Origin of the sequence: Flaviflexus huanghaiensis (genome assembly GCF_014118685.1) — a bacterium.
Taxonomy (GTDB): Bacteria; Actinomycetota; Actinomycetes; order Actinomycetales; family Actinomycetaceae; genus Flaviflexus; species Flaviflexus huanghaiensis.
The window spans coordinates 1-57,671 of the sequence record NZ_JACFAK010000015.1 but is presented as its reverse complement, the minus strand read 5'-3'; the positions used below and the strand labels follow the sequence as shown (position 1 = coordinate 57,671).

The 57,671-nt window shown below is 61.3% G+C and carries 48 protein-coding genes, 1 pseudogene and 1 riboswitch (1 of these 50 running past the window's edge); of the genes and pseudogenes, 27 read left to right on the top strand and 22 right to left on the bottom strand.

The window, feature by feature from the left end; all coding sequences use genetic code 11:
- Nucleotides 1–411, bottom strand: the 5' portion of a protein-coding gene (locus H7E91_RS10270; protein ID WP_182355007.1) for a CHAD domain-containing protein. 639 nt of this gene lie to the left of the window's left edge; the window shows 411 of its 1,050 coding nt (coding positions 1–411); the start codon lies at nt 409–411; the stop codon falls past the left edge of the window.
- Between the two features lie 125 nt (nt 412–536).
- On the opposite strand from H7E91_RS10270, the gene H7E91_RS10265 reads away from it, so the two are divergent.
- Nucleotides 537–2,120 (top strand): hypothetical protein, encoded by a 1,584-nt coding sequence (locus H7E91_RS10265; RefSeq protein ID WP_206680418.1) that lies wholly within the window; start codon nt 537–539, stop codon nt 2,118–2,120.
- Nucleotides 2,121–2,253: 133 nt separating this feature from the next.
- Here H7E91_RS10265 and H7E91_RS10260 read toward each other — a convergent pair whose 3' ends face one another.
- Nucleotides 2,254–2,406 (bottom strand): hypothetical protein, encoded by a 153-nt coding sequence (locus H7E91_RS10260; protein ID WP_182355006.1) that lies wholly within the window; start codon nt 2,404–2,406, stop codon nt 2,254–2,256.
- A gap of 156 nt (nt 2,407–2,562) precedes the next feature.
- Between H7E91_RS10260 and H7E91_RS10255 the strand changes: the two genes are divergently transcribed.
- Nucleotides 2,563–3,336 carry an SDR family oxidoreductase gene (locus H7E91_RS10255; protein WP_182355005.1) on the top strand — a complete coding sequence of 258 codons (774 nt, stop codon included), beginning with the start codon at nt 2,563–2,565 and terminating at the stop codon, nt 3,334–3,336.
- 71 nt (nt 3,337–3,407) lie between these two features.
- On the opposite strand, the gene ribH is transcribed toward H7E91_RS10255, so the two are convergent.
- The 10 genes from ribH to H7E91_RS10205 form a co-directional block, all read right to left on the bottom strand.
- Nucleotides 3,408–3,878, bottom strand: a complete 471-nt coding sequence (ribH, locus tag H7E91_RS10250) for a 6,7-dimethyl-8-ribityllumazine synthase (RefSeq protein WP_182355004.1) — start codon at nt 3,876–3,878, stop codon at nt 3,408–3,410.
- A gap of 1 nt (nt 3,879) precedes the next feature.
- Nucleotides 3,880–5,124 (bottom strand): GTP cyclohydrolase II, encoded by a 1,245-nt coding sequence (gene ribA, locus H7E91_RS10245; protein WP_182355003.1) that lies wholly within the window; start codon nt 5,122–5,124, stop codon nt 3,880–3,882.
- Entirely contained in the window at nt 5,121–5,717 is a 597-nt protein-coding gene (locus H7E91_RS10240) for a riboflavin synthase (RefSeq protein ID WP_182355002.1), read from the bottom strand. Before H7E91_RS10240 ends, ribA begins: the two co-directional genes overlap by 4 nt.
- Nucleotides 5,702–6,784, bottom strand: coding sequence for a bifunctional diaminohydroxyphosphoribosylaminopyrimidine deaminase/5-amino-6-(5-phosphoribosylamino)uracil reductase RibD (gene ribD / locus H7E91_RS10235; RefSeq protein ID WP_206680417.1), 1,083 nt, complete (start codon nt 6,782–6,784; stop codon nt 5,702–5,704). The genes H7E91_RS10240 and ribD overlap by 16 nt, the downstream gene beginning before the upstream one ends.
- Nucleotides 6,785–6,845: 61 nt before the next feature.
- Nucleotides 6,846–6,975: riboswitch (FMN riboswitch) on the bottom strand.
- A 342-nt stretch (nt 6,976–7,317) separates the two neighbouring features.
- Nucleotides 7,318–8,598: a glycoside hydrolase family 32 protein gene (locus H7E91_RS10230; RefSeq protein ID WP_182355001.1), complete on the bottom strand. Its 1,281-nt coding sequence runs from the start codon at nt 8,596–8,598 to the stop codon at nt 7,318–7,320.
- Nucleotides 8,595–10,106, bottom strand: coding sequence for a sucrose phosphorylase (gene gtfA, locus H7E91_RS10225; RefSeq protein ID WP_182355000.1), 1,512 nt, complete (start codon nt 10,104–10,106; stop codon nt 8,595–8,597). Before gtfA ends, H7E91_RS10230 begins: the two co-directional genes overlap by 4 nt.
- Nucleotides 10,107–10,126: 20 nt before the next feature.
- The gene (locus H7E91_RS10220; protein ID WP_182354999.1) at nt 10,127–11,155 is read right to left on the bottom strand and encodes a substrate-binding domain-containing protein; all 1,029 of its coding nucleotides are present in this window, start codon (nt 11,153–11,155) and stop codon (nt 10,127–10,129) included.
- 61 nt (nt 11,156–11,216) lie between these two features.
- On the bottom strand, nt 11,217–12,128 hold the full coding sequence (locus H7E91_RS10215) for a carbohydrate ABC transporter permease (protein ID WP_182354998.1): 912 nt from the start codon (nt 12,126–12,128) through the stop codon (nt 11,217–11,219).
- Nucleotides 12,125–13,105 carry a carbohydrate ABC transporter permease gene (locus tag H7E91_RS10210; protein WP_182354997.1) on the bottom strand — a complete coding sequence of 327 codons (981 nt, stop codon included), beginning with the start codon at nt 13,103–13,105 and terminating at the stop codon, nt 12,125–12,127. Before H7E91_RS10210 ends, H7E91_RS10215 begins: the two co-directional genes overlap by 4 nt.
- A gap of 52 nt (nt 13,106–13,157) precedes the next feature.
- The gene (locus H7E91_RS10205) at nt 13,158–14,456 is read right to left on the bottom strand and encodes an ABC transporter substrate-binding protein (RefSeq protein WP_182354996.1); all 1,299 of its coding nucleotides are present in this window, start codon (nt 14,454–14,456) and stop codon (nt 13,158–13,160) included.
- Between the two features lie 311 nt (nt 14,457–14,767).
- Between H7E91_RS10205 and H7E91_RS10200 the strand changes: the two genes are divergently transcribed.
- The 7 genes from H7E91_RS10200 (at nt 14,768) to H7E91_RS10175 (ending at nt 25,428) form a co-directional block, all read left to right on the top strand.
- On the top strand, nt 14,768–15,523 hold the full coding sequence (locus tag H7E91_RS10200) for a hypothetical protein (protein WP_182354995.1): 756 nt from the start codon (nt 14,768–14,770) through the stop codon (nt 15,521–15,523).
- A gap of 1,123 nt (nt 15,524–16,646) precedes the next feature.
- Entirely contained in the window at nt 16,647–18,215 is a 1,569-nt protein-coding gene (locus tag H7E91_RS10195) for a type I restriction-modification system subunit M (RefSeq protein ID WP_182354994.1), read from the top strand.
- Nucleotides 18,212–19,390, top strand: a complete 1,179-nt coding sequence (locus H7E91_RS10190; RefSeq protein WP_182354993.1) for a restriction endonuclease subunit S — start codon at nt 18,212–18,214, stop codon at nt 19,388–19,390. The genes H7E91_RS10195 and H7E91_RS10190 overlap by 4 nt, the downstream gene beginning before the upstream one ends.
- The gene (locus tag H7E91_RS10185; RefSeq protein ID WP_182354992.1) at nt 19,387–22,476 is read left to right on the top strand and encodes a type I restriction endonuclease subunit R, EcoR124 family; all 3,090 of its coding nucleotides are present in this window, start codon (nt 19,387–19,389) and stop codon (nt 22,474–22,476) included. The genes H7E91_RS10190 and H7E91_RS10185 overlap by 4 nt, the downstream gene beginning before the upstream one ends.
- 171 nt (nt 22,477–22,647) lie before the next feature.
- Nucleotides 22,648–24,237 (top strand): hypothetical protein, encoded by a 1,590-nt coding sequence (locus tag H7E91_RS10180; RefSeq protein WP_182354991.1) that lies wholly within the window; start codon nt 22,648–22,650, stop codon nt 24,235–24,237.
- Between the two features lie 258 nt (nt 24,238–24,495).
- Nucleotides 24,496–24,795: a winged helix-turn-helix domain-containing protein gene (locus H7E91_RS11850; protein WP_241698538.1), complete on the top strand. Its 300-nt coding sequence runs from the start codon at nt 24,496–24,498 to the stop codon at nt 24,793–24,795.
- A gap of 6 nt (nt 24,796–24,801) precedes the next feature.
- Nucleotides 24,802–25,428: a restriction endonuclease gene (locus H7E91_RS10175; protein WP_241698537.1), complete on the top strand. Its 627-nt coding sequence runs from the start codon at nt 24,802–24,804 to the stop codon at nt 25,426–25,428.
- 208 nt (nt 25,429–25,636) lie between these two features.
- On the opposite strand, the gene H7E91_RS10170 is transcribed toward H7E91_RS10175, so the two are convergent.
- Nucleotides 25,637–27,664 carry a M3 family metallopeptidase gene (locus H7E91_RS10170; RefSeq protein WP_182354990.1) on the bottom strand — a complete coding sequence of 676 codons (2,028 nt, stop codon included), beginning with the start codon at nt 27,662–27,664 and terminating at the stop codon, nt 25,637–25,639.
- Between the two features lie 540 nt (nt 27,665–28,204).
- Between H7E91_RS10170 and H7E91_RS10165 the strand changes: the two genes are divergently transcribed.
- The 3 genes from H7E91_RS10165 (at nt 28,205) to H7E91_RS10155 (ending at nt 29,821) form a co-directional block, all read left to right on the top strand.
- Nucleotides 28,205–28,684, top strand: coding sequence for a hypothetical protein (locus tag H7E91_RS10165; protein ID WP_182354989.1), 480 nt, complete (start codon nt 28,205–28,207; stop codon nt 28,682–28,684).
- 133 nt (nt 28,685–28,817) lie between these two features.
- The gene (locus H7E91_RS10160) at nt 28,818–29,366 is read left to right on the top strand and encodes a hypothetical protein (RefSeq protein ID WP_182354988.1); all 549 of its coding nucleotides are present in this window, start codon (nt 28,818–28,820) and stop codon (nt 29,364–29,366) included.
- Nucleotides 29,366–29,821, top strand: coding sequence for a DUF421 domain-containing protein (locus H7E91_RS10155; RefSeq protein ID WP_182354987.1), 456 nt, complete (start codon nt 29,366–29,368; stop codon nt 29,819–29,821). The genes H7E91_RS10160 and H7E91_RS10155 overlap by 1 nt, the downstream gene beginning before the upstream one ends.
- A 137-nt stretch (nt 29,822–29,958) precedes the next feature.
- On the opposite strand, the gene H7E91_RS11580 is transcribed toward H7E91_RS10155, so the two are convergent.
- Nucleotides 29,959–31,518, bottom strand: coding sequence for an FAD-dependent oxidoreductase (locus tag H7E91_RS11580; RefSeq protein WP_206680416.1), 1,560 nt, complete (start codon nt 31,516–31,518; stop codon nt 29,959–29,961).
- A complete protein-coding gene (locus tag H7E91_RS12170; RefSeq protein WP_182354986.1) occupies nt 31,515–32,693 on the bottom strand; it encodes an alcohol dehydrogenase catalytic domain-containing protein in 1,179 nt (392 codons plus the stop codon). The genes H7E91_RS11580 and H7E91_RS12170 overlap by 4 nt, the downstream gene beginning before the upstream one ends.
- 337 nt (nt 32,694–33,030) lie before the next feature.
- Between H7E91_RS12170 and H7E91_RS10140 the strand changes: the two genes are divergently transcribed.
- Entirely contained in the window at nt 33,031–33,864 is an 834-nt protein-coding gene (locus tag H7E91_RS10140) for a Cof-type HAD-IIB family hydrolase (RefSeq protein ID WP_206680415.1), read from the top strand.
- A gap of 253 nt (nt 33,865–34,117) precedes the next feature.
- On the opposite strand, the gene H7E91_RS10135 is transcribed toward H7E91_RS10140, so the two are convergent.
- Entirely contained in the window at nt 34,118–34,480 is a 363-nt protein-coding gene (locus tag H7E91_RS10135; RefSeq protein ID WP_182354985.1) for a hypothetical protein, read from the bottom strand.
- A 138-nt stretch (nt 34,481–34,618) separates the two neighbouring features.
- Between H7E91_RS10135 and H7E91_RS10130 the strand changes: the two genes are divergently transcribed.
- Together H7E91_RS10130 and H7E91_RS10125 are read left to right on the top strand one after the other, a co-directional pair.
- Entirely contained in the window at nt 34,619–35,665 is a 1,047-nt protein-coding gene (locus H7E91_RS10130; RefSeq protein WP_194309245.1) for an aldo/keto reductase, read from the top strand.
- A gap of 48 nt (nt 35,666–35,713) precedes the next feature.
- Nucleotides 35,714–36,673, top strand: coding sequence for a hypothetical protein (locus tag H7E91_RS10125; RefSeq protein ID WP_182354984.1), 960 nt, complete (start codon nt 35,714–35,716; stop codon nt 36,671–36,673).
- 73 nt (nt 36,674–36,746) lie between these two features.
- On the opposite strand, the gene H7E91_RS10120 is transcribed toward H7E91_RS10125, so the two are convergent.
- Complete coding sequence (locus H7E91_RS10120) at nt 36,747–37,955, bottom strand: winged helix-turn-helix domain-containing protein (protein WP_182354983.1); 1,209 nt, start codon at nt 37,953–37,955, stop codon at nt 36,747–36,749.
- A gap of 53 nt (nt 37,956–38,008) precedes the next feature.
- Nucleotides 38,009–38,785: a trimeric intracellular cation channel family protein gene (locus H7E91_RS10115; protein WP_182354982.1), complete on the bottom strand. Its 777-nt coding sequence runs from the start codon at nt 38,783–38,785 to the stop codon at nt 38,009–38,011.
- A gap of 212 nt (nt 38,786–38,997) precedes the next feature.
- Here H7E91_RS10115 and mvk point away from each other — a divergent pair, with 212 nt between their 5' ends.
- From mvk to poxB, 7 genes are all read left to right on the top strand, one after another.
- Complete coding sequence (mvk, locus tag H7E91_RS10110) at nt 38,998–39,996, top strand: mevalonate kinase (protein ID WP_241698536.1); 999 nt, start codon at nt 38,998–39,000, stop codon at nt 39,994–39,996.
- Nucleotides 39,993–40,967 carry a diphosphomevalonate decarboxylase gene (gene mvaD / locus H7E91_RS10105; protein ID WP_182354980.1) on the top strand — a complete coding sequence of 325 codons (975 nt, stop codon included), beginning with the start codon at nt 39,993–39,995 and terminating at the stop codon, nt 40,965–40,967. Before mvk ends, mvaD begins: the two co-directional genes overlap by 4 nt.
- On the top strand, nt 40,964–41,989 hold the full coding sequence (locus H7E91_RS10100; protein WP_182354979.1) for a phosphomevalonate kinase: 1,026 nt from the start codon (nt 40,964–40,966) through the stop codon (nt 41,987–41,989). Before mvaD ends, H7E91_RS10100 begins: the two co-directional genes overlap by 4 nt.
- Nucleotides 41,986–43,080 carry a type 2 isopentenyl-diphosphate Delta-isomerase gene (gene fni, locus H7E91_RS10095; protein WP_182354978.1) on the top strand — a complete coding sequence of 365 codons (1,095 nt, stop codon included), beginning with the start codon at nt 41,986–41,988 and terminating at the stop codon, nt 43,078–43,080. The genes H7E91_RS10100 and fni overlap by 4 nt, the downstream gene beginning before the upstream one ends.
- Entirely contained in the window at nt 43,077–44,162 is a 1,086-nt protein-coding gene (locus tag H7E91_RS10090; protein WP_182354977.1) for a hydroxymethylglutaryl-CoA reductase, read from the top strand. Before fni ends, H7E91_RS10090 begins: the two co-directional genes overlap by 4 nt.
- Nucleotides 44,159–45,310 carry a hydroxymethylglutaryl-CoA synthase gene (locus H7E91_RS10085; protein WP_182354976.1) on the top strand — a complete coding sequence of 384 codons (1,152 nt, stop codon included), beginning with the start codon at nt 44,159–44,161 and terminating at the stop codon, nt 45,308–45,310. Before H7E91_RS10090 ends, H7E91_RS10085 begins: the two co-directional genes overlap by 4 nt.
- A 213-nt stretch (nt 45,311–45,523) precedes the next feature.
- Nucleotides 45,524–47,236: a ubiquinone-dependent pyruvate dehydrogenase gene (gene poxB / locus H7E91_RS10080; RefSeq protein ID WP_182354975.1), complete on the top strand. Its 1,713-nt coding sequence runs from the start codon at nt 45,524–45,526 to the stop codon at nt 47,234–47,236.
- A gap of 13 nt (nt 47,237–47,249) precedes the next feature.
- On the opposite strand, the gene H7E91_RS10075 is transcribed toward poxB, so the two are convergent.
- Complete coding sequence (locus H7E91_RS10075; protein WP_182354974.1) at nt 47,250–48,212, bottom strand: NAD-dependent epimerase/dehydratase family protein; 963 nt, start codon at nt 48,210–48,212, stop codon at nt 47,250–47,252.
- 453 nt (nt 48,213–48,665) lie between these two features.
- Here H7E91_RS10075 and H7E91_RS10070 point away from each other — a divergent pair, with 453 nt between their 5' ends.
- Entirely contained in the window at nt 48,666–49,547 is an 882-nt protein-coding gene (locus H7E91_RS10070; protein ID WP_182354973.1) for an SDR family oxidoreductase, read from the top strand.
- Between the two features lie 104 nt (nt 49,548–49,651).
- Here the strand turns inward: H7E91_RS10070 and H7E91_RS10065 are convergent, their stop codons facing one another.
- The 3 genes from H7E91_RS10065 to H7E91_RS10055 form a co-directional block, all read right to left on the bottom strand.
- On the bottom strand, nt 49,652–51,175 hold the full coding sequence (locus H7E91_RS10065; RefSeq protein ID WP_182354972.1) for a xylulokinase: 1,524 nt from the start codon (nt 51,173–51,175) through the stop codon (nt 49,652–49,654).
- 1 nt (nt 51,176) lies between these two features.
- Entirely contained in the window at nt 51,177–51,872 is a 696-nt protein-coding gene (gene deoC / locus H7E91_RS10060) for a deoxyribose-phosphate aldolase (protein ID WP_182354971.1), read from the bottom strand.
- A 207-nt stretch (nt 51,873–52,079) separates the two neighbouring features.
- Nucleotides 52,080–53,072 (bottom strand): AI-2E family transporter, encoded by a 993-nt coding sequence (locus H7E91_RS10055; RefSeq protein WP_422111042.1) that lies wholly within the window; start codon nt 53,070–53,072, stop codon nt 52,080–52,082.
- A gap of 928 nt (nt 53,073–54,000) precedes the next feature.
- Here H7E91_RS10055 and H7E91_RS10050 point away from each other — a divergent pair.
- The 4 genes and pseudogenes from H7E91_RS10050 to H7E91_RS10035 form a co-directional block, all read left to right on the top strand.
- Nucleotides 54,001–55,224: an arginine deiminase gene (locus tag H7E91_RS10050; RefSeq protein ID WP_182354969.1), complete on the top strand. Its 1,224-nt coding sequence runs from the start codon at nt 54,001–54,003 to the stop codon at nt 55,222–55,224.
- Between the two features lie 38 nt (nt 55,225–55,262).
- Nucleotides 55,263–56,267 (top strand): ornithine carbamoyltransferase, encoded by a 1,005-nt coding sequence (gene argF, locus H7E91_RS10045; protein WP_182354968.1) that lies wholly within the window; start codon nt 55,263–55,265, stop codon nt 56,265–56,267.
- 1 nt (nt 56,268) lies between these two features.
- On the top strand, nt 56,269–57,231 hold the full coding sequence (arcC, locus tag H7E91_RS10040) for a carbamate kinase (protein ID WP_182354967.1): 963 nt from the start codon (nt 56,269–56,271) through the stop codon (nt 57,229–57,231).
- Between the two features lie 101 nt (nt 57,232–57,332).
- Nucleotides 57,333–57,671 (top strand): annotated as a pseudogene (locus H7E91_RS10035) (serine/threonine protein kinase); the annotation flags it as partial.

The following is a 57,671-nucleotide window of genomic DNA, read 5'->3' as shown; positions in this document are numbered from 1 at the left end:
CACCTCGTCGTCCAGCTCAAGATCGGGGAGGACCTTCTCGGCCAGCCTGGCAAGAACGACGGCGTCTCGCACCGGCCCCCACAACCGTGCCGTATCCCGAAGAAGGGAGTCGTCGTGCCGGAACCGATCGTCTCCAATCTCAGCCCGAATGAGACGGAGGACTGCGCGGACGCGCTTGATCGACTTGCGAAGCTCATGGACTGACTCGTCGAAGAAACGATTCTGACGAGCGCTGGTGCCATGACCGGGATGCTGAATCTGTAGGGCATGGCGCACTTGCTCGAGAATGACCCGGCGGACAGCGGCCGCGAGAGTATCATGGCTCTGAATATGGAAATGGGGTCGAGTTGCAACACCGGTGGACCAGCTCAGGGCCTCAGGCGGCAGAGTGTAATCATCGAAAGCACCCACACGTGATTCTAACCCGGTCACGCGGGTCGCTTTCTAGCGTCCCGAAACCGTGGCGACGTGAAATTTCACAACACGCTTGGCGTGAATCTGCAGGGTGAGTCCCCTGCACAAGAAGGGAACAGATCGTGAAACTGAAGCAAATGGCGGGGATCGCGGCGGGCTCCCTCTTGCTCGCAGGGTGCTCGTCCGTCCTCGGAGATGGTTCGGACGAGGACTCGGACGGCGGCGGAGCCGCTGTCACTACTCCGACAGTTCATCTCATCAGCGGAGACAGCCCTGCGGACGCATCGATCAAAGCGAGCCAGCAGTTCTTTGAGTCCTCGCCCGGAGCGATCGTCACGGGTGAGGAGTTCCAACTCGAAGCGGCATCACTGTCCGCCGCGTACTCCGTTCCCACGCTCATCGAGGGTGAGGGTGTGGCTGATGAGCTCGAACGTCTCGGTGCCTCATGGGTCATTGCCGTTGGCACCGACCTGGGCGATGCGGGGGGTGACGGTGGTCTGCCCGACGATGTCGACGTTGTCGGCGCTGTCCCGGCGCTGGGCACCGAAACAGACTCAGGTGAGCAGTCGGAGGCTGATCCCGCGATCACCGTTGTTGAGCCCGAGGGCGAAGGTCTTGACGCGTTGCTTGCCCTGAACGAGGGCGAGGCACTCATTGCCGCAGAAAGCCGCGATGTCCAATTCAGTCAGGACATTGACCCGCTAGAGGCAGTCACCGTGCTCACTGACGGTTCTCATCTTGCTGCAGTTGGCACTGCTCGCGCGGCGGGTTCCCAGATCGTGTTCTCACCGGCTGATCCCCGTTCATCTCGTGAGGCCATCGAGGCCGCTTCTTCTGCCGATGTCGCCCTTGGGATATTCGCGGGCGAGTTACCTGATTTTGAGTGGCAGGTCGCGACAGCGGCGACGGGCGTGGAGCTCCCTGGCGGCACGCAGCTCGTGTTCGGCGGTAAGCGTTATATCGCACTCTATGGTTCTCCGATCACCCCTGCGTTGGGCGTTCTGGGGGAGCAGGATGTGCCAGCCACGGTTGAGCGCGCCGAGCAGATGGCAGAGCCCTACCGGGCGTTGACAGAGGATACGGTCCTCGCTGCCCAGGAGATTATTGTGACCGTTTCAGCGGGTCAGCCTGGCGACGATGGTAACTACTCCAACGAAGGTGCGATCGAATGGTTTGTGCCTCTTATCGAGGCGGCTGGCGAGGCCGGGCAGTATGTCGTCCTCGATTTCCAGCCAGGCAGATCTGACTTCCTGTCCCAGATCCAGCTGTATGAGGAGCTTCTTGCGTACCCGCATGTCGGTATCGCACTTGATCCGGAATGGCGGCTGGGGCCGGACGAGATGCCGTTGACGCGCATCGGCCATGTTGAGATCGCGGAGGTGAATGAGGTTGTTAACTATCTGGCTGACTACGTGCAGGAGAACGAGCTACCGCAGAAGCTCATCATTTTGCACCAGTTCCAATTGCAGATGATTCGTGACCGGGATCAGCTTGATCAGTCGCGCCCGGAGGTCGCGCTTCTTATTCATGCCGATGGGCAGGGAAGCCAGCCGGCGAAGAATGACACGTGGCGGGCCCTACATCAGGATGCCCCCGAAGGTATCGCGTGGGGGTGGAAGAACTTCTTCGATGAAGATCTGCCCATGCTGACGCCGGAAGGGACCTACGAAGTAGAGCCGATGCCGGAGTTCGTGTCCTACCAGTAAACCGTTAGTCGTCAGATCATGGGTGGCAGGGTGTACCTGCCACCCACGATCTTGCGTCGATGCACGATCGCTTGCGCGGGTGACTCACCTGCGGTGGTGACCCACCTGGGGTGGCGGGCAGTGTCTTGGTCGGTCAATGCGACGACCAGCGATAGCGGCCTCCTGGGACAGCGAAGACGGACCAGGGCAGGAGCGCGGCAGCCGCGAAGATGAAATCGACCGTTCCGAAGGTTGCTGGCACCGCCATGAGAGTAGCAAGTCCCCACCGAGCGGTCGCTCTGCTCAAGGAGTCGCAAGTTTCGTGTGCGACACCGACCCCAAGCAGGCGAAAATTAGGTGAGAACGTTTCCACTACCAGGGGAAACGCTAGAAGCCACGTCACGGCGACAAATAGGGTAAAGGGGACACTGTGAAATTATTGGAGTGATGAAAGGGACGTTCTATGACTGTTATGGACATGTTTAACCTCAAGGGCAAGGTCGCCTACGTCACCGGCGCGGCGCAGGGGATCGGCGAGTCGCTCGCGACAGCGCTTGCAGAAGCTGGCGCGGACGTTGCCATTGTCGACATCAATCAGGAGGTGGCTGAGGCCACCGCATCAAAGATCTCTGAAGCGACCGGGGTCAAGACCGCGGCATACAGTTTCGATGTCACCGTCCCAGAGAATGCGACGAAGCTTGTCGAGCAGGTCGTGGCAGATTTTGGAGGATTGCACATCGCCTTCCACAACGCGGGGATGGCGCATAACGTCGCGGCTGAAGACATGTCGATCGAGGAATGGCAGCGCATGATCGACCTCAACCTCAACTCCGTCTTTTACGGCACCCAGGCCGCTGGACGGCACATGCTGGACAATGGCGGAGGCTCGATCGTCAACACCGGGTCGATGTCAGCTTCGATTGTCAACGTGCCCCAGCCACAGATCCACTACAACGCGGCGAAGGCTGGGGTTGTTCACCTGTCGAAGTCCTTCGGTGTCGAGTGGGCGGACCGCGGGGTGCGTGTCAACACGATCAGCCCTGGCTACATCGGTACAGAGCTTCTCCAGTCAGAGGAGCTGGCTCCGCTCCGCAAGGAATGGGAGGCCCTCACACCGCAGCGCAGGGTCGGAAGCCCGGACGAACTCAAGGGCATCGCCGTCTATCTCGCAAGCGAGGCAAGCTCGTACGCGACAGCATCAGACTTCATCGTCGATGGCGGGTACACGGCCGCTTAAATTCAAACCTCCTGGGGTCCGGCCGCTGGCCGGACCCCGGTCCTTTCGCGTCTGTGCACAACGCCCTGTGGTCAGAGTGAGGCGAGCTCGCGCAATGCCACTGCGGTCTCTAGCGCCGCTGTGACAGCCGCGTAGCCGCTGTCTTCGCGCGAGCCTTCGAGCCCGGCGCGATCAAAGGCCTGCTGTTCGGTGTCGCACGTGAGGACTCCGAAACCAACGGGAGTGGCACGATCAAGAGCTACTCGCGTCAGCCCGTCGGTGGCGGCCCTGCACACGTAGTCGAAGTGCGGGCTTTCGCCCCTGATGACGACGCCCAACGCTACGACGACGTCGTGGGTCTGGGCGAGACGGTCGGCGACGACCGGTAGTTCGAAGGCCCCGGGAACGCGCACAAGAAGAGGGCTGATGCCGGCGTCGGTGCATGCTCGTTGGGCGCCAGCGACGAGTCCGTCTGTGAATTTCGGATGCCAGGTGGCAGCGACGATCCCGACTGAGAGTCCGGCGGTGTTGATGTTCGGTGTTGGAGCTGGGCTTTTGGTCATGTCAGTGTCCTCCAGTAATGGTTTGTAGCTCGCCGAGGCCGGGAAGATCGTGGCCCATTCGGTCGCGCTTTGTCATGAGGTAGGCGAGGTTGTGCGGATTTGGGTTGACAGGGACGGGCACCTGGTGTGCGACATGGATGCCGAACTCCTCGAGTGCACGGGATTTGTCGGGGTTGTTCGTTAAGAGGTCGACGCTGTTGACTCCGAGATCTTCCAGGATCTGGGCGGCCTCTCCGTAGTGCCGCGCATCAGCGGGTAGGCCCTGTTCGTAGTTTGCGTCAACGGTGTCCATACCACCGTCTTGAAGCTCGTAGGCGCGTAGCTTGGCCGCCAGTCCAATACCGCGACCCTCGTGCCCACGCAGATAGACGACAACGCCGCGACCGTGGGCGCTGATCCTTTCCAGCGCCTGATCGAGCTGGGGCCCGCAGTCGCAGCGGCTGCTACCGAAGGCGTCACCGGTCAAGCACTCGGAGTGAATTCTTGTCAGCACGGGAGCCTCGCCCCGCAGATCACCATGGACGAGAGCAACGTGCTCGGTGCCGACGAAGCGGGTCCTGTAGCCATGGGCAATGAAGTCGCCATGGATCGTGGGAAGCCGAGTGTGTGCCACGTTCTTCACGAGAATCTCCCGGCGGTATCGGTGCGCCACCAGGCTATCGATCGAGATCATCGTGAGCCCATGCCCGTCAGCGAAACCGCGCAACTGCTCATTGCGTGTCACTGTGTCATCGTCATGGACGAGGGGAACGACGACGCCGACGGGAGTAGCGCCTCCCAGGCGCGCAAGGTCGACCGCGGCTTCTGCCGGGCGGCGGAGTGCAAGGACGCCACCCTCCCGAGACCTCATGGGAAACACACCGCCCCGCCGAGCAGGGTCAGCCTGGAAGCTGAAGGTGTCCGCGAGCATTCTGACCGTCGTGGCGGCATCGACATCGCTCATGCTAGCGACAGCCGTGGTCGTGTCGCTTTCGTGGAAGAAGGCCGTGCTCACCGTTTCAGTCGTGTGGTCGGATATGAGGTCGAAGGTCAGTCGATCGAGGATCTCCTCAGGCATAGCAACGCCGATCTTTCCGTCTGAATGACGTGAGGCGAATGCTGCGAGCTCGGGCGTCACAAACGATCCGGCGACGACGAGGTAGCCCTCACCGTTCTCATCGGTCATGACGATGACAGGTCGACCGGCTGCAATGTCGGTGATGGCCTGATCGACGGAGTCCAGCCTTACTGCTGTGCCGGCGTTCATCGGGCCACCAGCGATTCGACGTATTTGGCGATGATGTCCACTTCGAGGTTGACAGTGTCTCCTGTCTGCTTCTTCCCCAGTGTTGTTCGCGAGAGGGTTTCGGGGATGAGGCTCACCGTGAATGACGGGTGTGGCTCTCGTGTCGTCTCGACGACGGTCAGGCTGACGCCGTCGATGGCGATCGATCCTTTCGGCACGACATAACGGCTCGACTCAACGGGCAACGAGATGGTCACGAGCTCCCAATGGTCACTGGGCTGGCGATCGAGTATGTGTCCGGTGCTGTCCACGTGCCCCTGGACCATGTGCCCGCCGAGGCGAGTGGTCGGTGTAACCGCACGCTCGAGGTTGACTCGGCTTCCCGGCGTGAGGGCTCCAAGGGACGTCTTAGCCAGCGTCTCCTTCATGACGTCAGCGGTAAACACGTCATCCGCACAGGACACCACGGTCAGGCAGCAGCCATTGACGGCGATGGAGTCGCCGGGTCGCGCGTCTGAGGTGGCAAGCGGACCATGCACGCTCAAGCGCATCGCGTCCGTCTGCTCCTCCAGGCTGACGACAGTGCCGAGTTCTTCGACTATTCCGGTAAACATGAGGATTGTCCTTCTTCGTTAATCGGTTTGACGGAGCCGCGCATCGTCACTCGGATGTTGGCGTCGTCAGTGGGGCTGGTGGGAGGGATGACAGTCACGTCCGTCATCGCAAACGTGAGGATGTCGGACATGGAGGTGATGCCGAGGGGGCCGATGGCGGGTCGCCCGGATCCCAGGAAGGCGGGCGCGAGGTAGGCGACAATCTCATCGACCAATCCGGCGCGAAGGAAAGCCGCCGCCAGGGTGGGTCCGCCTTCGAGGAAGATATGGCGCCGTTCGAGGCGATGGAGCTCGGCAAGGACCTCCGTAAGGTCGCGGGTCTGGAGATGCAGGGTCTCGGCCGCACTGTCGAAGACCCGGTGACCGGCAGCCAGAGTACGTTCGCCGACGATCACACGTAGCGGTTGGTGTGCCACCGGGCGGCCGGCTGAATCGCGCGCCGTCAGCTGCGGATCGTCCCCCACGATGGTGTTCGTGCCAACCATGATGGCGTCACACCGGGCGCGAAGCCGGTGAGCATCTGCACGGGAGGCCTGCGACGATATCCAGCGGGAGCTCCCATCGGCCGCCGCGCTACGACCATCGAGAGTCGCGGCGTACTTCCACGTGACGTAGGGCCGGCCGTGCGTGACAGCGAAAGACCAGGCCCGGTTGAGCTCGAAGGCTTCAGCCGAGCGGAGTCCGCCATGAACGTCGACTCCCGCGCGGCGAAGCGTCCACGCACCATTGGATGCCTGAGGGTTCGGATCGGCCTGAGCGAACACCACTCGAGAGACGCCAGCATCGATGAGAGCACCCGTGCAGGGACCCGTTCGGCCCGTGTGATCGCACGGTTCCAAAGTGACGACAGCGGTCGCACCGCGCGCGTTGCCGCCAGCCTTCGTCAGAGCATCGACTTCGGCATGAGGAGTGCCAGCTCCTCGGTGCAACCCCTCGGAGATCGTCGCCCCTGCTGAGTCAAGAAGGACGCATCCGACACGAGGATTCGGACCGGGCCGGAATTCGTTCGACGATGCCAAGCTGAGCGCTCGGACCATGGCCGCATCTTCGGCCGCTGTGACCGTCATATGTTCCCTCCGCCAGGTGCACAGGCGCGGGGGCATGACGGTACGGCAAAGATGCCAACCGATACGTGCGCTTCTCATCCGGACTTTAACCGTCGGTACAGGATTTTCACCTGTTCAACCGGCCACTGGCTGTGGACGGGTCGCGGACTATAACCGCCGGTGCGGAATTTCACCGCCCCCAGTGCACGTACTACGTAACAAGCGCAAAGTAGCATGTGACTCCGCTTGCCAGCAATACGGTCCAGTGGGTGGATGGGGCTGACGATGCGTCGCACGATGCGTCGAGAGGCGATCCACGGCCAGCCAGCGCACGGGGCGTCGACGGACCTCGCTCTCAGTCGCTGCCTACCTCAAAAGGCAAACAGGCGAGTTCGTCCACACGCTCTCCTTCAACCGCCCCGATCTGCAAATGGTCGCCAGGAATGGAAGATTCGCGAGTCAGGTGAGTCCTATGCCGACTGGCAAGATTGTCTGATTATCGCGCGGAAGATTCGCCCTCCCGCTGTGCGCGGTAGCTTAACGCGAAACGAACCTTAGCCCAGGTCGTACCAGGTGATAGACCCTTCAGCTTTAATACGGCGCGAACCTCCACAAGATACGGGGAGGGCGAGGACACCGGCGGCGCCGAAGATCTCAACAATTGGCCCGTCGACGATGATCCGTAGCGTCTCCCCGTCACTTACCGGCATTTCCCACGCCGCAGCTTCGGTCTCAGCTCTCAATACACCGCGCTCTGCGCAGAGAACGAGCTCGGGGTTCTCGTTGTTGCCGATGCTGAGGGTTGCGTTGCTCTCCGGTGAGTCCAGCGTCCACTCCACGTCGGCGAGCGCAGGCAGGTCAAGACTTCCATTTGTCGCAGTTTGTCTGTCGTGGCGGAGATTATCGATGTTCGGGTGCGGCCGCGCAACGAGCCTGTCGTTAACCAGGGCGAGAGTGTGTGGCAGGGAGTGGGCTCCCGCCCACTGCCCGCCGCGGTCGGTCACTTCTTTGAGCCAGTAGATGAGACCTCGACGCCGGTCGCGGTCCATGAAGGTTGACGCAGCGTAGTACGAGGGCCCGTAGCTCAAGCGGTGCCATGAATCGGGTATGAACCGCCCATCGGCATAGTCTCCCAGCGCGTAAGCGACGTAGTGCGGACCGGCACTTTCCCATACGCCGACGACGAGTGCCCAGCGATCCTCGATCGGGAAGAGCTGCGGGCACTCCCATCCCTCGCCGAGCCACAGCTCGTCGCTGCGATTTCCGGTACCTTCGGCGACTATCCCGTCGTATTGCCAGTGCGCAAGATCACCGGACGAATAGCCGAGGATAGCGGGTCTGCCGTCGGCGAAGCCGGCTCCCATGATCATTTTCCACGTGGTCCCGTCATGGAACACGTAGGGGTCGCGGTACGTTGTCACATTTGAGTCGGGGTCGACAGATGCGACAACGAGTCCCTTCTCCCAGCTCTGCCATTCAGCATCGAGAGGATGGGCGGTGCGGGCGACCGCGACGTCGAGGCGAGGCAGATTGACGGACGTGTAGAAGATGGTCGCAGGACCATCCTCCGGGAGGGCAAGCGACCCCGACCAGATGCCGTCATCCCCATCGCCCGGCGACAGCGCGACGCGTTGGGTGGTCCAGTGAAGGAGGTCCGGGCTTGTCGCATGGCCCCAGTGCTGCTGTACGGCCCAGTCGACCTGGTCCGGGACGTATTGGAAGAAGAGGTGGTATTCACCCCGATACCACGTGAGCCCATAGGGATCGTTGATCCATCCGCTCTGCGGGGTGAAGTGCAAAACGGGGCGACCGTCGTTCGTTGCGTCTGGCGTCATCGAACGGCACTATCCTCGGCGTCTGCGAGCTCGCCCAGTGCATCGTCCGTGAGGCCCATGACGATCTCGTCGCCGTCCGGTGTCGTGGCCGTTAGCGACACGTTCGAGTCCGCGAAGTCCACGTCGAGGCACGCTCGGTGGTTGTCATGAGTCCAGTCGAGGGTGATGCGAGAACCACTGCCGTCGACGGAGCACCTGCCCGCGAACGCCGGATGATTCTTGCGAAGGCGGATGAGGCGCATGAGTGTCATGACGAGCGGGTCTCCCAGTGCCTCCTCAATCTCAGCTCGGTCGTAATGATGACGGTTAATGTTGCGGCCCACACCGGTGCTGCGGAGTAGCTCCATGTCATTGCGACCGGCCAGTAACCCAACGTAGTAGATCTGCGGTGTGCCCGGAGTGAAGAGCTGGAAGGCACGCGCAGCGAGATAGGCCTTCTCGTCCCCGCCTAGGGCGTCGAAGTATGTGCAGTTCACCTGGTAAACGTCGACGTTCGATGCCGCCCATCCTGTTGCGGCGCGGGACCCGCCCCGCGAGCGTTCGTGGATTCCCTCAACGAGGCTCTCGATCTGCTCGGCGTCGAGGAGGCCGGGCTGGCCGTCGTGGCTTGGCCCGACGTCGACAACGCCGATGCCGTCATGAGTGTCGAGCACGGTAATGGCGTTGGTTGGGCGGACCTTCATCCAGTGCAGGAGTGGCGCCGCGTCCCCGGTGTGGAGGGCGTAGAGGACGAGCGGGGGGAGAGCGAAATCGTAGACAAGATCAACCTTGGAGGCGACGTCGATCTGCTGCTCGTAGTGGCCATGGATCTCGACGAGGACCTCGGCGCCGCGTGCGCGAGCCTTCTGGGCGAGGTTGTCGATAAAGGCGTACGTATCAGGGGTCATGAACGACGATGTGCCGGGTGTCTTGACGCTGTATCCGACAGCGTCAAGCCTGACCATCGATACTCCGCCCTCGGTGAGCGAGGCAAGGACCCGCTCGAGGTAGGCGGCTGCCTCGGTGCTTCGCACATCAAGATCGATCTGCTGGGAGGTGAAGGTCGTCCACATGAGCCGCCGATCCTCACCCAGGGTCATGGGAGTAAACGGCAGGCCGGGACGGGGCCGATAGATCGCGGCGAGGTCGACTTCCGTCGCGCCGTCCGGGAAGACCGATGCCATCGTCAAGAACATGGGGAAGTGCGGAGAGTCGCTACCGCGGGCGATGACGTCGAGGAACTCCGGCGACGAGGCCGAGACATGGTTGACGATAAGGTCAGCCATGATCCGGTACGTGGCCGCGAGGTCGCGAACATCCTCCCAGGTGCCGAGCCGCGAGTCGACGACCGTGTGGTCCGAGGGATCAAACCCAGCATCCTCGCCATCGAACGGCGTGAAGAACGGCAAGATATGGACGCCGTCGAAGGTGCCTGCGAGCGGGCCATCCAGAAGGTCTTTGAGGGCGCTGAGTGAGCCGCCGAAGCGGTCTGCGTAGGCGATCAGCTGAGGTCCGGCGGTGTGGTTCATTCCGTTTCAACTCTCGTGGGTCAGGGTTGCGTAAGTGGTCGTACCGACTCACGCACGATCAGGGGGCATTCCAGTTTCATGAGGGATTCTTCGTGCGGCTCGTCGATACCGAGCAGCATCTTCATCGCGAGGCGTCCCATCGCATGGTGGGGTAGCGCGACGGTCGTGAGACCGGGATCGATCTCGGCGGCAATGAGGGCCTGGTCGTCGTATCCGACGATCGAAAGATCGGCAGGTACCTGCATACCGTGGCGGCGGGCGGCGATGTAGGCTCCCGCCGCCATGCGGTCGTTGAAGCAGAAGACAGCTGTTGGTCTCGTCTGTGCCGGTAGTGTGAGAAGACGGTCGACAGCGGCCCTGCCGCCGAACGAGTCCGACCTGCCCTCGACGACGAGATTCTCGTCGAAGGGGATACCAGCCTCATGAAGGACGTCTCGATAACCTGCGAACCTCAGCTGGGACGCAAGTGGATCGGGGTCCTTCTCGTCCGTGTCGACGAACGCGATCCTCCTGTGTCCCGCCTCGACGAGGTATCTCATCGCCGTATGTGCGCCGCCGTAATCATCTGGGACAACAACGCGGTAATGACCAGAGCGGGGCACACAGTTAACGAGTACCGTGTCGGTCGGTAGCCGTTCGGGGACGTCGACCTCCCGGTACGACATCGTTGCGAAGATGAAGCCGTCAACCTGCTGGGCAAGCAGAGCATCAACCGCGTTGGTTTCGATTGTGCCGGAGCCGCCCGTGTTGACGAGGAAGAGAAGGACGCCGTTTTCTTGAGCGACCTCCTGCGCGGCGGCTGCGATGCCGGAGGCGTACGGAGTTGTGGCGATCATGTCCGTCACGAGACCGACCGTGTGTGTCCGGCTGGTCCGCAGCCCTCGCGCGAGCATGTTGGGCCGGTAACCCAACTCGTGTGCGGCGACATGGACGCGGTCGCGGGTTGCCTCGGGGAACTTGTCCGCGTCGCGATTGTTGAGGATGCGGGAGACCGCCCCGATAGAGACACCCGCATGTTTCGCGACTTCCCGGATACCAACCTTTTTCACACGCTCTCCCACATCCATACTGCCGACCGACCTATTCTGCTCCTGTGCCCCACTATGCCTATCAGCCCTTGACCGAGCCCGCTGTCATGCCACGCACGAAGTAGCGCTGCAGGAACAAGAACACGATGAGGGGCAGTGACAGGGAGATGAAGGCACCGGGTGCGAGCAGGTCCCACCGCTGACCATATTGGCCGATAAGGCTCGACAGTCGCAGGGTGACAGTCTCGTTCTCGCCAGCTCCGACGAAGAGCAGGGCAACGAGGAGGTCGTTCCAGACCCAGAGGAACTGGAAGATCGCGAACGAGGCAAGCGCAGGCACGCTGATGGGAAGGAGGAGCCGCCAGAAGATCTGGAAGTGCGAGGCACCATCGATCTGAGCCGACTCGAGGAGAGAGTGCGGGACCGTCGCCATGTACGTCCGCAACAGGTATATCGCGAGCGGCATGCCGAACCCCGTGTGTGCCAGCCAGACGGCTGGGAACGTGCCGACCAACTCGAACTGACCGAACAGCTGGAGCAGCGGGATAAAGGCCACCTGGAGGGGGACGACGAGGAGGCCAACAACAACGAGGAAGATAACGTCGCGGCCGGGGAACTTCATGAAGGTGAAGGCGTACGCCGCCATCGCGGCGATAAGGAGCGGGATAAGAGTGGCGGGGACAGCGATCACGATGCTGTTAATGAACGCGTTGCCCATCCCCGCATCCAGTACCTCGCGATATCCCTGGAGGGTCCATTCTGCGTCGAAGGGACTGAAGAGCGCAGTCCACCAACCCGAGGATGTGGAGTCGACTCGCGGGCGGAACGAGGTGATGAACAGCCCGATCGTCGGGATGAGGAAGGTGACGACGACGGTGACGACGATGAGCCGGGTCAGCCAGTTGGCGCTGCCCTGGATCTTCGGCCGCTTCGTTTTCGGTCGCCTCTTTGGGCTTGGCACCGGGGTGACCGGCGCTGGCGTTGCGGAGCTCATCGTGCTGCCTCCTCTGCCTTGAAGCTGCGGATCTGGTAGATGATGACCGGAATGATGGCGAGCATGAGAAGCACGACGATGGCGGCGGCCCTGCCGTCGTGGCGGTAGGTGAACAGCTCTTTGAAGAAGGCAAGCGCAACGACGTTCGTGTCGTAGTTGCCTCCCGTCATGACGTAGGCGATGTCGAACACCTTGAGGACACCAATGAGGATCGTGATGAACACGGTCAGCATCGTCACCTTGATTTGCGGAAGGACGATGCGGAAGAAGATCTGAATCTCGCCAGCACCGTCCACGCGGGCGGCCTCGACGGTATCGCTGGGAACGTTCTTGATCGCTGCCGATAGAAGGACCATGGCGAAGCCGACCTGCAACCAGATGAGGATGACCATGAGAAGGAAGCTGTTGAGCTTGCCGCTCGAGATCTGCATCCAGACCTGGGGCTGACCGCCGACGGCTGTCCAGAACTGGTTGAGTAGGCCGATCTGTGGCTGCCCCTCTGGCCGCCATTCGTAAACGAACCGCCAGATTGTCGATGCGCCGACCATGGAGATCGCCATGGGGAGGAAGATGAGGGACTTCGACACCTTCTCTTCGCTCGCTGGCAAGCGGTCCGTCAGGGTCGCGACGAGTAGGCCGAGAGCGACCGCAAGGATGGGAACGACGAGGATCCACAGCAGGGTGTTGACCATCGTGCTCTGGAACGCCGAATCAGTCAGCAGTCCCGTGAAGTTTTCCAACCCGACGAACTCTTCCCCGCGCCGGTCGAAAACGGACAGGATAAGGGTTCGGATCGCCGGGTAAATGAGGAACACAAGGATGAAAGCAAGCGCGGGTCCGACGAACACCCATGGCTTAACGCGCCTCTCCCAGTTTGTTGGTAGCAGCTCGGCAACCGCGTTCAAAAGCCAGAACACGATTATAAAGAAGCCGACGCTACCCACGACGGCCACGAGACCGTCAAATATCTTCAACATCGCATCCTCCTCTAGAAGGGGTGCCCGCCGGTGACCGGCGGGCACCCGCGGACTAGCTCGCTGGCCAGGCCGCTTCGATGTTGTCGAGGGCGGTGTTGAGGTCGACCTGATCGCTCATCCAGGAGACCATCTCCCGCCAAAAAGCACCCGTGCCGATCTCGCCCGGCATCATGTCCGAGCCGTCGAAACGGAAGGTGTCAGCATCTGCCACAAGGCCCGCGATCTCTTCGAGAATCGCACTGCCGTAACGGCTCGTGTCGAATGTCGTGTACGGGGACATCATTTCCCTCGCCTCAGCCCACTTGTTGGGGAACTCGGGGGAGGAGATACCCTCGAGAACGCGGATAACGTTCTCGTTCTCGGCATCGAACACAGCTGCGAAGTCGCCGCCGCCGAGGATCGGCTGACCGTCATAGCCACCCTCGTAAGGGGGGAGCAGGAAGACGCCGACGTTGTTCTCAAGATCCGCCTGAACATCGTCTGGCATGACGCCAGTGATGAAGTTGCCCTGGCGGTGCATGAAGCAGTTCGGCGGGTCCTCAACGAGCGGAAGCACCGCATCGTTCGAGTTAGTCGCAGCGATCGCCTGACGGCCGCCGTAGACGTTGCCCTCGGTCAGAAGCAGCTCGTCAATAGCTTCGCCGGCTTCCTGGACGACGGGATCATTGAAGGGGATCTCGTTGCTCACCCACTGGTCGTAGACCTCGGGCCCACCAACACGGAGCACGTACTCCTCGACCCAGTCCGTTGCCGGCCAACCGGTTGCGGCACCTGATTCGATACCAAAGCACCAGGGCGCGACACCATCGGCCTTGATTGTCTCAGTCAACTCGACGAGCTCATCGTGTGTCGAGGGCGCGGTGTATCCAGCTTCCTCGAATTCCGGCACCGGGTACCAGACGAGGCTCTTGACGTTCATCGAGACGGGCAGTGCGAACACCGATCCCTCGTCGTCAGAGACGGTGTCGATGAGACCGGGCACGAGCTCCTTCGAGTCGACGTCGATCGCGTCGTTAAGGGCCTTAAGCTCCCCATCGCGAGCCAGATCGAACAGCAGGCCCGGCTGCGGGAAGATCGCGATATCGGGGCGGTCATTGCCGGCGACGCGGCTCTGAATAACCGTCTCGAAATCGGGTAGCGGTGTGTAGGTCGCTTCGATGCCGAGTTCCTCAGAGAGGGCCGCGAGGTCCTCGCTAAAGGCATCGGCAGACTCACCGGTGAAGGCGCCGATAATTTCGATCGGCTCCTGAGAATCGCCGCCCGCCTCATCAGTATCGGACGAGCAGGCAGTGATAACGAGCAGCGCTCCCGTAAACAGGGCGCCCAACTTGAGCGGCTTGTTGTATTTCATTATTGGCTCCCTTGCCATTTTGTCGGCGGCCGGCGCTGCCGGCCCTTCAGATCGCGGAACTGCCACCCCGGGCATATCCACTCAACGGTAGTAAACCGTTTTACCTGATGCGGCTACCGTACTGTGACAAAAATGTCTAGTCAACCGTTTTACTAAAGTCCCCGTTAGATCCACGCAGCTCGTCGGAGGCAATCCAGGCAGCGTCATCGGCCGATGTCACCCTCGGGATCTTCGAAGGCGAACTCGAGGATTTCGAGTGGCAGCTGTCGACCGCTTCGACGGGTGTCGAACTTCCGGGTGGGACGCAGCTCGTGTTCGGCGGGGAGCGCTACATCGCCCTCTATGGCTCACCCATCACACCCGCGCTGGGCGTGCTGGGGGAGCAGGATGTGCCGGCGACAGTTGACCGAGCTGAGGAGATGGCAGAGCCCTACCGAGCCCTGACCGACGACACGGTCATTCCGGCCCAGGAGATCATCGTGACCGTCGCCGCCGGACAGGCTGGTGATGACGGGAACTACTCCAACGAAGGCGCCATCGAATGGTTCATTCCGCTCATCGAAGCAGCAGGTGAGGCCGGTCAATACGTTGTCCTCGACTTCCAGCCGGGCCGGTCGGACTTCCTCTCTCAGATCCAGCTGTATGAGGAGCTGCTCGCCTACCCGCATGTCGGCATCGCGCTGGATCCGGAATGGCGGCTCGATCCTGATGAGATGCCACTGACAAGGATCGGGCACGTCGAGATCGAGGAAGTCAACTACCTCGCGGACTATGTCCGCGAGAACACCCTGCCGCAGAAGATGATCATCCTTCACCAGTTCCAGCTGCAGATGATCCGCGACCGAAACCAGCTTGATCAGTCCCGTTCAGAAGTCGCGCTCCTCATCCATGCGGATGGGCAGGGGAGCCAGTCGACCAAGAACGACACGTGGTGGACCCTTCACCAGGATGCTCCGGAGGGAGTTGCCTGGGGTTGGAAGAACTTCTTCGACGAAGACCTTCCCATGCTGACGCCGGAAGAAACATACGCGGTGGAGCCGATGCCGCAGTTTGTGTCGTATCAGTAGGAGGTGACGACCCTCGGTAGACGCTACGGGTTGACAACGTGCGTTCGATCGAACCGAAGACGCAAGCGAGAGGCTTTTCCAGCGACGAGCATGAGGATTGAGTCACGCGGGGAAAGAGTGAGTTAGGCGACGCTCAAGAGCTTAACGTCGCGAATTCTCGGGCAGAATTGCACAATGGAACAACCACCGCTGCTCTCAGTCATCGCCATTTGTATCGCCCTCGGTGCGCTACTTGTAAGTTTGTTCAGCTATCGTCGCGAAAGTCGGTTGCTTAAGAATCGTCACGCTGACGCGATTTTCGTTAACGAGATCGGCGCTGAGGATGAGATCAATCGATCAAGTGGTTCACGGTCTGGTCCCGCGAGAATTCTTGTCCTTAATAGCGGGGAGTTTCCAGTAATTGTGCACCAGGTGGGAAATCTGGTCGGACCCGAGTATGTCTTGAACCGCTCGCAACCAGTGTCCTGGCAGCTCATTGGTCCGCACCTGCCTTGGAACTCGCACCTCCTTCCTGAAAGTCACATTGCGATTGAGGTCCCGCCCCCTCCCGCGGGAGGGGGCCTGCTTGGGCCAGCAGCGATCGTCACAGACTCCCTTGGAGAGCGGTGGCTCGTGGCGGAGGGGCTCCGTCGTAACATCCCCATTTACAAATGGCGCCACAAACCTCATCGCCGGCATCTGTGGCTTGAGAGAAACAAGTGTCTCCGGAAGCTCATGGAAGATTGGCAAGAAAACGCGGCCCAACGTCAGAATTTGCATCCAGGTAGAGTGCCGGTTTGGCCAGCCACGCTCGCATGGGTTTACGGATGGCGAGCGGGACCGGTAGACCGCAGCATGGATCCAATGGGCGCGCCGCTTGGTTGGGCCTATACCACCGTGCGCTTCAACCAAACTGAGCACTGACCCTTTGCTTCAAGGCGGCAATTCTCGGCAACATTGCCGAGAGTAAGGCACCTACGGCCGGATTGTGCCTGGGGAGGTGGGATAATCATGAACGTCAAGCGCATATTGGATGCCCGCTGAGGGGTAGCTCCAGGTGCGCACGGATAACAAGTGTTGCGCCGGGCTTGGCCGGCGAGAACTTGCTAATGCACCTCTTAAGGTGTGCGGGAGATGAAGTCTTATGGTGCCTACGACGCGGGAGGCTCAGCGTGCTGAGCTGCATAAGTCTATTTGGCGGGTTGCGAATGATCTGCGCGGGTCGGTTGATGGCTGGGATTTCAAAGCCTACGTGCTGGGGACCCTCTTCTATCGGTTCGTGTCAGAAAACCTGACATCGTACATCAACCGCTGGGAGCACGACGCCGGCGACTCTGACTTCGATTATGCGAAGCTCAGTGACGAGGCTGCGGAGTCGGTGCGTGGCGACATCGTCGCGGAGAAGGGGTTCTTCCTCGTTCCCTCGCAGCTCTTCGCCAACGTTCGAGCCGGTGCAGAGCGCGATGCGAACCTGAACGAGACGCTCGAGGCGGTGTTCCGCGGCATCGAGGGATCGGCTGTGGGGACGGAGAGCGAGAACGACCTGAAAGGGCTGTTTGATGACTTCGACGTCAACAGCTCCAAGCTCGGCCCCACCGTCGCCTCCCGGAACCAGAACCTGGTCAAGTTGTTGAACGCGATCGGTGAGCTTCCGTTGGGTGATCTGCAGGAGAACTCGATCGACCTGTTCGGCGACGCCTACGAATACTTGATGACAATGTATGCCTCAACCGCTGGCAAGTCTGGAGGCGAGTTCTTCACCCCACAAGAAGTCTCCGAACTGCTGGCCCGGATTACCGTGATCGGTAAGACCGAGGTCAACAAAGTCTACGACCCCGCAGCCGGCTCAGGATCCTTGCTCCTCCAGTTCGCCAAGGTTCTTGGCAAGGACAACGTACGCGAAGGCTTCTTCGGGCAAGAAATCAACCTGACGACCTACAACCTTGCCCGGATCAACATGTTCCTCCACGACATCAACTACGAGAAATTCTCCATCGCCCACGGCAACACACTCACAGACCCAGCCCATTGGGACGATGAACCGTTCGAGGCGATCGTGTCCAACCCGCCCTATTCAATCAAGTGGGATGGCGATGCCAACCCGCTGCTCATTAACGATCCCCGTTTCGCACCCGCTGGGGTCTTGGCGCCGAAGTCAAAAGCCGACCTGGCGTTCACGATGCATATGCTGCACTGGCTCGCAGTCGACGGCACCGCCGCGATCGTCGAATTCCCCGGCGTGCTCTACCGTAGCGGGGCAGAGAAGAAGATCCGCAAATACCTCGTCGACAACAACTACGTCGACACCGTGATCCAACTGCCTACCGATCTGTTCTTCGGCACCACCATCGCAACCTGCATCATCGTGTTGAAGAAGTCCAAGACCGACAACTCGATACTCTTCGTCAACGCCTCAGCAGAGTTCGTCCGCTCGGGCAATAAGAACAAGCTCAGCGAAACCAACCGCACAACCATCCTCGACACCGTCGTGGCGCGCGAGGGCAGTGAATACTTCGCCGAGCTCATCCCCAACGAGCAGATCGCCGACAACGACTACAACCTCGCCGTCTCCTCCTACGTCGAAACCGAAGACACCCGCGAGGTCATCGACATCACCGAACTCAACGCCCGCATCGACCAGATCGTCACCCGCCAAGCCGAGCTCAGGGCATCTATCGACCAGATCGTCGCCGACCTCGAGGCCACCAAATGACCCAATCGACTCGTATCCAAGAACTCATCCAACAACACTGCCCCGACGGAGTGAAGCGCGTACCTCTGGGTGACCTCCTCGAGTATGAGCAGCCCGGCAAGTATCTAGTCGCCAGCACTAACTACGATGAAAGCTTCCGGACGCCAGTGTTGACCGCAGGTAAGACATTTGTGCTCGGATATACCGATGAGGAACATGGGGTCTACAGCGCATCTCCTGATTCTCCGGTTCTTATCTTCGACGACTTCACTACTGCTTTCCGCTGGGTCGACTTTCCTTTCAAAGCAAAGTCCTCTGCGATGAAGCTCCTTACGTTGAAGCCCTCTGCCAGTGCCAGTCTGCGATACGTCTTTTATGCGATGCGGACAATTCATTACGCGCCGCAAGATCACAGTCGGCACTGGATTGGAACATATTCGAAGTTCACCATTCCTCTGCCGCCTCTTCAGGTGCAGGAGGAGATTGTGCGTATCCTAGACACCTTCACCGAACTGGAAGCAGAGCTGGAAGCAGAGCTGGAAGCACGGGATAGTCAGTATGCTTGGTATCGGGACTCGATGTTTGCATCGATGGATGCGCCGAGTGTCCCACTCGGCGCAATCGGTGCGTTCACTCGTGGCCGGCGATTCACGAAGAAGGATGAAGTCGAATCGGGCCTGCCAAGCATTCATTACGGGGAGATCTATACAGAGTATGGAGTTTGGGCCTCGCAGACGGTGAAGTTTGTCCGCCCGGAACTCGCGCACCAGCTTCGTTTTGCGAATCCAGGCGATGTCATCTTTGCCGGGGTTGGCGAGACTGTTGAAGGCGTTGGCAAGGCTGTGGCATGGCTCGGCGATGAGAAGGTCGCCTTCCACGATGATTCCTTTGCCTTCGCCAGCGACCTCAACCCGAAGTACGTTGTATACGCGACGCAGAGTTCGCTATTCCAAAGTCAGAAATCTAAGTACGTCGCGCGCGGAAAGGTCAAGCGCTTGTCGTCGAGAGGCTTGGCAGAGTTGGGAATCCCTGTCCCGTCAAGGGCTGATCAGGAGCGCATCGTGGAGTTTCTGGATCAGTTCGACGGTCTGCTGAACAACTTGGCTATCGGTTTGCCGGCTGAGATTGTGGCGCGTCGTCAACAGTATGAGTTTTATCGGGACCAATTGTTGTCGTTCGAGGAGCTGCGGGTGTGAGAGATGGGGTAGTCCGGAGGTTTGATCCGATTGCGGTGTCGGCTGAGTCGACGGTTGTTGCTGAGTATTTTGCTGAGCCGGTGTCGGCGCGGTCGTTTCAGTCGGAGTCTGAGCTTGAACGCGCCTTTATTCGCCAGCTGGAATCCCAGGCCTATGAACGTTTGAGGATCACGACCGAGGCGGACTTGGTCGCTAACCTGCGGGCTCAGTTGGAGCGGCTGAACGGCGTTGTCTTCACGGATGTGGAGTGGGAGCGGTTTTTTGCTCATCGGCTTGCGGGGGCGAACGAGGGGATTGTTGAGAAGACTGTGCGGGTCCAGGAGGATCATGTTCAGCTTCTTGAGCGTGAGGATGGTTCGACGAAGAACATCACGCTGCTCGACAAGACGAACATTCACAACAACCGTCTCCAGGTTTTGAATCAGTACGAGGTTGAGCGTGGTGAGGGTGGTGCCCGGTATGGCAACCGTTATGACGTGACGATCTTGGTTAATGGTTTGCCGATGGTGCATGTGGAGTTGAAGCGCCGCGGCGTGGACATTCGTGAGGCGTTCAATCAGATTGACCGGTATCAGCGGGACAGTTTCTGGGCCGGCTCTGGATTGTTTGAGTATGTGCAGCTGTTCGTCATCTCGAATGGGACGTTGACGAAGTATTACTCGAATACGACGAGGCGTCATCATTTGGAGGAGGCGTCGAAGAAGAAGCGGAAGCCGAAGTCGTCGCATAGTTTTGAGTTCACGTCGTGGTGGGCCGATGCGACGAATAGGCCGATTCAGGATTTGATGGCGTTCGCGAAGACGTTCTTCGCCAAGCATGCCCTGCTCAACATCCTCACCAAGTATTGTGTGTTGACCTCGAATCGTCAGCTGTTGGTGATGCGCCCGTATCAGATCGTGGCGACCGAGCGGATCGTCCAGAAGGTTCAGGTCTCGACGAACTACAAGAAGCTCGGTTCGGTCGAGGCGGGTGGCTATGTGTGGCATACGACGGGGTCGGGTAAGACGCTGACCTCGTTCAAGGCCGCCCAGCTCGTGGCGGACATGCCGGAGGTGGATCGTGTGCTGTTCGTGGTCGACCGCAAGGACCTGGATTATCAGACGATGGTTGAATACGAGCGGTTCTCACCGGGGTCGGTCAACGGCAGCACGAACACCGCCCAGCTGGCCAAGCAGCTGTCCACGCCGGTGGGTGCGGTGCTGGGCACGCGTGGCGGGGAGACGCTGGTCAATAAGAAGATCTCGGTGACGACGATCCAGAAGCTCTCGACGTTCATCAAAGCTAACCAGGGTCATGAGGTCTATCAGGGCCATATCGTGATCATTTTTGATGAGTGTCATCGGTCCCAGTTCGGGGATATGCATGTGGCGATCACGAAAGCATTCAAGAAGTACAACCTGTTCGGCTTCACGGGCACCCCGATCTTCTCCGCCAATGCCGGCTCTGGTGGGAATGCTCAGCTGAAGACGACCGAGCAGGCCTTTGGGGAGAGGCTGCATACGTACACGATTGTGGACGCGATTGCGGATAAGAACGTGCTGGCGTTCCGGATGGATTACCTCAATACGATCAAGGTCGGCCACGTCATCGATAAGCAGGTCTCTGCGATCGACACCGAAAGAGCATTGCTGGCACCTGAGCGGTTGCGTCAGGTCGTGGAATACGTCCTGGAGCATTTCGACCAGAAGACCAAGCGCAACGAGCGGTACACGCTCGGCGATAAGCGCCTGAGCGGGTTCAACGCTCTGTTCGCGACAGCCTCGATCGACGCGGCCCGCCTGTACTACGAGGAATTCAAGAGACAACAGGCGGACCTCGTTCCGGACAAGCGGCTCAAGGTGGGGTTGATCTATTCCTATGGTGCCAATGATCCGGTCGAGGACGGGATCCTTGCCGAGGAGGACTTCGACCCCACTGCCTTGGAGGGGGATGCTCGCACCTACCTGGAGGGGGCGATCGAGGACTACAACGCCATGTTCGGGACAAGCTATGACACGTCCTCGGACAAGTTCCAGAACTACTACAAAGACCTCTCCGAAAAGCTGAAGAACCGTGAGATTGATCTGGTCATTGTGGTCAACATGTTCCTCACTGGTTTCGATGCCACGACCTTGAACACCCTCTTCGTGGACAAGAACCTCCGCGCGCACGGCCTCATCCAGGCCTACTCGCGGACGAACCGGATACTGAACTCGGTCAAGACCTACGGCAACATTGTCACCTTCCGGAACCTGCAAGACGAGACCAATGCTGCCCTGGAGCTGTTCGGGAACAAGGACGCCAAGGGCATTGTCCTGCTCAAACCCTATGGGGAGTACTACAGCGACTACGCCGAGAAGGTCCACGAACTCCTGTCCACCTTCCAGGCTGGTGAGCCGATCGTCAGTGAGGCGGCGCAGAAGGACTTCATCCAACTGTTCGGTGCGATCCTCAAGCTGCAGAACATTCTCACCTCTTTCGATGAGTTCGATGGTCAGGCGTTGATCAGTGAGCGGCAGGAGCAGGACTACCGCAGCATCTACCTCGACCTGTGGAACGACTACAAGAGCCTCCGGGATTCGGATAAGGAGCCGATCAATGAAGACGTCGTCTTCGAGATCGAGCTCATCAAACAGGTCGAGATCAACATCGACTACATCCTCATGCTCGTCGAAAAATACCAAGAAAAGTACGGCAACGGCCAGGACAAGGAGATCCGCTCCCAAATCAGCCGCGCTATCGACTCCTCGCCCAGTCTGCGGAACAAGAAAGACCTCATCGAAGACTTCGTCGACCAGGTCAACATCAGTAGCGATGTCGAAGAGTCGCTTCGCGAATACATCGCGCAACGCTCCGAACAAGAACTTACAGTCATCATCACCGAAGAGAGCCTCCGGGCAGAAGAAACCCGCTCCTTCGTCACCACAGCCCTCCGCGACGGTGAAGTCCAGGACCTCGGCACCCAGATCATGACGATCCTGCCCCCCGTCTCCCGCTTCGCCCGCCCCGGCAACGGCGACAACCACGGAGAAAAGAAGAAACGAGTCCTCGAACGACTACGAGCATTCGTCGACAGATTCTTCGGATTAGTCTCTACGGAGAAATGACACGACCGGGAAATTGCCGGTAACTCGGAACTCGCACGTGCTTCTTGAGGTAAGGATCCAGACAGTGAATCTCCGCCCGGAGAAGCTTTTGCCTGCAGTCTGCGTCCCGAACCGAGTAGTCCATAGAAGGCTCGGAAAGCATACCCTCGTAGGGAAGTCTTAGGAGGATAAATGCTCGATGAAGTCCTTGCGCGTTTAGGACCCGATGCGACGGGGTACTTGCTCAATTGTTCTGCGAGCGAGTTGGAACAAGGAAAGCCGCACACGCTGACTCCGCAGCAACGCGGCGCCTTGGAGTTTCTGCATGCTCTCGAAGACGTGTTTGCTCCTAGCCCGTTCGGTGAGGGGGCAGTCGACTCTAGGTGGACTGCCAATCTTGCTTCTCCCGGATGTCAAGGGATCGACTCCCTAGCGAACGAAGTGAGACTGCACTGCGGTGGTGAATTACCCAAGGCGCCGGCCACATTTTCCGAATTGGAGAGAACATTGGCGGATCTTGCACTGCGCGTGTACCCGGCTTTACTTGTGAAGGGCAAGGGGACGGAGCGAGAGTCGCGCCCCAGTTTTTCTGTCCATAACCACGATCTCAGTGGACCTTTTCAGAGAATGGTAATTACTGACACTGTGCTCAGCGAAGCCTTTGTTCACTCCGGGGAGGACGGAAGCGACCAAAAATGTCTGGTGACCCCTTCTCTGGGGGGACGACGACAGCTCATGGGCTTTGCAGACACTCTCATTTGGGCAGGCTGGAAGATGGCGAAGGCGCACGATAAAGCCCCGGATGCTGGACAGCTTGCTAAAGCTGCCGTTTCGTCCCTAAGAGTTGTACGCGAGGCCATATCCGGTAAAGATGTCCAGATCCCCGTCCGAATTGGTGTTGCGGGAGTCTTACTGCCTGCCGGCACGGCAAGTCTCGAATTTCCGTGGGGGAAGGTTCGCCGCGTAGACGAGACGGATCAGATCTTCATTGGGACCACGCCACTGAAGGGGTCTCTTGCACGGGGCAACGAAGACAGCGAAGACCTCGCGATCGCTTATAGCGGCGACCTCGTCCTCGAGACGACATGCTCCTACACGGTCAAGGTTGTGGATTCGGAACAAATGCAGGGGATCGAGTTCAAGAGTGGCCCGCAACAAGAGATTCAGCGCAAGTTCGAGAGTATCGCACTCGGAATTCTCCTAACTTCGCCCGAGGCTCGCCCAGTTGTCGTTCGCGCATGGCAGTCAGTACTTGATCCCTTGATTGACGGTATTCCAATCAGTTGGTCAGAGGTTGATCGTAATTGGCAAATTTCACCACGTCGACTAACCGAAGAGGAAGTGTTCAGCTGGCAGCTCTGGTCGGCTCGCGTCCAAGAATTCCGCATTCCGGAGATTGGCATTGCGATCCGACGTGCGCTCGCCGCCACCGCCTATCGCGAAGCGCCGGAAGACGCGCTTATTGATGCCGTAACTGGATGGGAGAACCTCGTGGGCACTCGAGCTAACACTGTTTCATCTGTTACCGGAGCGCTCGCCAGGCTGCTGACCGAGCAAGACGGCGATGTCGCAATGGCGAAGCGAAAGTTAGCCAACGTCTATGACGCGCGCAGCCGCTTGGTGCACGGAGATCCGAAGACCGAAGATAGCGTGGTCCGAGAAAATTCGATCGACGCAGTGATGACCTTGCTTCGCGCGTTACGGAAAATCTTTGACACGGACCGGCACCTTTTGGACTACTCGAAGAGCTCGGAACGTGCCCGGATATTGTTGGACGAGTAGAAATGGGACGCAGTTGATGACGTGCGCGGTGATCGCTTCACCATTCAGTCGCATGGTGCTTTAAGGTTCGAAAAACGGGCGTTTGCCTGAACTTCGTCGTGGTAGTCCGGGGTTCTTGGATCCCCGGCGCCGATCATTCCAGAGGGACGCCAATCAATATCACTCCGGGGTCGGGAGATCTGTGGGTCTTGCCGACCAGCGCTTCGAAAGAGTTGCTTGGCAGAATCGTCATGACACGGAAGGGCAAGGGAGCCGAGGATGACCGCTCGTAACCGCCCGACAATCGCCAGTTACGTCCGGCGGCGCTTCGCGTACTCAACGATGGGCGGAATCGCGCTATCCGTAGAGTGCGAACTGGTCGCGAACAACATGCTGCTACCGGAGGAAGTGAGAGCGGAGAAGATCGCGTCGGGCGAGCATCGCTATATGAATCGGATCAACTGGGCGTGCTCGGCTCTCGCTACGGCGAGGCTACTGGATCGGCCCAGTCGGGGTCATTATCGAATCACTGAGGATGGGCGGACTGTTGATCGGCGCAACCTGGCGTCGTACTCCTAGAAAGACATGCTCGAGTGGCCAGTTTGGATTGCCTACCAGGAAGAGATTGCTGCCAGAAAGCATGACCGCGCTTCAGAGGACGGCGCTCCTGCCGAGGAGGAGACTGATCCCGTCGAGGTCATGGCCTCGGCTGAGAGCACCTTCAACGCCCAAACGGAGACTGCTCTGCGTAGACGGTTGCAGGAAGCCTCCCCGGAGTTCTTCGAGAAGGCAGTTATCGACGTGCTCTGGGCCATGCGTTACGGCGGCACCCACGGAGAGAAGCAGCACGTAGGGCGCTCAGGTGACGGCGGAATCGACGGTATTATCCGCCAGGACGCACTCGGGCTGACCAACGTTTATATGCAGGCCAAGCGCTACGCCGATCATAACAAGGTAGGTGATCCCGAGATCCGCAACTTCATTGGCGCCTTGGACTCACGCGGTGCGAACCTGGGCGTATTTATCACCACCTCGAGCTTTCAGCCCTCCGCGGTTCGCACGGCAGCGGGATATCGTCACGGCAAGATCGTGCTTATCGACGGCGTCAAACTCACGACGTTGATGCTGGCGTACGGGGTCGCTGTTCACAAGACACACGAGTTCATTCTCTACGAGATCGACGATGATTTCTTCGACGAGGAGCACGCGTAGACCGGACAGATCCCCGACCCGCGGTCGGCCCCGAAAGAAGTGCTGTTGTTCACTGGGTGGCTTCGCCTGTCGATGACGCGGAGGGAGCGCTGGGTTCCAGCACACAGCGTGTCAGCCGCACTGATTCTTCGGCAGGGTCGAGGCAAGTCTTACGTGCGAAGAGCGCCACTCGCTGAATGTGAACGGCGCTCTTCCACATAACGTCGGTCTAGAGGCCTCTTCGTTCGAGCAGGGCCTCGGCACGCGGCTGCCTGCCGCGAACAGCCGTGAACGACTCCATCGGATCCCTCGACGAACCGCGCGAAAGGAGCTCCCTGCGCAGAGTCTCGCCAGCCTCGTGGTTGAGCCCGCCATCGCCCTTCTGGGCACCCTCTGATGCGAACCACTGCTCGATGTCGGCGACCAGTACTTCGGCCCACATGTAGGAGTAATAGCCGGCGTCATATCCGCCACCGAAGGTGTGCTTGAAGTAGGCGGTTCGGTATCGCGGCGGTACGAGCTCGTGGTAGACGCCAAGATCTTTCAGCGCCTTCTCTTCGAACTCCTCAATCGAGGTAGGGTCGGGCACTTCATGGGCACCGATCTGGTGCCAAGCCTGATCGAGAAGTGCCGAGGCGACGAACTCGGTTGTGGCGAAGCCCTGGCCGAATGTCTTCGACGCTGACAGCTTCGCGGCCAGGTCTCCAGGCAGACGTTCGCCGGTTTCGTGATGTACGGCGTACTGAGCGAGAACCTCCGGGTGATACGCCCACATCTCGTTGAGTTGGCTCGGTAGCTCGACGAAGTCGCGGGGGACCGCAGTGCCCGAGGTTGACACGTAATAGGTGTCGGATAGAAGCCCATGGAGTGCATGCCCGAACTCGTGGAACACGGTCTCAACCTGGTCCCACGTGAGAAGAAGCTCCTGTCCCGCCGGCGGTTCCTCGAAGTTCGCGTTGTTCATGATGACTGGCTTGGTGCCAGCACGACGCGACTGGTCAACAAGGGAGTGCATCCACGCACCACCGGACTTGCCCTTCCGAGCGTAGAAGTCAGCCTGGAACAAACCGATCGCTTCGCCCGACTCGTCGAAAACCTCCCACGTTTGGACTGTGTCGACGTAGCCGCGAATGTCTGGACGCGGAGCGAAGGTGATGCCGAAGAGCTTCTCGGCCGCGTAGAAGATTCCCTTCTCGACAACATTGCTGAGCGCAAGATACGGCTTGAGGGCGGCATCGTCGACAGCAACCTGGCCGCGAAGCTTCTCCTGGTAAAACGTCCAATCGCCCGCCTGAAGGTCGTTGCCCTGCTCGTCGTCGTCGACGAGCGTCATCAGCTCCGAGCGCTCGCGGTCGACTGCGTGGACAGCGCGGCGCGCGACTGACGTGAGCAGGTCGATGATGTTCTGAGAATCTGCCGCCATTCCCTTCATCGCTACGACCTGGGCGTGATGAGGCTGGCCGAGAAGGGCTGCTCGCTCTGCTCGTAGTTTCGCAATGTCGACAACCAGCTGCCTCGTGTCGGACGAGTCGTGGTCACCGAGCCCGCGGCTCAACGACGCGTCGAGGAGCGCTCGTCGCGTTGCAGGATTCGTGAGTTCCATCTGGAGTGGCTGGTTCGTGAAGTTGAGGAGCGGCAGGCGGAACCTGCCATCCTCCTGCTTGTATCCCTCGATCTGCTCATCGCTCAGTCCCGCCAACTCTTCGCGCGACTCCACAATCAGCGCATTGTCGTCCATGGCCTTTGTGGCGCGCTGGCTGAAGAGGATCTCGAGTCGCGACAGCTCCGAGTCGATCTCTTTGAGCTTTGTCTGCTCGTCCTCGGGGAGATCGATGCCCTTGAGTCGGAACTTCTTGAGCGTGTCCTCGACGAAGTATCGGGTTTCCTCATCGGCGTCGCCGAGATCGATCGAGTTGAAGCGCTCGAACATCCGGCGGTCGAGCCAAAACGCATTCGTGTGCTCGGAGAGCTCCGGGCCGAGCGTCGCTTGGATCTCCTCGAGCTCGGGACCGCCAATCGACGAAAAGAGCGTGAAGGCGGGGGCGAGCGCACGGTTGATGACGTCATTCGACTTATCGAAAGCCACCACGGTGTTCTCGACGGTCGCGGGCTCAGGGTTGGTCGCGATCCCCTTCCACTGCGCCCGCTGGTCGTCCATGGCCTCGCGGGCAGCTGGAAGAATGTGCTCAGGCTTAATCGCAGCCCAGTCGGGCACGCTGTACGGCAGGGCAGAGGGAGTCAGAAGAGGGTTCGTCATGTTTCGATGCTAAGACAGACCCTCGGAGAAGTCGCAACCACGTGGATGTTATCCAGGCTGTACACTCGCGGGCCACCTTCGATCGGGCTGCGGACTTCCCGTCGACGTCCACGGGCTCCTCGCCGATTTCTGGGCGGGTTCCAGTGACGGGTATGTCGGGCCTGGTGGCGGGAAAGAGGGGCTGCGTCGGGCATACGATGCGGGTGAATCCGACGGACGATCCAAACGTGTTCGACCCTGCGACAAGCCAAAAGAAGACGCGATGACGGTCGACAGATAATTTTGTCCGACCCTTCTGCTGTACTTGTGTCTATGACCTAGTCGTGGACCGCCGGTTCACGCAACGCTTTTCAGTGGCGGCTCCTCGGAGCCGCCACTGTCGTCGACAGCCCTTGCTGTCATCGTCGCCGGTTCGGTCCGGTGAGCCTCGCAATCTCCGACAGCAGGGTGGCAGCTCAATCGAGCTGCCACCCTGCACCTATCAGCACACCGCTCAGCCCGGGTATCAACCCGGGCTTTCACCTACTCAAGGAAGATGTCATGTTTGAGGACGACCGCGCCGATGAGCGCGACATGCAGGACCATGATGAGTGCCAGCCGGAGGTTGGCGAGAACGCAGAGGGCGAACGTCAGCCGGCAGTTCAGCTTCCTCGCGAGATTGCCTACGACAGCGGTATCGACCACTGCTGTCGCCAGGGCGGTGCCCACAGCACGAGTATCGAGCAGATCCAGAAGGCGCTCGCCGGGGAGTGGGAGACCGTCATCTTCGCCCGGTGGGAATGGGAGCACATCGAGTTCGCCGACGGCACAGGCTTCCGTCGGCTCTGGAGTCACAGCCCCGGCATGCTTCAGGGCTTATTCCAGGGGGCGACCATGGGTCACGATGTTCAGTGGTCTGCCGAATACGAGCTGCTGAAGCTGGAGATCGGGGATCTCGCCTACTTCGTCGGGCTCAGTGAGGGCCCTATCACCCCTTGCGAACGGCCTGCCGAGCCCTCCGAGTCGGCCGGAGCCGCCTAACATCTCGAGTCGCGCTTTCCTGTCTGAGGACTAGGCTGTCTCTCACCCCAATCGGGGTACATCTCCTTCGCATCGGTTCAGATGGCCGATCTCAGCCGTCTGCACCGATGCGGTGATGTGAAGGACGGGGATCATGAAACCGATTGCGCGAGACCGGCCCCCTCAGCCGCCTGCCTCGATGTTCGATGACGTCGCCCACGACAGCGACCATCCGTGGCGCAGGTGGGCTCGTATCGGCGTCCTGTCGGGTTTTATCCTCATCGTGCTCGCTGGACTTGTCGGCCTGTTCGACCTCGGCGGCAGCAGGCAGGCCGAGCTGGGGGACGCGCGGGTGGATGTCGACTACCCTGTGACGACCCGTGCGGGAATGGACCTCAGGGTCCAGGTCGCGATCGCGAGTGATGAGCCACTGCCCGACACGATCCGGATGGAGGTCGATCGCGAGTATCTCGCGATGTTCGAGGATCTGCTCTTCGTTCCGGAGGCCCTCGGTCAGTCGGCGCTGGACAGCGAGATCATGCGCCTCGAGTACGAGGTGCCGGATGGGGTAACGGAGGTCATCCTGACGATTGAGGGCCGTGCCGGCGATCAGTGGGAGCCGAGAACCGGGGGGACGCTCCGCCTTTATGCATCCGATGGATCCGAGACAGACATTGATCTTTCGACCTGGAGGCTACCCTGATGGATATCGTCGTGCGCGCGGGAATCGCGTTCATTCTTCTCTGGCTGTTAACGAAGGCAACTGGGCGGGCCACTCTCGGTGAGCTGAGCTCCTTCGACCTCCTCATCTTCGTCACGATGGGCGACCTCATTCAGCAGGGGATCACGGGAGAGGACCGCACCCTCACGGGCGGTCTCATGGCCGTGGCGACCTTTGCGATCCTTGCAGTCCTCTTCAACTTCGTCGTCACGAGGTGGCCGAAGGCCAGCCGCGCCATCGAAGGGCCGCCGATCATTCTTGTCGCCGATGGAAAGGCCCGCACGAACGCGATGAGGCATCAGCGCGTCTCCGTCACCGAGATCCTCAGCGCCGCCCGGCAGTCCGGCTTCGAACGGCTCGAGGACATCCGCCTCGCCGTGCTCGAGCAGGACGGCAAGATCTCCTTCTTCGCCAGGGAATCCTCGAAGGGCTCCTGAAGCGGCCCGCCTCCGAACGAGCATTCGCACGATGATGTCGTCCGTTTCCGAATCCGCGGCCGCTGAAGGCGATCGAGCGACGCCGCATGACATTGTCCTGTCCCGCATGCGGGACAGGACAATGTCATGAGCGGTCCTTAGAGCCTTTCGAGGTCCGTCGTTGCAGGCCCCTCGATCAGGGTGCCGTCAGCTTCGAAGCGCGAGCCGTGCAGCGGGCAGTCCCACGACTTCTCAGCATCGTTCCATGCGAGGATGCCCTTCATGTGCGGGCACACGAGGCTGACACGGCAGGGGCGCCCGTCGACGATTGACTCACCGACAGGTGTCGTTCCGACGTGACCGGTTTTTGCGGACGCAGCATCGGCGTCGACCTTCGTCGAGTCGATCGAGGCGCTACCGTCGGCGGCGACTTCGGCGGTGGAGGGATGAGCGGCGGAGCCTTCCGGCTCGTCCCGCAAATCCGTCCCGACAGCCTTGAGAGCAGCCTTCGCTTGCGTCTTTGGCATGTCGGACAGGGTCGAGATTGCACCCTTGACGGTACCGAAGGCACTGGGTGATCCGAAGGTGTGCGGGTCCGGCCTACCGAGAACAATGTCGGTGACCTGGTGGGCGGCGGCTGGCGCACCGGTAAGTCCCCACTTGCTGTAGCCACCCGCGAAATGGATACGGCCCTCTCCCCAGGGGAGCGTTTTCACCATCGGGACCATCGTGGCGGGGTGGTAGTCCTGCGCAGACCACGCATGAGTCAATCGCGCCCCGGGGAAGTGTTTCTGCGTCCACTCTGTAATCTCGTCAGTCTGCGCTTGCGTACTGTCCGCCATACCGGTGCGGTGACCATTGCCACCGACAAGGAGGTACCGGGTGCCAGCCACCTCCGCGGTGCGCAACGACCGTGTGGGGGATTCGACGGAAATGAGCATTCCCTCGGGAACCGCCCCGTCGTATTCGAAGGAGCACAGATACGAGCGTTGCGGAGAGAGCTCGACCGTTGTCTTGCCCTTATCGAGGATTGGCGTCGCAGTTGCCAGGACAACGTCATCGCCGGTGACGATCCCCTCGGGCGTCTCGACGTCGATGCGACGATCCGTCGTGTCGTAGTCCAGGCTCACAACCCGGCATGTGTAGACGATCGTTCCGCCAGCCGCGGTGAGCTCCTGCGAAAGGGCGGCGAGAACGTCGAGAGGGTTCACCTGAAGCTGGCCCGGTAGCTCGACGGCGCGGTGCACGGCGAAGGGGGCTGTCATTGTGTCGTGGAGGATCGTTGGCAGGCCGAGCTCTCGGGCGATCTCGTGCTCTGCCAAGACGTCTTTCACGCCCTTCTCAGTCCGCGCAAACGTCCACGCGCTCGGCCGTTGAACGGGGACGCAGGTTTGCTCGCAGAACTGGACGAGCCAATCGAAGCCCTTCTTGCTACCTGCCAGATAATCGGCCGCGAGCTCCTTGTTGACTGTCTTGGCGATCTGCGAGAGCCGATTGCTCTGGAGGAGAGTGGCTTTCGCTGTCGTGGCGCCGCTCGCCCCTGCCCCAACATCTCGAGATTCAATGACGAGGGTCTTCTGGCCCTCGCGGGCGAGTAGCAGTGCGGTCGTGAGGCCAGTGAATCCCGCGCCGACAATGACCGTGTCGTAGTGCGCGGCGGGAGTGAGCCGCGCGGTCGGGTAGCTTCGCTCCTTCGCTCTCCACAGTGACGTACTCATGATCGCGGATCCAGGACGACCTTGATGCAGCCGTCTTCTTTCTTCTGGAACTTCTCGTACATGGTTGGTGCCTCCTCAAGCGAAACTCGGTGGGTGACAAAATCTTCTGTGCCGAGCGGATCGGCGGGATCTTCGACAAGGGGGAGGACGTCATCAATCCATGAGTGAACGTTGGCCTGGCCCATGCGCAACTGAATCTGCTTGTCGAACATCGTGAGCATCGGTAAGGGATCCATCTCGCCGCCGTAGACGCCGCTGAGGGAAACAGTTCCGCCGCGGCGGACAAGATCGATGGCACCGTGAAGGGCAGCGAGCCGATCGACGCCTGCCTTCTCCATCATCTTGCGCCCAACGGCATCGGGTAGCGCCCCGACGGCTTGATGGGCGGCCCACCCGATTGGTGACCCGTGGGCCTCCATTCCGACAGCGTCGACAACAGCATCCGGGCCGCGACCACTCGTCATGTCACGGATCTCGTCGTTGACGCTCGGCGAATAGTCGAATGTCGTGATGCCGTGGCGTTCGGCCATCGTCCTGCGCTCGGGTACCGGATCGATTGCGAACACTGTTGCCCCGAGATGCGTGCCAATCCTCGCAACCATCTGGCCGATAGGGCCAAGCCCGTAGACCGCGAGAGTATCGCCCTCTTCCACCCCCGAATATGCCACTCCCTGCCATGCGGTCGGAATGACGTCACTGAGGAAGAGATACCGATGGTCGTCCAGCTCCTCGCCGATCTTGATGGCACCGAAGTCCGCATGCGGAACGCGGAGGTACTCGGCCTGGCCTCCTGGGACAGAGCCATACAGCTTGGAATATCCGAACAGGGCGGCACCCGAGCCGTACTCGCGCACCTGGGTTGTCTCACACTGGGTTGTCAGGCCCCTCCTACACATCCAGCACGTTCCGCAGGAAATGGGGAAAGGGACGACAATGCGCTGACCTACAGTGAGGTTCGAGTCCGGCCCCGCCTCGATAACCCGGCCCATCGGTTCGTGGCCGATGATGTCGCCCTTCTCCATGAATGGTCCGAGTACCTCATAGAGGTGGAGGTCGGAGCCGCAGATCGCGGTTGACGTCACTTCGATAATCGCGTCGGTCGGCTCTTGAAGTATCGGGTCGGGGACGGTCTCGACGCTCACATGTCTCTTGCCCTGCCAGGTTAGAGCTTTCACTGCATCTCCTTGAGTGTGGGAGGGGTTGACTTTTATCTTCACGCTGGCTCATGTGACGCACAACTCAAGGGCGGCAAGGGCAGTTGGCGGAAACGCGAGAAGGGGAGGCTCCGCGACTGCTGGACAGCAGAGTAGCTACCGCACGTTACCCGCATGACGACGCGGTTCTACCGCCAAAGACGAGGAGAGCTTCTCGTGACGCGCATGGGCGTAGGTTGTGGCACGACATTCAGCGTGGATACAGGGGGAATGGAGGGTGCGTCCCGAGAGGAACGGCCGTGTCCAGACTCGTCGGGGATAATGGAAGGCAGTGCAACGAAACAGGAGTGAAGTGGACGTGAAGGCAGAGCAGTGGTCGACGATCGAGTCGGGCGAGCACGATGTCAGGCTTGTCGTATGCGACATGGACGGGACGCTACTCGATGATGACGGGGCGGTGCCGGAGACCTTCTGGCCACTCGTTGACACGATGAACGAACGCGGGATCGTCTTTGCGCCCGCGAGTGGCCGCCAGTATGCAACGCTCGCGCAGATGTTCGAGGACCACGACTCGGTCCGCACATTTATCGCCGACAACGGAACGAGAGTCGTACAGGACGAGGAGGTTGTTTCCCTCACGCCTCTTGACCGGGACTCGGCCGTGCGTGTCATCGACGGAGTCCGGGCTGCCACCCACCGCGACCTCGGGCTTGTCGCCGGCGGAGCCAAGCGTGCCTACGTTGAGCGGCAGGACGATCGCTTCGTCGAGCAGGCCTCCAGATACAACATCGACCTCGAGATCGTCGATGACCTCAAGTCAGTTGATGATCATTTCATTAAGATGGCGACCTTCGATTTCCGGGGAGTTGACGACATTGTCGACGATGTGTTCCCGGGCGACTGGGACGGCAACCAGGTTGTCATCTCCGCAACGCATTGGATCGACATCATGTCGGACCGGGCGAATAAGGGCACCGCGGTTGTCGACCTGCAGAAGCATCTCGGTGTCACACGAACCCAGACGGTCGTGTTCGGTGACTTCCTCAATGACCTGGAGATGATCCGGGAGGCCGAGCTGTCCTTCGCCATGGAAAACGCGCACGAAGGAATCATCGACGCGGCCCATTACCTTGCCCCGAGCAACAACGATGACGGCGTCGTCACCGTTCTCAAGCACATGCTCAACCTCTGAGGAATAGCGCCACCAATCGAACAACACAGCGCCCGACCGATGGTCGGGCGCTGTCTATGCAGCAAGCACGGTTCGTGATGACTGACGCACGGCGAGGGATCCATCCGGCCGCCTGGCGAACCTCGACGCTCAAGAGCGCGATCGGGTGCGATGAACGTATCCGAGCCGGCGATGCACGTATGCGGAAGCAGACTCGACCGCGTCTGTAATGCTGGCGTTGCTACCTAGGTGGAACGGTCGCCTGGTGGTGTCGCTAGGCTGGCTCGTCCGGAGGCCTCATGCGATTGGACCGGCTCTTCGCCTGGAACCTGCATCCGACGTGCCATCGCATGACCTGGGCGAGGAGCCAGCCTGTGTCGCTGTAGTCGCCGACGAATTTGCCCGACACTCTCTCGGCCCAAGCACCCTCCGCACCTTCGTAGACGGTGTACATCCAGGCCGTCTCGTCGTGGCTGAAAACAAAGGCTGATGATGCGGACTCGGTGGTGTAGATGAGGGAGAACTCCATCCCCCGTTCATCCGCCTCCCGCCACAGCTCCGGGAACCGGAACCAGTATTTTTCTATCGACGTCGGGAAAGCGAGGAATTCACCATCGAAACCAAGAAATGTGTCCATTGACCTCCTCAAAAGGTCCCTCCATTGTAGTGAGGACCCCTGGCAGAAAAGGTTGGCGATGTGCCTACCAGCGGCGTTGCATCGCTGACACCGAGAATTCCGAGTGGCGAGTCTGGTGCCGTATGGGAACATGGAGACATGATTCCGTTCACACCGTCACCTGACCGCTATAACGAAATCCCGTTCCGACCCTGTGGAGCCTCCGGCCTGCAGCTACCGGCGATCGCTCTTGGGCTGTGGCACAACTTTGGCGATGATCGGCCATTCCAAACCCAGCGGGACATTGTGAGGCGCGCCTTCGACCTGGGCGTGTTCCACTTCGACCTAGCGAATAACTATGGCCCGCCCGCCGGTAGTACCGAAGAGAACTTCGGCCGCATTCTCCAAAAGGACTTCCTCCCGTTCCGCCACGAGCTCATCCTCGCCACCAAGGCTGGCTGGGACATGTGGGAGGGCCCCCATGGCTTCGGAGGATCGCGCAAGTACCTCCTCACCTCCCTTGACGAGTCCCTTAAGCGGCTTGGCACCGACCACGTCGACATCTTCTATCACCACCGTCCGGACCCGGATACTCCGATCGAGGAGTCGATGGTTGCCCTCCACCAGGCCGTGACCTCTGGCAAGGCTCTTTACGCTGGAATCTCCTCCTATTCCGTCAACGCGACGAAGGAAGCCGCGGCGATCATGCGTGACCTCGGCACCCCGCTCGTTATTCACCAGCCTTCCTACTCGATGCTCAACAGGTGGGTCGAAGACGATTCTCCGTCACTGCTTGAGGCAGCAGCGGAGGAGGGTATGGGAGTTATCGGATTCTCGGCTCTCGCCCAGGGCCTGCTCACTGACCGATATCTCGATGGCATCCCCGAGGGTTCCCGGCTCGCCGAGGGCAAGCTCAGCAAGAAGTTCTTCACCGACGACATCCTCGGTCACGTGCGGGCACTCAATGACATCGCTGCGGACCGCGGCCAAACGCTCGCGCAGATGGCGATCGCCTGGGTCCTTCGTGACCAGGGCAAGGCCTCTCTCACGACGGCCCTCATCGGCGCTTCATCGGTCAGCCAGCTCGAGGACTCCGTCAAGGCCGCCGAGAAGCTTGACTTCACCGACGATGAGCTCGCCGCCATCGACGAACATGCCGTCGAATCCGGTATTAACCAGTGGTGGGGAGCCACGTCGTCGCGCTGACTCAGCCGACGCCATGAGGTCCTCACCTCACTCACGTGAGGGGGAACCATGCACATCTCATCTGGTCCGCGCAGGCGCAGGTTCCTCTACGAGCTCCTCACGTCATCCGACGAGGGCCAGGCGCTCTCCGAGGCCGTGTGGCGGAGCAGACGACATTCGGCTGCATTGGAAATCTCGAGGCTGATCGGAACGGTCGACCTCACGCTGTCGCGAGCCGATGCGCACCAGGCGCTGGCCGACGCTGTCGCGCTCGCCATGTACTGGCAAGAGCCTGACGAGATCGATCGGACTCTCGCAGATGAGGAAGTCCGTTCTGCGCTCGCGGCCGTCGATGATCGGCAGGTCCTTGAGGCGCTCGACTGCGGAGATGACGAGCTGGCTGTCCGGTGGATAACGGACCACGCACAGCCGAGCGATGGCCTCCCGGCCGAGCAGATGCTCAGTCAATGGCTGGACGACCTCGTACGTTCTGTGCGGCGGTCGGAGCAGGAGCGCCCTGACGACCCGGCTGCCGCGTGGAGCGGCAGGTGGTGGTCGATGCCGCCGAACAATCTGCTGTCGAGTTCTGGCACGACCGTGACCGGGGTGCCAGCCGGGCTTGAGTATGTCGAAGATGGACCGCCGTCCGACCACGCGGAGGTTCTCAGGCTCGCGCTCGACAAACCGGCTGTTTTTGTCATCGACTCCGAGGAAGACTGGGCCGACCTCTGCGACACCTACCCCCTCGACGTGACCGCAGAAGTCCGGCAGGACTGGTACCGCACGACCGGTCGGGCTGGTCCATGGATCATCCCGAACTGGCGCGATGTTGGCAGGGACTGGGATGGTGTCAAGCTCACTGTCGCCGGCTACCTGACTTTAGCGGGCACGCTCATTCCCACACGCCAGGGGGCCAGCGTCATCGCAGGCTGGAACCCTGGCCACACGTACTGGCTCACCGACGTTGAGATCCTCGACAGGCAACGTTGGAAGCGACGCAGTGACGGAATGACCTGGTACCCCGAGTGAGCGCGGGGCGGGACGCACTCCACGTTCACCGAAAGAACGCCCGGGTGACCAGCTGGCCGCCACGGCGCCGTTTCTACAAGCGCGTCCTCAGCTCGCTCATCGCATCGCCCAACCCGTCCGTGACCGCGATGCTCGTTGCGCCGAGCCAGCCGGCGAGCCGCTCGATCTCACCTGCGAGCGCACGGTCGGTTTCCGGACTCTCGCCATTCGGCTCGTACCAGGCTCCCGCAACAAGAAGGCGCGAGCTCTGTCTGTCGAGCGCGAGATCTGCTCGCGCCGGAATCGTTCCGTTGTGAAGAAGGGGTAGCGAATAGTAGCCGCGAGTCCGCTGTGGAGCAGGGGTGTAGATCCCGATCCTGTAATCGAGGCCAAAGAGTGCGAGCGCACGCCGGCGCTCGAAGATGAGGGGGTCGAAGGGCGAGAGGAAGGTCGTGCCGCGCACCGCCCGTGGGATGCTGGCCGACCCGTCCATGACCGCATCCTTCATCCCATCCACCTCGACGGGGACTGCCTGTCCTGAGTCGATGAGTGCGTTCAGCACCGGGCGCACGCTCGTCATCGGTAGGCGAAAGAAGTCCGCAATAGTTGCGGCCGTGCCGATGCCGACTTTCGTGAGGGACAGCTTCGTGAGCGCTGTCAGGGCGGTCTGGAGATCGGGCGGATCGCCAGCCGTGTTCGGTAGCATGCGTGTCCGGGCGCCATAGATCCGATGGAAGTGGTGGGTGCGGCCCGCGCTTGCGAGGATGTCGCGGTCAAAGAGGTTTTCGAGCATGACCTTGACGGCGTTCCGCGACCAGTCGAACCCGGTACGCTGTTCGATAAGGTCGGCTTCCTCCGGGGTGAGATCCTGTGTGCCGAGCCAGGCGCTGACCTGCGGGGCAGTTGCCGTCCTCGTCTTCAGGTAGTCCGTGATCCGTTGCGCGAGCCAGTCAGCCCCCGGATGTGCTTCGATGTTGCCGCCGGACCAGCGGCGCCGGAACCCGGAGAGGAGCCGGTGTGTCGCGGGCGGGACGAAGCAGGCCTCGTGGCCCCACTGTTCAAAGACAAGCCGCGGCGGCTTCGATGCGGCGTCGTCAAGGAGCGTCGTCTCGTAGGGGCCGAGCCGGGAATAGAGCGGGAAATAGTGGGCCCGAACGAGAACGTTGACGGTGTCGATCTGCAGCACTCCCATCTTCTTCACCATCGACGCGACGTCTGCCCGAGTAGAGGCGGGGGAGATCCGCTCGAGGTGCTGAGCGCGGATGGCGAGGCCGCGTGCCTGTTGCTGGCTGAGTCGGCGCATGTGGATCCCTCCTGTCGGGGTCTAGGCTAGCCTCTGCCACAGCGGGCGGCGCGTCAGTCGGGTGTCTCCGCTGACAGCGCGCTGCCGGTCGATTCGACTGCGACATCCGCACCGGCCGTCTTTCGGTGCCGCCTCTTGAACGGATTGGTCAGGCTGTAGCTCCGCCGCGTCGATGTCCGCGGGAAGTTCCAGATCTTATTCCGATCGAGGCGGGGCGGCTGGCTCTCCTGATAGTCGAAGACGGGCAGGCTGAGTTTGAAGTAGATCGCGAGGATGCGGACGATGAAGATCGTGAGAAGGGTCGTGACAACGGTGATGTCCTCGGAGATTCCGAGCTCCTCAAAGCCGAGATAGACGATGACGCCGAGCGGAACGACGGAGGCGTACAGCTCCTTGTGGAAGACGAGCGGGATCCGGTTGCACAGAATGTCGCGAAGGATGCCGCCCATAACCCCCGTAATAAGGCCGGAGACGAGGGCGATGACGAATCCGTACCCCATCTCGAGTGCGATCCGAATGCCGAATACCGTGAACACGGCCAAGCCGACCGAGTCGAGCACGAGAAACAGCACCCGGAAGTACTTCATGAGCGGAGAGGTGAGGACGGTGATGATGGCGGCGGCGACGAGGATGATGAGATAGTGCGGGTTCTCGACCCAGACGAGCGGATAGTGGCCGAGCAGCATGTCACGGACTGAGCCGCCCCCAAGTGCGGTCACGCACGCCACCATCGTCACCCCGAACAGGTCCATCTTCTGCCGACCAGCGGCAAGGGCGCCGGTCATGGCCTCGGCGGTAATGCCGATGATGAATAGAATGGTGAGAAGCATGCGACATCCCTGAAGAAGACATAACGAGACCGCCGGTGGGCGGTCCTTTCCAGTCTAGGAAGCCCGCGCGGGCCCGGGTAGAGATGGTGGGCACCATTCCCCGCTTATAGCGAAGCTCATAGTACGCTGGTGGGCCGATTGTGTAGCGTTGAGTAGTCAACCATCGACCGAACTGGCGGACCGCAGGGTCGGCCGCGTAAGCGAGTATGCACTTGCCTGATTCTCACAGCGTCCGATCGACACCCGAGGCCCCGCCACAGTTGCGCGCCCCCTCCCGCGGTGGGCTCGGCAGTGCCCACGGTAAAGCCATTCTCATGGGCGAGCATTCCGTCGTGTACGGCGCGCCCGCCATCGCCCTTCCCCTTCTCGACCTGCAGACTACAGCGAGCGTTCGCGAAGCAGGTCACGGGTCGATCAGCTCCGACCTCTACACCGGCCCGCTCGAAGCGGCACCTGCGAAGCTCCGTCCCGTTATCACCGCCCTCCGGGCGACAGCGGACCGAGTCGGGCTCAGCGCTGACACGTTCGAGATCGTCATCTCCTCGACTATCCCGCTCGAACGAGGGCTCGGCTCGTCCGCGGCCGTGGCGGCCGCGATGGTGCGGGCCGTGAGCACTGCCGCGGGGATTGCGCTCTCCCCGGACGAGACGTTTGAGCTTGTTCAAATCGCCGAACACGTTGCCCACGGCACGTCATCAGGGCTTGATGCTCACGCGGTCCGGTCGCTGGCGCCCGTTCGCTTCCAGGCCGGCGTGCCCACCCCCGTTCGAGTGGCCGCCCCCATGACACTTGTTGTTGCAGACTCCGGCACATCCGGATCGACGTCCGCCGCGGTTGGCGGTGTGCGGATGCTGAAGGAGGCACGGCCGTCCCTTGTCGAGAGCATCGTCGACTCTCTCGCCTCACTGTCCGACATCGCGATCGACGCCCTAGGGGAGGGGGACGCCGCCCGGCTAGGGGCAACGATGTTCTCCGGCCACGAGCAGCTCGCTCGCCTTGGCGTATCCGCCCCGGCGCTTGACGCGCTCGTCGCAGCGGCAGCAGACAGCGGCGCCCACGGCGCGAAGCTCACGGGTTCGGGCCTCGGCGGATGTGTCCTCGCGCTCGTTGAGCCGGATGCTGCGGATTCGATCAGCGCTGCCATGGAGGCGGCAGGTGCCGTACAGATATTGAGGACAACCCTTCCGGGTGGACAAAAGGAGAATGAGTGACCACTGCACGGGCCTACCCGAACATTGCCCTCGTCAAATACTGGGGCAAGGCTGATGAGGACCTCATCCTTCCCGCTGCCGGGTCACTGTCGATGACTCTCGATGATTACTCGACAACGACGACAGTGACGCTCGTCGACGGCGAGGACGAGTTCAGGCTCAACGATGTGGAACAGCTCGGACGGTCAGCCGACCGCGTCACGACATTCCTTGAGCTTGTCCGCAGTTACGCGCGAGTCGTCGGGCTCGATACAGCCCACTATTCCGCACGTGTTGTGTCGGTCAACGAAGGTCCGACTGCGGCCGGCATGGCATCGTCCGCCTCTGGATTCGCGGCGCTCGCGGTTGCTGCCAGCGCGGCGTATGGCCTTCGGATGGACACCCGGGAGCTGAGTCGCCTTGCCCGGCGCGGATCTGGATCCGCCAGCCGCTCCCTCATCGACCGTTTCGCCGTGTGGTACCCGGGTGATGATGAGAGCTCGTACGCCGAACAGATCGAGGCTCCCGACATGGCAATGGTCTCGGTGCCCGTCGCAACCGGAAAGAAGGCCGTCTCCTCGCGGAGTGGCATGGTGGCGACCCAGACAACTTCCCCGTTCTACCATGCCTGGGTTTCCTCAACGGCCGTGACGTTGCGCGACATGATCGGAGCGTGTGCGGCTGGCGATTTCACGAGAATCGGAGAGTTGTCCGAGAACCATGCGATTCGGATGCACGCGGTTATCGCCGCCTCCCAGCCGTCGATCCGCTACCTCACACCGGCCTCGATCGCGATCTTCGACGAGATCGCGGCCATGAGAGCAGATGGCATCGAAGCGTATGCGACGGCGGATGCGGGACCGAATGTCTTCGCCGTCACGCTACCCGAGCTCGCCGAGTCCGTTGCGGACCGGCTCCGGCCACTTGCCACCGGGGAAACGAAGATCCTTAGGCCCGGGCCCGGTGCCCGCCTTATCGGAGACGACGAGTGATCACGGCCCGCGCTCCAGGCAAGCTCTTCATCGCAGGAGAGTACGCCGTCGTTGAGCCCCGCCATCCTGCCATCCTCGTTGCTGTCGACCGGCACATCACTGTCACGGTGACCGAATCCTCGGGTCTCTCCCGAATTCACTCCGCGGGCAGACCCGCGCTCGAGTGGCGCTTCGAGAACGGCGTTGTCACCGCCAGCCGTCACAGTTACGTCACCCGCGCCATTGACGTGATCGAGCGGCTCCGGGAGGAGCGCGGGCTCGCGCCACTCACGTTCGACCTCACCATCGAATCGGAGCTGGAAGACAATGGCAGGAAGTTCGGACTCGGCTCCTCAGCGGCCGTTGTCGTCGCCACGATCGCGGCGATGAATGACGTGTACGGCCTCGGACTGTCCGCGATCAAGAGAACGAAACTCGCACTTCTTGCAACAATCGCCCAGTCGCCCCGAGCCTCCGGCGGCGACGTTGCCGCCTCAACCTTCGGCGGTTGGATCTTCTATCGCTCACCCGACCGCGCCATCCTCGCCGCGGAAAGTACGGTATCCGAGGCGCTGAAATCGCCCGGGTGGCAGGGCTTCGAAGTGCGTCCGCTACCGGCGCCCACCCTTGACCTCATGGTTGGCTGGTCCGGTTCACCAGCCTCGACCCAGTCACTTGTCGATGGAGTGACGCGGGCGAACCCATCGGATTTCTCGTCATTCCTCACCGAGTCCGACAGCATCGTCCAGTCCCTTGCAACCGCACTTGACGATGGGGATTCCGACACTGCGCAGCGCGCGGTGCGTGAGGCACGTCAGAACCTGCGCCGGCTCCAGGCAACGACCGGCATCGCCATCGAGACCGACAGGCTTGCCGCCCTGTGCGATCTTGCAGAAGCGCGTGGAGCAGCCGCAAAGCTATCCGGGGCGGGCGGCGGCGACTGCGGCATCGCCCTCGGCTCGGCGGATCCGGAACTGTTAAGGGCATGGGAAGGCGCAGGGATCGTGCCGCTGGATCTCAAGGTACAGGAGGCAGACGCATGAGCGCGGACCGCAAGGAAGACCACATCCGTCTCGCCGCGGGGCAGCAGGACCGCCCCGCGGGTCACCGAGGCTACGACGATGTCGACATCATCCACCACGCCCTCGCCGGAATCGACCGCGACAAGGTCGACGTGAGCGTGACGGTGGGCCCATGGACCTTCCCGGCCCCCTTCTACATCAACGGGATGACGGGCGGGACTGATACGGCGCTGACAATCAACCGGGCGCTTGCTGCCGCTGCTGCCCACACCGGTATCCCCATGGCGTCCGGATCGGTCGGCATTGCGCTCGACGATCCGAGTGCGGCAGGAAGTTTCACCATCATCCGCGAGGAAAACCCGAACGGCATCGTCTTTGCCAATATCGGGGCGGGTCGAAGTCTTGACGATGCGAAACGGGCGGTCGACCTTCTGTCAGCCGACGGCCTTCAGCTTCATCTCAACTCCGTCCAAGAGACCGTCATGCCCGAGGGTTCTCGCGAGTTCTCATCCTGGCTTTCCCTCATCGAGCAGATCGCCTCCGGCCTCGACGTGCCTGTCATTGTCAAGGAGGTCGGCTTCGGACTATCAGCTGTGACCCTCGGCCAGCTGAAGGATGCGGGAGTACGGATCGCGGACGTCGCAGGTTCGGGAGGCACGGATTTCGCGAAGATTGAAAACGACCGCCGTGGTGGCGGGCACGACGACTACTCCTACCTCAACGGGTACGGAAGTTCGGCCATTCAATGCCTCCTCGACGCCCTCGCCGAGGGCTACGTCGGTCCCACGGCCGATCCGAACTTCACCGTCCTCGCCTCGGGTGGGGTGCGCACCCCCTTCGACGTCGTGAAATCCCTCGCCCTCGGAGCCCGCGCAGTCGGCATGGCCGGCACGTTCCTCAAGGTGGCTCTCGATGACGGAGCTGACGGGCTGATCGAGATGATCGACGCCTGGACGACAAGGATCGGGGAGATGATGGCACTCATGGGGGCCGCGACCCCGGGGGAGCTGGAACGAACCGATCTGCTAATCCGCGGCGAGTCCGGAGAGTTCGCGCGCCTGCGTGGCCTCGACCCGGCCACGCTTGCCACACGAAGCCGGGAGGCGAGATGAGCACATACTCCGACACAACAGTCACGGCGATTCCCACCCGCTGGGTGGGGCCGATTCGGTTTTCGGGCGCCGTCAACGGGGAGTGGGAGGTCCCGCTCGCGACCTACGAGACCCCGCTGTGGCCGTCCGTCGGGCGCGGGGCCAAGGTGTCCCGCCAGGTCGACGGCGGCATCGTGACGACGGTCGTGGGTGAGAGGATGACGCGTTCGGTCCTCTTCACGGCGCGTAGTGCGGCCGACGCCCACCAGGCCTCCCTCGCCATTCACGCCCGCTTCGATGACCTGCAGGATGTTGTGTCACGCGGTTCGCGCTTCGCAAAGCTCGTCGAGATCCACCCCGAGATCGTCGGTAGCCTGCTCTTCGTCCGTTTCGCCTTCACAACGGGGGACGCCTCCGGCCACAACATGGCGACCGCCGCGTCAGATGCTCTCATGTCAGAGATCATCTCCTGGGGGCTTGGCCTTGGCTATGGCTCGATCTCGGGCAATTACTGCACGGACAAGAAGCCCTCCGCTGTCAACGGTGTGCTCGGGCGGGGCCGCAACGTCCAGGCCGACATCCTCATCCCGCACGACATCGTCGCCAGCACCCTTAAGACAACGGCGGAGAGGGTGAGCGAGCTCGTGATCCGCAAGAACTACGTCGGTTCGACGATCGCGGGCGCCCTGCGCTCAGCTAACGCCCACTTCGCGAACATGCTCCTCGCGTTCTATCTGGCGACGGGCCAGGATGCGGCGAACATCGTCGAAGGCTCGCAGGGCTTGACGTACGCGGAGAACCGCCCCGAGGGGCTCTACTTCGGGTGCTCGCTCCCGCACCTCATCGTCGGAACTGTCGGCAACGGCAAGCATCTTGCCCATGTCGACGAGGCAATGGGCAGGCTCGGTCTTCGCGAGGAGCGCGAGCCGGGCGAGAACAGCAGGCGCCTCGCGGCCCTCATTGCTGGCACCGTCCTGTGCGGCGAACTATCGCTACTCGCTGCACAGACCAACCCGGGCGAACTCATGGCCGCCCACGTGTCCCTCGAACGGGGCACGGACCACAGCTCCTCGCGGAGCGGGATGGAAGGAGATCCGTCATGATCATTGGGATTCACGACCTCGATGTCGCCACAGCCCACTACGTTCTCGACCTCGACGAGATGGCACAGGCGCTTGGCGTTGACCCGGCGAAATACGAGAAGGGGCTTGGCCAGGACGAGTTCTCGGTCCCAGCTCCCGACGAAGACATCGTGACGATGGCGGCGGAAGCGGCCTCCCGCGTGCTAAGCCGTAACGACCGGACAAGGATCCGCTCCGTCCTTTTCGCAACCGAGACCGGCATCGACCAGTCCAAGGCTGCAGGCGTCTTCGTGCACGGTTTGCTCGGACTGCCACACACCGTGCGCACTGTCGAGTTCAAGCAGGCCTGCTACTCGGGAACAGCCGCACTCCAGGCCGCAGTCAATCAGGTCGCGCGCTACCCCGAGGACCAGGTACTTGTCATCACCGCCGATGTTGCCCGTTATGCGGTGGGAACCGGTGGTGAACCCACGCAGGGCGCTGGCGCCGTCGCCATGCTCGTGGCCGCTGATCCGAACCTTGTTGTCATCGAGCCCGGGTCAGGCGTCTACACATCCGACGTCAACGACTTCTGGCGACCGAACGACTCCTCCACCCCATTTGTTGAGGGCAAGCTCTCCCTCGATGCGTACATGGATGCCAACGTCGGGGCGTGGGACGATCTTGTCGCCCAGCGAGGTCTCTCTATCACCGACATCGATCGTTTCATGCACCATCAGCCGTTCACGAAGATGGCGAGGAAGGCCCACAGCCGGCTCGCTGAGCACGTCGGTTTGCCGCTTGGAGATGACCTCATTGAGCAATCGATGGTCTACAACCGCCGCATCGGCAACTCCTACACGGCGTCCCTCTATTTCGGGCTCGTCGCCCAACTTCACGCTGGCGACGCTCTCGAAGGTAGGCGGCTCGGCCTGTTCTCGTACGGGTCCGGCTCTGTCGCTGAGTTCTTCACAGCTGTCGTCCAGGAGGGCTACTCGGATTACCTCCACCCGGAAAACGTGACCCAGTCCCTCGACCGTCGTGTCCCGCTCACGTTCGAGGAGTACCGGGACCTCCACGCCAACTACATCGGAGAATCGGACAACGTCGAAACTCCCATCGTCACAGCCGCACCCTTCCGGTTTACCGGCATCACCGACCGCGTGCGCCAGTACGAGGCTCGTAGCTAGCGGCCCTTATCCATACTCTCTCCGTGCCCCGGCTTGCCGGGGCACGGTCCATTGCCCCGAGACCCGACGTTGCACCGCCGTCGTCCACGGGTGAACGAGGGCAAACCTTGGAGTTGCATGAACAGAACTCCGAGCCTGAGGCGCCTCCACTGTCTTTCCCCTGGTCGGCGACCTATGTTGGGGTGTGAACTGCGCGACACTGAAGGAGTGACTATGCCGACCATCGCAACGACAATTGTTGAGACGCTGTCGAAGAGTGGCGTTGAGCGGGTGTACGGGCTACCGGGCGATTCGCTCAATGGTTTCACCGACGCCATCAGACAGAGCGAACTCGACTGGATCCACGTGCGCCACGAAGAGGCGGCGGGATTCGCCGCCGCCGCGGAAGCGGCCATGACCGGGGAACTTGCCGTGTGTGCGGGAAGCTGCGGGCCAGGAAACCTCCACCTCATCAACGGACTGTACGACGCTCAGCGATCCCGCGTCCCCGTCCTCGCCATCGCCGCTCACATCCCCTCGCACGAGATCGGAACGGGCTACTTCCAGGAGACCCACCCGCAGTCGGTTTTCGCCGAATGCAGCGTCTACGTCGAGCATGTGTCGAACCCCGAGCAAATGCCGAGGATCCTTCGCATCGCCATGCGCGAAGCGCTGACAAAGCGCGGAGTTGCCGTTCTCGTCATCTCCGGCGACGTCCTCCTCACGGAGATCGAGGCCGAAGCGGAAGAGATCCGCCACCATCCCTCACTCGTTTATCCGGATGCTGAAAGGCTGTCACGTGCGGCGGAGGCACTGAACGCGGGAGAGAAGGTGACGATCCTCGCCGGAGCGGGCACAGCGGGAGCACATGATGAACTCGTCCGGGCTGCAGAGCGGCTCAAGGCCCCGATCGTCCACGCTCTGCGCGGCAAGGAACACATCGAGTACGACAACCCGTACGACGTCGGGATGAGCGGCCTAATCGGGTTCGAATCGGGTTACCACGCTCTGCGTGAGGCCGATACGCTCCTCATGCTCGGAACTGATCTGCCCTACCCGCAGTTCTACCCGGATGCGGCGACAACTATCCAAGTCGACATCAGGGGCGAACAGATCGGTAGGCGCACGCGCGTCGCCATCCCGCTTGTCGGCGGAGTGAAGGAGACGCTCGATGTTCTCATGAAGCACATCGATGAGAAACGCTCACGTACGCATCTCGATTCGATGCTGACGCTATACAAGGAGTCACGGAAGGGACTGGACGACCTGACGAAACACTCCCGCAGGACGATCCACCCGCAGCGTCTCACCCGCCTCATCGACGAGGGAGCGGCTCATGATGCGGTCTTTATCCCCGATGTCGGCTCACCCGTCGTCATGGCGTGCCGCTATGTGACGATGAATGGCAGGCGCCGACTCATCGGATCCTTCACACACGGTTCGATGGCGAACGCTGTACCGCAGGCGATCGGCGTCCAGCTGTCTGATCCGCAACGCCAGGTCATCGGACTGGCAGGCGAAGGTGGGTTGTCGATGCTCCTTGGGGAACTCCTCACTGTGCGCCAGCTCGATCTGCCGATCAAGATCGTCGTTTACAACAACTCCTCTCTCAACTTCGTTGAGCTGGAAATGAAGGCAGCCGGCGTTGTCAACTTCGCGACCGAGCTCGAAAACCCGCGCTTCTCCGACGTCGCCGAGGCTATCGGCATCAAGGGCATTCGTGTTGATAAGCCGAAGGATCTTGAGGCCGCGGTGACCGAGTTCCTCAATCACGACGGACCGGCCCTTCTCGACGTCGTGACGGAGGATCAGGAGCTCACCCTGCCACCGTCGATCGATGTGGAACAGGTCAAGGGCTTTAGCGTGTACGCGGTGAGGACTGTTCTCGATGGGCGGGGTAGCGAGCTCATCGACCTCGCGAAGGCAAACATCCGCCAATTGTTCTGACCGGGCAGCCGCCCTAGATGTAACCCAGCGTGCGCAGGACGGCAAGCTCGTCGGGTCGAGATAGGCCGCTCGACTGCCCGCCAGCTCTCAGCGTGTCTCGCGCCGTCTGCGTCAACGGGCGAGTCACGAGCCCCTGATCCCTGGCGGGTTGCGGGTCCCTGTTCATCATGTGCGCGAGTTCAGGGATCGGTGCGTACATGGGAAGAGCCCGCTCCCCACTCCAGAAGCCGATCTCCTGCTCGATAAGCACATCCGCATCGAGCCAGATCGGAGTCGGGTTCCCCTCGACGATGGTCGAGATCTCGGCGAGAAATGTCTCGCGCGGCATGGGCTCGCCGATGGCCTCCCAGACGCCGATGTCGGTGCTCTCGGCGAGGCGGACGATCCAGTCCGCGAGGTCGCGCACATCGATCCATTGCATCGGGTCTTGCGGTAGTGCGGGGGCGATATAGGGCAGACCATCTCCGGCTGCCTCAGCGATCCGCGCCGGCCAGTAAGTGAACCGTCCCGTCGGATCGCCGGGTCCGACGATAAGGCCCGGTCGGACAATGGCGTGGTTGGGGGATCGCTGATCGACGAGTTGCTCACAGGCGACCTTGAGACCCGGATAATCCTCGGGTCCGCCTTCGGTCACTGGTTCGGCCGTCTCCGTGTCCGCAGGGCCTCCGAGCGGCTCCGCCATCGCCGGATAAACGCTGATCGAGGACATGTAGATCCACCGTGCATAGGGGAAGAGCCCGAGCGCGGTGCCGACGTGTGCCGGGTGGCTTGAGATGTCGAGAACAATATCGGGGGACTGCTCGAGAAGGTCGAAGGGTGGCGCTGTCGCCCGGTCCCACGGAATGAAGGAAGCACCGTTTGGCGCGGTGCCGGTGACACCACGAGCCGCACACGTGACCGCGTGGCCACGCCGAATAAAGGCGCGAGCCGCTTCCCCCGAGAGGAACCCAGTCCCACCGAGAATGAGGACATCCATGCTGCCGCCTCCCGCGTTGAGGACATCAGGTTAAAAAGGTGATCCCGGGCGCCGGTGGTTCGACACCGACGCCCGGGACCTACGACGTTTTCTGCCGCCCAGCAGGGGCAGAATCACTCCTCGCGGTCGGACTCTGCTTCCGAGGTGGTCTCGCCCTCTTCGGGCTCCTCCTGTGAGGCGACCTTCTCGAGTTCGGCGTCTTCCTCGCGCTTGGTGTGCTTACCACCCATGATTCCTCCTGACCGGGCGAATGATCGCCCAACTGAACGTACCGCTAACGGTAGGCTCCGACGCTTCGGCTTCACAAGCGCAGCGCCGCGAACTCCCAGCGATATCCGAGGGTTCACGAATAGCGTAGGGAAACGCCCCATAGGCGCCCACCAGCGGTTTTGTTCGCTACGCGATCTTTATAGGCTCGGTCACATCAGCTCGGCACAATGAAAGCAGGTAATCATGACACTGAATGACCCGCGTCAGTATTTCAAGAAGGTCGACCCGCCGGAGCAGAAGCAGGAGCATCCGGGTCTGGACCGCGACCTCGAACCCCAGGCCGACATTGGCATCGACACCTACGTTGGTCATGGTCGGCTCAAGGGGCGCCGGGCCCTCATCACCGGAGGAGATTCGGGGATTGGCGCCGCTGTCGCCGTCGCCTACGCCCGAGAGGGCGCGGATGTTGCGATCTCATATCTGCCGGAGGAGCAGGTGGATGCCGACCGCGTGCTCGAGGCGATCCGTGCGGAGGGCCGGAAGGCCGTTGCGCTACCCGGCGACCTCATGGAGCTCGAGCAGTGCGAGCACATCGTCGAGGAGACCGTGCGCGAGTTCGGCGGTCTCGATATTCTCGTCAACAATGCGAGCCGCCAGATCTGGCATGACGGGATTGAGAACATCTCTGACGAGGACTTCGACCTCACAATGAAGTCGAACATATACTCCGCCTTCCGCGTGACGAAGGCGGCCCTGCGGCATATGAAGCCGGGTTCATCGATCATCTTCACGTCGTCGATTCAGGCGTACCAGCCATCGGATACACTCCTCGACTATGCCGTGACGAAGGCAGGGATGAACAACCTGTCGAAGGGACTCGCTCAGGAACTCGCGCCGAAGGGCATCCGTGTCAACGCGGTCGCCCCCGGCCCGATCTGGACCCCGCTCCAGCCGAGCTACGGTCAGCCGATGGAGAAGCTCACGTCCTTCGGGCAGGACACTCCGCTGGGCCGCGCTGGCCACCCAGTCGAACTCGCGGGCGCTTACGTCTTCCTCGCGTCGGACGAGGCCTCCTACGTCGCGGGCGAGACGCTCGGTGTCACCGGAGGCAAGCCGACCCCTTAACCGCTGGCGCACAACGAGCGTCAGGTGGTGGCCGCCCTCACGGGCGGCCACCACCTCTTCATCGGGACGCGACGAAGTCTTGTGCGCGAGGCACGACGCGGGGTTTAGAAAACCCTGCCCTCGAGTGCATCGTAGGAGTCGACAAAACGCTCGAACGAGGCCTCGTACTGAGCGGACGTTTCCGGGTCCGGCTCGTAACGATCGGAGACCTTGACCGCGCGTTCGGCGGCTTCCTCGCAGGAGTCGTAGACGCCAACGCCGACGCCCGCGTACATGGCGGCGCCGAGGCAACCCGCCTGGTTGTTCGCGAGGATCTCGATCGGGTGTCCGAGTGAATCCGCCAGCATCTGGCTCCAGAACGGCGACTTGGCGGCGCCGCCAACGAGGCGGATCGTGCCGATGTCGATGCCTGCAGCCTTCTGGGCGTTGATGACGTCCTTCATTTCGAAGCAGATGCCCTCGAGCACGGCGCGGACGACATCCGACTTGTTGGTTGACAGTGACAGGCCGAAGAGGTTTCCGCGCGCGTTGGCGTTCTGACGGGCGCCGGAGGCACCTGCGAGGTAGGGCAGGAACGTTACTCCGTTGGCGCCGATGGGAGAGCGGGAGGCCTGGCGGGTCATGAGGTCGTACGGATCGATGCCGACAACGCGGCCTGCGGACGTTTCGAGATCGCCAAACGTGTCCCGGTACCAGCGGAACGCGGAGGCTGATGTGTTCGAGAATGCCTCAATCGTCCAGTTGCCCATGCCGTGATTGGGCTTGACGACGAGTTTGCGCTGCGGATCGCGGCGGGACTCGTCCATGACGACGTAGCAGGAGCCGAAGGTGCCCATGACCATGACTGTGTCGCCGCCCTTGACGGCGCCGCCGCCGAACGTCGAACAGTTCTGATCGTGGCCGCCGATGGCGAGAGGCACGCCGTCAGGAAGTCCTGCACGGAGTGCGATATCGCCCGTGATGCTGCCGACGATCTGACCGGGCTCGGTCGAGATCTTCGCCCGCTTTTCGATGGGTAGACCGACGAGGTCATGGACGCCCTTTGACCATTCGAGCGTGTCGACGTCGAGCATGCCCTCACGGGAAGCAGAGGACAGGTCGGTCCAGTATTCCTCGGCGCCCCACAGTTTGAGGAGGTATTCCTGCTCCGACAGAAGCCAGCGTGCCCGTTCGAAGGTCTCCGGCTCGTTGTCTCGTAGCCACGCCCACTTCGGCGCAGCTGAGTTCGTGCCAAGGGGGTCGCCGGTTTCCTGGTAGAACTCCTCAGCACCGTAGGCCTCGCGGAGCTGCGGAATGTAGGGCGCGCCGCGCAGATCCTGCCACGAGACGAAGTCGCGCATGAGGAAGCCATCCTCATCGAGCATCGTGAGCAGCGGTGCCTGAGAAGAGAAGGCGAGACCCGCAATCTTCGTGCGGTCCACACCTGACTGGTTGATGGCAACGCGGCAGGACTCGACGAGCGGCGGGATGATGTCATCGTAGGACTGTTCGATCCAGCCCGGCTTGGGGAACAGCGTCGGGTACTCCCGGTAATCTTCGCCGAGGGGGTTGCCGTCGGCGTCGAAGACGACGGTCTTGCATCCGGTGGTGCCGGCATCGATGCCGACAAGGTATTTCTCTTCTGACATGTCAGACTCCGTTCTCGAGGTAGTCGGCGTATTGTTCGACGAGCTTGGCGGCGGACCTGGTACCGATGAGGGACACACCCATCTTCTCGATAAGCCAGAGAGATGCCGGCATGGCAAACGTGCGAGGCACGCCCGACACCTTGAGCTTCGTCTTCGGGTTCGTGATGTTGTCGCGCATGATCTTCACCTGCGACTCGGTGGGGAAGCCCTGCGACCCCGTCGCGGTCTTGACGTAGTCAATCCCAGCATCGCAGCACAGGCGGGTCAGGCGAGCGATTTCATCGTCAGTGAGGTAGCAGACCTCGAAGATGAGCTTCGAAATAGCGCGGCCTTCGCAGCGCTCGACGAGGCCTTCGAGCTCCCGCATTGTGAGCGCGTCGTTGCCATCACGGAACTCGCCAATATTGAGAACCATGTCGACAGCGGTCGCGCCCAGGTCGAGACCTTCATCGATTTCGGCGAACTTCATTGCCGTCGACGTGGCCCCGTAGGGGAAAGAGATGGCGGTGCCGACGTGAATGTCGGAGCCTTTGAGCTCCTCGGCCACGACGGGTGTCCAGTAGGAGTTCGTGTAACAGGCGGCCACATTGGCCTTCCGTGCACCCTGTGCATGGGCGCGGATATCCTGCTCGGTGGAGCTCTGCAGATGCAGTGCCATGTCAAAGTGTTTTGCGTACTCCGCAACAGTGAGCGTCATTCGTCCTCTCCTTTGAAGCTCGTCCGGTCACAACCGGTGACATAACGACTGTACAAGTCTAGACAAGAAGTGCGCAAGGAGATGATGTCTCGTGAGATGTTGGCGCAGTCATGTCGGCTGGCAGACATCGCCGATGGTCACACCGCCACCGGCTGTCCCGCTACGACGGATCGCTGTGGCGGGAAATCAAGGTCCAAGGCCCGAGAGCTAGGTCTCGAGGAGTTCATCCTTGTCGACGTCAGGCAAGGTTTGTCGAGGCGGGTCCTGCTTGCGCAGCACCTTATAGACCGCCCAGAGAACGGACAGAATGGGGATCGCAATAATTGCTCCGAAGAGTCCTGCGAGGAGCGTGCCAGCCGCGACGCCGAGGGCGATGACCGTTGGATGAAGCGAAACCTGCTTGCCCATGATGAGCGGTTGGAGGACATTGCCTTCAAGCTGGCCGATGAGGGCAATGCCGATGAGGACGATGAAGGCGACGGCGATACCGTTCGCGGCAAGCGCGACGATCGTTGCGATGATCATCGCGGCAGGCGCTCCGATCAGCGGAATGAAAGTTCCGATGACGACAAGAACGGCAAGCGGTGCGGCGAGTGGTACTCCGAGAACGATGAGGAGGAGAAAGGCGAGCGCCCCGTTGATGAGGCCGATGATGACCGTCCCGCGCGCGTAGCCCGAGAACGCCAGCCATCCCGCCATGGCCGCCCGGTGGGTTGTGTCCCGATGCTTGTCCGGAAGTTCATTGAGGAACCACAGCCACATCTGGGCACCCGACATGAGGAAGAAGACGGTGATGAGGGTGGCGAGCGACAGGATCATGATGCCGAGGCCGATAGAAGACGCGCCCGACATGACCTGTGATGTGATTTCGCCGGTGTTCTCTTGGATCCAAGCGATTCCATCGTCGATCGTTTGAGAAATCCACTGTTGCGGCTCATCTGAACTCACGTTCCAGGGCAGGGGAGCGTTCTCCACCAGCTCGAAGATCGAGTCGATGCCCTCACTGAACTGCGAGGCGAGGTCGTCCCACTCACTTCGGACTGAGATAACGACGAAGGCGATAAGGCCGGCGAAGGCGCCGATGACGAGCACGAGGCTAAGAATCATCGCCAGCGCTCGCGGTAACCAACGCGCGAGCAGGTCCGTGATTGGCCTCAGGACAGATGTTGCGACAAACGCGAGAAACACCGTGACGAAAATGAAGTTAACGTTGGCTGTCGCGAAAACGATGAACGCGACGAAGATGATGATCCCGATGAGGTACCACGATCCAAGTCCAAACTTCGCGAGCAACGGCGGGACGCCCGACGTGACGCCCGGCAGCTCAGGAGCGACGCTCGGCACCGGCTCATTGCCAACAGCCGCCGGGGACTCGGCGGTAGGGCTGGTCTTCTGCCGTGGTGAGAACAGTTTCATGGGCGGCCTCCTCCCTGACATCCTAGGGCCACCTCTCGATTTCGCATCCACCGCACCTCATGCTCGCCAATAAGCCTCTCTCGTTACCCGGACCTTGAGAAGGACAACCGGCGAGGGCGTTGCGTCACGGCAGGGGTAGAGCGCACGAAGTTCGTTATCAGTTGCGAAGGAGGATTAGCACATCGCTCGCCGGGTCCCTCGGTCGATGGCCACAACGGTCGCCCTTCTGACGGATGGCGCCCCGCGACAGCTAAGGGCGGCTTGACGATGATGGCGGGTCGTCCCAGGAGTGACCGGGCGAGAGTTTCGTTCCCGAGGGCGCAGTCGGCCAACTGCAGTTTCAAGAGCCGCCGGCTGAACTGAGCCCGCCCGGTGGGGGCGTCAATCGGAAGGCCGACAGCCCCCTTCCGCGCGTGATTGTCGGGGCGGCGGATGCTATGCCCGTCGCCTGGCAAATCAATCAGTCTGACGTGCGAACGGCTCTGCAACAATGTGCACGGGGTGTTGGGAGATGGTGAGGAGACCGTACCAATGTCCAGTTTCGGCTATTTAACGCCACAAAGTGATGATTGCGGGGGAAGGGTGCCTGAGGCTTGAGAAAAAGTGCGCCCCATTACGTTAAGTACGGTAGTACTAACGTCCTAGCACTCGCGTACCAATTTCCCGCATACTGACGGTGCGCCATCAGAGCTCAACGACGAGAGGATCCCCGATGACATTCCGTGTCGCATCAGAAGTGGGAAAATTGCGGCAGGTTATAGTCCACCGCCCCGGACGGGAAATGGACCGTCTGACACCGACCAATAAAGACGAGCTACTCTTCGACGATGTGCTCTGGACTCAGCAGGCGCAGGCCGAGCACGACGTGTTCGCAGCCGCTATGCGCGATGAGGGTGCCGAGGTTCTGTACCTCCAGGAGCTCCTCGCCGAGACGCTCGAAATCCCGGAGGCCCGTCACTACGTTAGCGACGAGACCTTCGAGGAGCGCTGGTACGGCGTTACCGGAACACGGATCATGCGCGAGTACGCAGATAGCCTCTCGGCTGCGGACCTCGCAGAACTGGTCATTGCCGGCGTCACGAAGACGGAGCTCATCGAGCTCACCGGCAAGCTCGAATCGGCCTACCTTGCCCGCGCAGAGAATGACTTCATGGTTCTCCGTTGCCTGCCGAACCACTACTTCACCCGTGACCCATCCTGCTGGGTCTTCGACGGGGTCTCGATCAACGCGATGCAGAAGGTTGCCCGCATGCGCGAGACGATCAACCTTGAAGCCATCTACCGCTGGCACCCGAGGTTCCGCAACGAAGGTTTCGATAAGTGGGCCGGCGGCCTCGCCGACCGCGCAGCAACCGTCGAAGGCGGCGACGTCGAGGTCATCGGCAACGGCGCAGTAGCGATCGGCATTTCCGAGCGTACGACGGCAGCTGGCTTCGAGCGGCTCGCCCGCAACCTCCTGTGGAACAGCGAAGCCACGAGCGTTGTCGGCCTCCTCATGAAGGAAGAGAGAGCACAGATGCATCTCGACACCGTCATGACGATGGTCAACGAGAACACCTTCCTTAAGTACAAGCATCTCGGCATGCTGCCGTCCGTCACCGTCACTAAGGGCTCGCGTCCTGGAGACATCGACGTCAAGACCGCTCCTGGCGAGGACATGCACAAGGCACTCGCGAAAGCGCTCGACATTCCCGAGGTTCGCATTCTCACGACTCCCGAGGACGACTTCGCTGCCGAGCGTGGACAGTGGAACGACGCGTGCAACGTTCTCGCGCTGGCCCCGAACGTTGTCGTCGCATACGACCGCAACGTCGAGGCGAACGCGTACCTCGAGTCCGAGGGCGTCAGGGTCATCCCAGTTCCCGGTGCAGAGCTTGGCCGCGGTCGAGGTGGACCTCGCTGCATGAGCTGCCCCACCATCCGCGACGACATTTAGACATAACACCCATCACACCATCGAAAGGACACAGCCTCATGGCCGTCAACCTCAAGGGCAGGTCTTTCCTCAAGGAAATCGACTTCACTCAAGAAGAGTGGCTCTACCTGCTTGATCTAGCTGCGGAACTCAAGGCGGCTAAGAAGAACGGTACCGAGACGCAGTACCTCAAGGGCAAGAACATTGCTCTCATCTTCGAGAAGACCTCGACGAGGACACGCTGCGCGTTTGAAGTCGGCGCCTACGACCAGGGTGCGAGCATCACGTACCTCGATCCCAGCGGATCGCAGATGGGACACAAGGAGTCCGTTGAGGACACCGCTCGAGTGCTCGGCCGCTTCTACGACGGAATTGAGTTCCGCGGTCACAAGCAGGAGCATGTCGATACGCTCGCCGAGCTTGCTGGCGTTCCCGTGTGGAACGGTCTGACCGATGACTGGCATCCCACCCAGACTCTCGCTGATCAGCTGACGATGCACGAGGCATCGGGTAAGCCCTACAACGAGATCACCGTCGCGTTCGTTGGCGATACTCGCAACAACGTCGCGAACTCCCTTCTCGTCGGAGGCGCCCTCATCGGCATGAACGTCAAGATGGTCGGCCCCAAGGAGCTCGAGACCGTTCCCGAGGTTCGCGAACTCGCAGCCAAGCTTGCTGAGAAGTCCGGTGCGGAGATCACGTACGAGAACGACCCCAAGAAGGGTGTTGAAGGAGCCGACTTCATCTACACCGACATCTGGGTGTCCATGGGTGAGCCGGCGGAGGTGTGGGATGCTCGCATCGAGCAGCTCAGCCCCTACCAGGTCAACAAGGAACTCCTCGCCGCGACCGGCAAGGATGCGAAGTTCCTCCACTGCCTTCCCGCGTTCCACGACACGAAGACGAAGGTCGGACAGGAGATCTTCGAGAAGACCGGCATGGGTAACGGACTTGAGGTGACGAACGACGTCTTCGAGTCTGACGCATCGCTCGTCTTCGACGAGGCCGAGAACCGCATGCACACCATCAAGGCCGTCATGGTCGCAACCCTCGGGGAGATGTGAGATGAGGATTGTCGCAGCCCTCGGCGGCAACGCTCTCCTTGAGCGTGGCCAGAAGCCGGACGCTGCCCCGCAGATCGAGAACGTCAAGAAGGCTGTCGATTCTCTCGGACTGCTGGCAGACGATCACGAACTCGTTCTGACTCATGGCAACGGCCCGCAGGTCGGCGTTCTCGCCCTCCAGTCGGCCAACGACGAGTCGCTGTCGGAGCCCTACCCCTTCGACACACTCGGAGCGATGACGCAGGGCATGATCGGGTACTGGATGCTTCAGTCACTCCAGAACAGGCTTCCCGATCGCCCTGTCGCATCGATCATCAACCAAACCCTCGTCCTCGCGGGAGACCCCGCATTCGACAACCCGACGAAGTTCGTCGGAGCTGTCTACACCGAGGAAGAGGCCAAGGTGTTCGAGCGGGAGCGTGGATGGGTCATGCGCGAGGACGGCAAGTACTGGCGTCGCGTCGTGGCCTCCCCGATGCCGCAGCGAATCGTCGAGACGCGGATCATCCGCACCCTCGTCGACTCGGGAGCAGTGGTTGTGTGCTCGGGCGGTGGCGGAATCCCCGTCATCCGTGACGAGAACGGCAACCGAGTCGGCATCGAGGCTGTCATCGACAAGGACCTGACGGGCTCAGTTCTTGCTGAAGCGCTCGACGCGGACATGTTTATGATCCTCACGGACGTGCCCGCGGTGCTCGACAACTATGGAACCCCGGAGGAAACCGAGATTCGCTCGGCCACCCCGGCGATGATGCGGTCGAAGGGCTTTGCCGCAGGGTCGATGGGTCCCAAGGTTGAGGCAGCCTGCCGCTTCGTCGAACTGACAGGCAGCGTCGCAGCTATCGGTCGGCTCGAAGACGCCGTCAAGATCATTGCCGGCGAGGCAGGCACGATCATCACGCCCGGAGGCTACTACGGCGGAATCGTCGACGGCAGGCCGAGCACATTCAAAGTGAACGACTAAAGAACTTCTGGCCGGAGGGAGAATCCCTCTGACCGGGCGGGAGAAATCCCGCGAAGAAGCTAGCACCGACAATGGTGTTGAGACTAGGAGATGAAGGAACCATGACAAAGATTGTCAATTCTTGGAACGACTTCGATCCGCTAAAGCGGGTTATTGTCGGCAAGGCTGATTTCTCGGTTATCCCCGATGAGGAGCCGGCAACCTCGGAGAAGGTGCCCGTCGACTCGGAGATGCGCGGAATGTGGGGCCCGCGCCCCACGGAGACGGTGGAGAAGGCTAACGAAGCCCTCGATCGTTTGGCGAAGGAGCTGGAGAGCCGCGGCGTTATCGTTGATCGCCCGACTCCGATCCAGTGGAACCAGGCGATGATCACCCCGGACTTCCGTGCGCAGTCGGGTATGACGCAGATGCCTCCTCGTGACATCCTGCTGACGATCGGC

Bases quoted from the DNA above. Each gene is read 5' to 3' on its own strand.
- H7E91_RS10255 (WP_182355005.1), top strand. From the start codon at position 2,563: ATGACTGTTATGGACATGTTTAACCTCAAGGGCAAGGTCGCCTACGTC.
- ribH (WP_182355004.1), bottom strand. From the start codon at position 3,878: ATGACCAAAAGCCCAGCTCCAACACCGAACATCAACACCGCCGGACTC.
- ribA (WP_182355003.1), bottom strand. From the start codon at position 5,124: ATGAACGCCGGCACAGCAGTAAGGCTGGACTCCGTCGATCAGGCCATC.
- H7E91_RS10240 (WP_182355002.1), bottom strand. From the start codon at position 5,717: ATGTTTACCGGAATAGTCGAAGAACTCGGCACTGTCGTCAGCCTGGAG.
- ribD (WP_206680417.1), bottom strand. From the start codon at position 6,784: ATGACGGTCACAGCGGCCGAAGATGCGGCCATGGTCCGAGCGCTCAGC.
- H7E91_RS10230 (WP_182355001.1), bottom strand. From the start codon at position 8,598: ATGACGCCAGACGCAACGAACGACGGTCGCCCCGTTTTGCACTTCACC.
- gtfA (WP_182355000.1), bottom strand. From the start codon at position 10,106: ATGAACCACACCGCCGGACCTCAGCTGATCGCCTACGCAGACCGCTTC.
- H7E91_RS10215 (WP_182354998.1), bottom strand. From the start codon at position 12,128: ATGAGCTCCGCAACGCCAGCGCCGGTCACCCCGGTGCCAAGCCCAAAG.
- H7E91_RS10210 (WP_182354997.1), bottom strand. From the start codon at position 13,105: ATGTTGAAGATATTTGACGGTCTCGTGGCCGTCGTGGGTAGCGTCGGC.
- H7E91_RS10205 (WP_182354996.1), bottom strand. From the start codon at position 14,456: ATGAAATACAACAAGCCGCTCAAGTTGGGCGCCCTGTTTACGGGAGCG.
- H7E91_RS10195 (WP_182354994.1), top strand. From the start codon at position 16,647: ATGGTGCCTACGACGCGGGAGGCTCAGCGTGCTGAGCTGCATAAGTCT.
- H7E91_RS10190 (WP_182354993.1), top strand. From the start codon at position 18,212: ATGACCCAATCGACTCGTATCCAAGAACTCATCCAACAACACTGCCCC.
- H7E91_RS10180 (WP_182354991.1), top strand. From the start codon at position 22,648: ATGCTCGATGAAGTCCTTGCGCGTTTAGGACCCGATGCGACGGGGTAC.
- H7E91_RS11850 (WP_241698538.1), top strand. From the start codon at position 24,496: ATGACCGCTCGTAACCGCCCGACAATCGCCAGTTACGTCCGGCGGCGC.
- H7E91_RS10175 (WP_241698537.1), top strand. From the start codon at position 24,802: ATGCTCGAGTGGCCAGTTTGGATTGCCTACCAGGAAGAGATTGCTGCC.
- H7E91_RS10170 (WP_182354990.1), bottom strand. From the start codon at position 27,664: ATGACGAACCCTCTTCTGACTCCCTCTGCCCTGCCGTACAGCGTGCCC.
- H7E91_RS10165 (WP_182354989.1), top strand. From the start codon at position 28,205: ATGTTTGAGGACGACCGCGCCGATGAGCGCGACATGCAGGACCATGAT.
- H7E91_RS10160 (WP_182354988.1), top strand. From the start codon at position 28,818: ATGAAACCGATTGCGCGAGACCGGCCCCCTCAGCCGCCTGCCTCGATG.
- H7E91_RS10155 (WP_182354987.1), top strand. From the start codon at position 29,366: ATGGATATCGTCGTGCGCGCGGGAATCGCGTTCATTCTTCTCTGGCTG.
- H7E91_RS11580 (WP_206680416.1), bottom strand. From the start codon at position 31,518: ATGAGTACGTCACTGTGGAGAGCGAAGGAGCGAAGCTACCCGACCGCG.
- H7E91_RS10135 (WP_182354985.1), bottom strand. From the start codon at position 34,480: ATGGACACATTTCTTGGTTTCGATGGTGAATTCCTCGCTTTCCCGACG.
- H7E91_RS10130 (WP_194309245.1), top strand. From the start codon at position 34,619: ATGATTCCGTTCACACCGTCACCTGACCGCTATAACGAAATCCCGTTC.
- H7E91_RS10125 (WP_182354984.1), top strand. From the start codon at position 35,714: ATGCACATCTCATCTGGTCCGCGCAGGCGCAGGTTCCTCTACGAGCTC.
- H7E91_RS10120 (WP_182354983.1), bottom strand. From the start codon at position 37,955: ATGCGCCGACTCAGCCAGCAACAGGCACGCGGCCTCGCCATCCGCGCT.
- H7E91_RS10115 (WP_182354982.1), bottom strand. From the start codon at position 38,785: ATGCTTCTCACCATTCTATTCATCATCGGCATTACCGCCGAGGCCATG.
- fni (WP_182354978.1), top strand. From the start codon at position 41,986: ATGAGCGCGGACCGCAAGGAAGACCACATCCGTCTCGCCGCGGGGCAG.
- H7E91_RS10090 (WP_182354977.1), top strand. From the start codon at position 43,077: ATGAGCACATACTCCGACACAACAGTCACGGCGATTCCCACCCGCTGG.
- H7E91_RS10085 (WP_182354976.1), top strand. From the start codon at position 44,159: ATGATCATTGGGATTCACGACCTCGATGTCGCCACAGCCCACTACGTT.
- poxB (WP_182354975.1), top strand. From the start codon at position 45,524: ATGCCGACCATCGCAACGACAATTGTTGAGACGCTGTCGAAGAGTGGC.
- H7E91_RS10075 (WP_182354974.1), bottom strand. From the start codon at position 48,212: ATGGATGTCCTCATTCTCGGTGGGACTGGGTTCCTCTCGGGGGAAGCG.
- H7E91_RS10070 (WP_182354973.1), top strand. From the start codon at position 48,666: ATGACACTGAATGACCCGCGTCAGTATTTCAAGAAGGTCGACCCGCCG.
- H7E91_RS10065 (WP_182354972.1), bottom strand. From the start codon at position 51,175: ATGTCAGAAGAGAAATACCTTGTCGGCATCGATGCCGGCACCACCGGA.
- deoC (WP_182354971.1), bottom strand. From the start codon at position 51,872: ATGACGCTCACTGTTGCGGAGTACGCAAAACACTTTGACATGGCACTG.
- H7E91_RS10050 (WP_182354969.1), top strand. From the start codon at position 54,001: ATGACATTCCGTGTCGCATCAGAAGTGGGAAAATTGCGGCAGGTTATA.
- argF (WP_182354968.1), top strand. From the start codon at position 55,263: ATGGCCGTCAACCTCAAGGGCAGGTCTTTCCTCAAGGAAATCGACTTC.
- arcC (WP_182354967.1), top strand. From the start codon at position 56,269: ATGAGGATTGTCGCAGCCCTCGGCGGCAACGCTCTCCTTGAGCGTGGC.